This is a genomic window from Bradyrhizobium sp. MI1.10 (genome assembly GCF_055811035.1).
The window spans coordinates 1-48,129 of sequence record NZ_JBVVPN010000027.1 but is presented as its reverse complement, the minus strand read 5'-3'; the positions used below and the strand labels follow the sequence as shown (position 1 = coordinate 48,129).

Sequence of the window (48,129 nt, the reverse complement as noted above, 5' to 3'; positions counted from 1 at the left end):
CCGCCCCCCCCCCCCCCCCCCCCCCCCCCCCCCCCCCCCCCCCCCCCCCGCCCCGCGCGCCCCCCCCCCCGCCCCCCCCCCCCCCCCCCCCCCACGGCCCGAGCAGCGACTTGCGGTCGAGCTGTTCATGGTCGAGCGCGGCAGCGTCTGAACGCGCGGATCAAGCGACGCTCTTGAGATCCTGCTGGATCGCGGCAAGCAAGGACTGCAGCGCGTCGCTGTTCACCGGTTTGGCCCCGGTGTTGGCGGGCTGAACAATGGCAGGCCGCGCGGCTTTGACCGGGCGCTTGGGGAATGGCGGCGTGGGTGTGGGCATCGCAGATAGCGCGAACACGTCCTCGGTATGGACGAACTTGCCATGAATCACGTCGTCGCGACGGCCCATGACAAACATCGTCGCCCAATAACCGGCGGCCACAAGGATTACGCAGAAAACAACAAGCTCTAACATCATCGCACCTGAAATATGCGCAATGATTCAATGCCTTCGCGAGCCCGTCAATGAACCGACGGTCACACCCGCGGCTTTTGCGGGCGGGTGTGGCCGATCGGTCACTGTTTGTTAACCATACCCGGCCCCCGAGGGGGGCCGAGGCGGCCGATCAAGCTTTGTCCGGCCCGACCCGCACCAGCTGCTTGCCGAAATTGGCCCCCTTCAGAAGGCCCATGAAGGCCTCAGGCGCGCTCTCCAGGCCCTCGGTGACGAACTCCTTGTACTTGACCTTGCCCTCGCGGACCCAGCCGGACATGTCGCGCAGGAAGTCGCCATGGCGGGAGGCGAAGTCGGAGACGATGAAGCCGCGGAAGGTCAGCCGCTTGGTCAGCGTCGCGCGCATCATGCTGGCGGCCCATTTCGGCGGCTTCGCTTCAGTGTCGTTGTAGTGGGCGATGAGGCCGCAGACGGGTACGCGCGCAAACGCATTGAGCAGCGGGAAGACCGCCTCGAACACGGCGCCGCCGACATTCTCGAAATAGACGTCGATGCCTTTCGGGCAGGCGTCCTTCAGCTTCGCCGCGAGATCGGGATCGCGGTGATCGATGCAGGCGTCGAAGCCGAGCTCCTTCACGACGAAATCACATTTGTCCTTGCCGCCGGCGATTCCAACCGCGCGTGCGCCCTTGATCTTCGCGATCTGTCCCACGGCCGAACCGACCGCACCGGAGGCACCGGCGACGACGACGGTCTCGCCCGCTTGCGGCTTGCCGATATCGAGCAGGCCCGTGTAGGCGGTCATGCCGGGCATGCCCAGCACGCCGACGGCCGTCGAGATCGGCGCGAGCTTCGGGTCGATCTTGTTCAGCCCCTTGCCGTCGGAGATCGCGTGCGTCTGCCAGCCCGCGCGCGAGAGTACGATGTCGCCCTTGGCGAAGTTCGGATTGTTGGAGGCTGCGACCTCGCAGACCGTACCGGCTTCCATCACGCCGCCGACCGGCACCGGGGTCGCGTAGGACGGACCGTCGCTCATGCGCCCGCGCATATAGGGATCGAGCGAGAGCCAGATCGTGCGCAGCAGGACTTCGCCTGCGGCGGGCGTCGGTACAGCGAATTCCTCGATGCGGAAATCGGACGGCTTTGGCTCGCCGACGGGACGCGCCGCGAGAACGATGCGTTTGCCTTGGGACATGTTGGCTTCCTCCTGATTATGCTTCGGCGCGAACGGAAGCGGAGGGAGCGGAGCACGTCAATACAAAAGCGACGGAGCGTAGTTGCAGGATAGCGCCGCAAATGGAGTTTGGTACACACCAACCGCGCCCTCGCTGTCATCGCCCGACTTGATCGGGCGATCCAGTATTCCAGAGGCGGTCGTGGTTGAGCCGAGAGGCCGCGGCGTACTGGATGCCCCGGTCAAGCCGGGGCATGACAGCGGAATGTGGAGCGCCTAACCCCCGCCCGGATAGTTCGGCGCCTCGCGCGTAATGGTGACGTCGTGGACGTGGCTCTCGCGCAGGCCCGCGCCGGTGATACGCACGAACTGCGCCTTCTTGTGCAAGTCCTGGAGCGTGCCTGCACCGACATAGCCCATCGCGGCGCGCAGGCCGCCGGCGAGCTGGTGCATGACGTTGCCGACCGGGCCCTTGTAAGGCACCTGGCCTTCTATGCCTTCGGGCACGAGCTTGAGCGTGTCCTTGATGTCCTGCTGGAAGTAGCGGTCGGCCGAGCCGCGCGCCATCGCGCCGACCGAACCCATGCCGCGATAGGCCTTATAGGAGCGGCCCTGCCACAAGAACACCTCACCGGGCGTCTCATCGGTGCCGGCGAGCAACGAGCCGACCATCGCGATGTCGGCACCGGCAGCAAGCGCCTTGGCAAGGTCGCCGGAGAACTTGATGCCGCCGTCGGCGATCACGGGGATGTCGGACTTCTTCGCCGCTTCCACCGCATCCATGATCGCGGTGAGCTGGGGCACACCGACGCCGGCGACGATGCGCGTGGTGCAGATCGAGCCCGGGCCGATGCCGACCTTGATGCAGTCCGCGCCAGCATCGATCAGCGCCTGCGCACCCTCCGAGGTCGCGACGTTGCCGGCAACGACCTGCACGGAATTGGACAGGCGCTTGATGCGGTTGACCGCATGGAGCACGTGACGGGAATGACCGTGCGCGGTGTCGACCACGACGAGATCGACGCCCGCATCGATCAGCCGCTCGGTGCGCTCGAAGCCGCTATCACCGACCGTGGTGGCGGCGGCGACGCGCAGGCGGCCCTGCGCGTCCTTGCAGGCCAGCGGATGGGCGACCGCCTTCTCCATGTCCTTCACGGTGACTAGACCGACGCAGCGATACTGCTCGTCGACCACGAGCAGCTTCTCGATGCGGTGCTGATGCAGCATCCGCCGTGCCTCGTCCTGGCTGACATTCTCGCGCACCGTGACGAGACCTTCATGCGTCATCAGCTCGGAGATTTTTTGCTGGCGGTCGGTGGCGAAGCGGACGTCGCGGTTGGTGAGGATGCCGACCAGCTTGCCCGGCGTGGACTTGCCGGCACCGGTGACGACGGGAATGCCGGAGATACCGTGATCGCTCATCAGCTTGAGCGCGTCGTCCAGCGTGGCGTCGGGGCTGATGGTGAGCGGGTTCACCACCATGCCCGACTCGTAGCGCTTGACCTGTCGCACCTGGGCGGCCTGCCCTTCGGGATCGAAATTGCGGTGGATGACGCCGATGCCGCCGGCCTGCGCCATGGCGATCGCCATGCGGGCTTCGGTGACCGTGTCCATGGCGGAGGCCATGATCGGGATGTTGAGCGGAATGGCGCGGGTGACGCGAGAGCGGATGTCGACCTCGCCCGGCATGACGTCCGACAGGCCCGGCTTCAGCAGCACGTCGTCGAACGTGAGGGCTTCGCGAATGCCTTGTTGCACGGTGGCCATGTGCCAACTCCTTCCGCGGCCCTGCCGCAAATAGCTATGGATGAGCGCCGCCCTCGGCGTACCTTGCGGCAACGCCGGAGAATCGGAGCCCATCGGTGGGGTTGACGCGGGTCGATAGCACGGGTGGACGACGAATCAAAGCAAATCGGACCGCCGGCCAGCCATGCACAGGCTTTTTAGGCAAATTCAGCGGGGGATAGCCTCGCGGCGCCTCGTACTGGCGAACGGCGTCCCCGTGCCGGCCGATCATCACGGTCTCCGGCGCGGGCGCACTCACCTCGGGTCACGCAGGATTTAGGTGCTATGCGTCGATCCGCAATGGTCGCGGCCCAATGCCGGTGATAAGCCGCAATTCTCGCCCTTCCTTCCGATTTCCATTACCAATCCGTTATGGTCGACAAGCAACGCGTCATTCCGCTGATCGTGGCCACTGCTCTCTTCATGGAGAACATGGACTCGACGGTGATCGCCACGTCGCTGCCCGCGATCGCAGCCGACATCGGCACCAGCCCATTGACGCTCAAGCTCGCGATCACCTCCTATCTGCTGTCGCTTGCGGTGTTCATCCCGGCGAGCGGCTGGACCGCCGACCGGTTCGGCGCGCGCATGGTGTTTGCGATTGCCGTCGGCGTGTTCATGGTCGGCTCGGTCGGCTGCGCGCTCTCGACATCGGTCACCGATTTCGTGTTCGCGCGCATCCTGCAAGGCATGGGCGGGGCGATGATGACGCCGGTCGGGCGCCTCGTGCTGTTGCGGTCGGTCGACAAGAGCGCGCTGGTCAATGCCATGGCGTGGGTGACGGTTCCTGCCCTGATCGGCCCCGTGATCGGGCCGCCGCTCGGCGGCTTCATCACGACCTATGCGTCCTGGCACTGGATCTTCCTGATCAACATCCCGATCGGGTTGCTCGGCATCTTCATGGCCTTGCGCTTCATCGATCCCATCAAAAGCGAGGAACGAGAGCCGTTCGACCTCTACGGCATGGTGCTCGCGGGCCTCGGGCTCGCCGGCATCGCCTTCGGGCTGTCGGTTGCCGGACTCAATCTGCTGCCATGGAGCACGGTTGCCGCCCTGGTCGTCGGCGGATCAATCTCGATGACACTGTATGTCCTTCACGCGCGGCGAACGGGGTCGCCGGTGCTGGACTTCACGCTGCTGAGGCTGCCGACGCTACGCGCCGCCGTTCTCGGCGGATTCATGTTCCGGCTCGGCATCGGCGCGCTGCCGTTCCTGTTGCCGCTGCTGATGCAGATCGGCTTCGGCCTCTCGCCGTTCAAGTCCGGCCTCGTCACGTTTGGCTCCTCGCTCGGCGCCATGGGCATGAAGGCGCTGGCCGCACGCATCATCCGCGCCTTCGGCTTCCGCAACCTGATGACGGTGAACGCGATCATCAGTGCCGTCTTTCTCGCCGCCTGCGCCCTCTTCACCGTGACGACGCCGCTGCTGATCATCATGATCATCCTGGTGGTCGGCGGCTTCTTCCGTTCGCTCGAGTTCACCGCGATCAACACGGTTGCCTATGCCGAGGTCGAGCAGGCGCAGATGAGCCGCGCCACCACGCTCGTCAGCGTCAACCAGCAGCTCGCGGTCTCGGCCGGCGTCGCCGTCGGCGCCGCGTCCGTGGAGACGACGATGTGGCTCAGCCACGTCAGCGAGCTCAACGCCACCGTGTTCGCGCCGGCCTTCGTCGTGGTCGCGCTCACCTCGGCGGCATCGAGCTGGTTCTTCTGGCAGATGCCCGCCGATGCCGGCCACGAAGTCTCCGGCCGCAAGGCCGTGGAGATCGCGAGCCGCAAGGGTGCCGGCAAGGGCGCGGCCAAGGCGGCCGTCAAGGCCGCGACCGAGGATACCCAGGACGTGCGGGATCAGCGGCTGGGGTAGCCTATCTCGTCATTGCGAGCGAAGCGAAGCAATCCAGAATCCCTCCGCGGAGACAGTCTAGATTGCTTCGTCGCAAGAGCTCCTCGCAATGACGGAGTTTGTTGCTATTCCGTCGCCCCGCCGCGAAATCCCGTCGCCAGCACGTAGCGCTCCGAGGAATCTGCACGGCTTGCGGCCGGCTTGACGTGACGCACTGTTGCGAAATCGCGCTTGAGCTGGGCGAGCAGCTCGGCGTCGGCGCCGCTCTGGAACGCCTTCGCCAGGAAGGTCCCGCCCGGCTTCAGCACATCGCAGGCGAACGCGGCGGCGGTCTCGATCAGGCCGACGATGCGAAGCTGGTCGGTCTTGCGGTGGCCGGTGGTGTTGGCGGCCATGTCGGACATCACGATGTCGGCGCCGCCGTCGAGCATGGCCTTGAGCTTGTCCGGCGCGTCATTGTCCATGAAGTCGAGCTGCGCGAACTCGACGCCGGCGATTTCGGGGATTTCCAGCAGGTCGATTGCGATGACCTTGCCCTTGCCGTCGACCGAGCCGACGCGCTTGGCGGCGATCTGGCTCCAGCCACCCGGCGCCGCACCGAGATCGACCACCGCCATGCCGTGCTTGAGTAGCCGGTATTTGTCGTCGATCTCCAGCAGCTTGAAAGCGGCGCGCGAGCGATAACCCAGCGCCTTCGCCTTCACCACATAGGGATCGTTGAGCTGCCGCTCCAGCCAGAGCTTCGACGACAATTTTCGCTTGCCGTGGGTCTTGACCTGAACGTGCAAGCGGCCGGTGGTGTCCTTGGCCATCTCACCAGCTCCTGAGCGCGCCGTCTTCGCGCATCATCTCGACCAGCATGCCTTCGCGGAGGCCCCGGTCGGCGACGCGCAGGCGCGGCAGCGGAAAGGCGCGGCGGATCGCGTCGAGGATGGCGCAGCCGGCCAGCACGAGATCGGCGCGCTCGATACTGATGCAGCTGTTGGCGGCGCGCTCCTCGTAGCTCATGCCGAGCAGCTTGTTGATAGTCGCGGTGACGTCGGTATCGTTCATCCAGACGCTATCGATGCGGCGGCGGTCGTAGCGCGCGAGGTTGAGATGGATGCCGGCGAGCGTCGTCACAGTGCCTGACGTGCCGAGCAGATGCATGTCGGCGAGATCGCCGCCATGCTGTTCGGCGAACGGCCTGATGTGATGGGCGACCTCGCGCTCCATCGCGGCGTAGATCTCCGACGTCACGTCGCGCCCGCCGAATTGCTCGGCAAGCGTGACCACTCCGAATGGAATGGACATCCAGGCTTTGATGCGCGGCTCCGGATTTGCGGCGTCACGCTCGATCCGTACCAGCTCGGTCGAGCCGCCGCCGATGTCGAACAGGATTGCGCCGCGCCCCCTGGGATCGACCAGCGGCGAGCAGCCGAGCACGGCGAGCGCCGCCTCGGTCTCGCGGTCGATTACCTCGAGCTCGATTCCGGTCTCGGCAGCGACGCGGCTGCGAAAGCCTTCGGCGTTCGAGGCGGCGCGGCAGGCTTCGGTGGCGATCAGCCGCAACCGCCGCGCTTTGCGCAGGTTGATCTTGTCGCGGCAGATGCCGAGCGCCACGATGGCGCGCTCGATCGCGGCCTCGCTGATGCACCCCGTTGCCGCGACGCCCTCGCCGAGCCGGATGATGCGCGAGAAGGAATCGACCACGCGGAAGCCGTCGTGGGTCGGACAGGCGATCAGGAGCCTGCAATTGTTGGTGCCGAGGTCGAGCGCCGCGTAGACGCCGGTTCCCGGCGCTTGCGCGCCGACGGCCGGTTCAGTGGCGAACGCCGCCGCCATCGACCCCAGCTCACCGTGCGGCGCAAGGCCGTCGCGGAGCCGCGTGTGGTCATTCATACAAACTGTCTTTCCGCGGCCGGTTAGGCCGAGCTGGAATTGCTTTTTCGCCTGAAACATTAGCAGCGCGCCAATCCTGCGCAACAACGCATCACATGGGACCATGCCCATTCGTGCGTTGTCGTGAACGGGCCGGTGGGTTATTTTTGAGGGGTCCGGTCCCCCAGGCGCCCCCCAAAACCGCGCAATTGCCGGCTTTTCAGGTCAATTCCATGCAAGAACACACCAAATCCTCCACGCTCGAAAACGCTATTGCACTGCAAAAATATGGTGTCGGGCAGCCGGTCCGCCGCAAGGAGGACGATACGCTGGTGCGCGGCAAGGGCCGCTACACCGACGATTTCAACCTGCCCGGCCAGGCCTATGCCGTGATCGTCCGCTCGACCCATGCCCACGGCGTCATTCGCGGCATCAACGTCGACGCAGCCAGGGCGATACCGGGCGTGCTAGGGGTCTGGACCGGCAAAGACCTCGATGCGGCCGGCTACGGCCCCTTCACCTGCGGCCTGCCGCTGAAGAGCCGCGACGGCTCGCCCCTGCTCCAGACCAACCGCCAGCCGCTCGCAACCGACAAGGTCCGTTTCGTCGGCGATCCCGTCGCCTTCGTGGTGGCGGAGACGCTGGCCCAGGCGCGCGACGCGGCCGAGGCGGTCGAGCTCGACATCGAGCCGTTGCCGGCGGTGACCGATCCCGAGCAAGCCGCAAAACCCGGCGCGCCGCAGCTCTACGACCACATCCCGAACAATGTCGCGCTCGACTACCACTATGGCGACATCGAGAAGGTCAATGCGGCCTTCGCCGGCGCCGCTCACGTGACCAAGGTCGACATCGAAAACACCCGTGTCGCCGTGGTCTCGATGGAGCCGCGCGCCGGCCTTGCCTCCTACGACAAGAAGACCGAGCGTTACACCATCCAGATGCCGACGCAGGGCGTCGCCGGCAACCGCGCCAACCTCGCCAAGAACCTGAAGGTGCCGAACGAAAAGGTACGCATCCTCACCGCCAATGTCGGCGGGTCCTTCGGCATGAAGAACGTCAACTATCCCGAGTACATGTGCATCCTTTACGCGGCCAAGGAATTGGGGCGGCCGGTGAAATGGCTGGACGAACGCTCGACCAGCTTCTTGTCCGACAGCCACGGCCGTGCGCAGAAGATTCACGCCGAGCTCGCGCTGGACGCCGAGGGGCATTTCCTCGCCGCCAAGCTCTCGGGCTACGGCAATCTCGGAGCCTACATCACTGGCGTTGCTCCCAGTCCGCTCTCGCTCAACACCAGCAAGAACTTTTCCAGCGTTTATCGCACGCCGCTGATGGCCGTCGATATCAAGACGGTGCTGACCAACACCACGCTGATGGGCGCCTATCGCGGCGCCGGACGGCCCGAGGCCAACTACTACATGGAACGGTTGATCGACCGCGCCGCCGACGAGATGGGCATCAACCGCCTGACGATGCGCAAGCGCAACTTCATCAAGCAAAACCAGATGCCCTTCGCCGCGTCCTCCGGTGTCACCTATGACAGCGGCGACTTCCAGGCTGTCTTCAACAAGGCGCTCGAAATCTCCGACCACGAGAACTTTGCCAAGCGCAAGAAGGAGAGCAAGAAGGCCGGCAAGCTGCGTGGCATCGCTGTCGGTTCCTATCTGGAGGTGACCGCACCTCCCGGCGTCGAGCTCGGCAAGATCGTGTTCGATCCCGATGGCTCGGTGCAGCTCATCACCGGTACGCTCGATTACGGTCAGGGCCACGCCACGCCGTTCGCGCAGGTGCTGTGCGAGCAGCTCGGCGTCCCCTTCGACAGCGTCAAGCTGGTGCAGGGCGACAGCGACATCGTGCACACCGGCAATGGCACCGGCGGCTCGCGCTCGATCACCGCGACCGGCATGGCGATCGTGGGCGCCGCCAAGCTCGTGATCGAAAAGGGCAAGCGCGCCGCCGCGCACATGCTGGAGGCATCCGAAGCCGACATCGAATTCGAAGGCGGCAGTTTCACGATCGCCGGCACGGATCGCAGCATCGACATCATGGAGCTCGCCAAACGCCTGCATGACAGCAAGATGCCTGAGGGGGTGCCCGACAGCCTCGACGTCGATCACACCAGCGAACCGGTGCCGTCGGCCTTCCCGAACGGCTGCCATGTCGCCGAGGTCGAGATCGACCCCGAGACCGGCGTGGTGCAGATCGTGCGCTACAGCGCGGTCAACGATTTCGGAACGGTGATCAACCCGCTGCTGGTCGCGGGCCAGCTCCATGGCGGCGTGGTCCAGGGCATCGGCCAGGCGCTGATGGAGCACGTCCGCTACGACGAGAACGGCCAGCCGATCACGGGCTCGCTGATGGACTACGCACTGCCGCGCGCCGAGGACGTTCCGAACATGACGGTCGGCGACCACCCGGTGCCGGCCACGACCAATCCGCTCGGCAGCAAGGGCTGCGGCGAAGCCGGCTGCGCCGGCAGCCTGTCCACGGTCGTGAACGCGGTGATCGACGCGCTCTCCGACTACGGCATCAAGCACATCGATATGCCGCTGACGCCGGAGCGTGTGTGGCGCGCGATCCAGGATGCGAAGGGGAAAGCGGCGTAAAGCTGCCCTTCTGCCCTCCACACGCACACTGTGATCGCCCGGCTCGACCGGGCGATCACAGTACTCCGAGGCAGCAGTGATTCACGGAGAAGCCGCGGCGTACTGGATGCCCCGCCTTCGCGGGGCATGACACCGAGCTTGGAGCGGTGTACTTGCCTCTCGCCGCCCGCGCTCTACGCCGCCGCCTGCTCGCGCGGCTGGTAGATCGCGGTGTGCTGGCAGTGCGCCAGCGGCGTCGTGCCGTTGGCGACCACCAGCGCGTCGAGCTCGACGAAACGGTGACCCTTCTTCTCGTAATTCGCGGTGACTTTGGCCCGCGCGGTGATCTCATCACCGGCGCGTGCGGCCGACAGCAATTGCATGCGGCTGCCGACATGGATCCACGGGCCAAGGATCGTGTTGTCCACCAGCACGCGGTTCATGACGCGCTGGATCAGGCCGGGATGGCCGAGCCCCTCGCGCGCGAAGATCGGATCGGCCTCGCGGACATCAGCGAGATAGTCGGCGGCATCCTGCCCGGCCCAGCGGCGCGGCGTCGTACCGAGCCATTTGCCGGTCTCGAATGTTGCCGGGCTGACCGGCTTGCGCTCCGCGACTGCTGGGACTGCGACATAGTCGCTCAACGACACCGCAGTCGCAATCGCCGGCAGCGACGCCGTCCCCGTCGCGCAGAGCTCGGTGCGGCTGAACACCTCGATGGTGAGCAGGCCGTTGTGCTCGGTCGCATCGATTTCGGCGGTCTCGGCGTCATAGACCGGCTTGATGAAACGCGCCTCGATCAGCCCGCGCGACAGGAAATCGCGGCCCCAGCGCGCCATCGGCACATGCATCATGTAGGCGAAGACGTCGACGCCGGGGACCAGCCCACCGGAAAACCCGAAGCGGCGCGCCACATTGTCGTCATGCATCTTGTTTTCGGACTGTTTGGCCGTGTTGTAGGCCTCGACACGATAGGTCTCGAGCCGGTTCGGCATGGCTTGGCTTTCCCCAATTTCTTGTCGTTTCGGGCCGATCGTAGGCCCTGAGGAACCGGGGTCAATCCCCTCGCCTTTGCGGGCCGAATGGGCTACCACGCGGCTGCTGCGGAACCGCTTCGCAAGCCCCATCTACGGACAATGACGAACCCTCAAAACACCACCCGCATCTATGTCGACGCCGACGCCTGTCCGGTGAAGGACGAGATCTATCGCGTCGCCGGCAGACACGGCCTGCCCGTGAGCGTGGTCGCGGGCAATTTCATCCGCGTGCCCCAGGATCCGCTGATCGAGCGGGTCGCCGCGGGGTCGGGCATGGACGCAGCCGATGACTGGATCGCCGAACGCGCCGGGCCCGGCGATATCGTCATTACCTCGGATATTCCGCTCGCGAGCCGCTGCGTGAAGGCCGGCGCCGATGTGATTGCGTCCAACGGCAAGGCGTTCACCGAGGAGTCGATCGGGATGACGCTCGCGGTCCGCAACCTGATGACCGATCTGCGCTCGGCCGGCGAAGTCACCGGCGGCCCGAAGTCGTATTCACCGCGCGACCGCTCGACGTTTCTGTCGACGCTCGACCAGACCATCCGCCGCATTCAGCGCCGCCGCGCCGACCAGGCCGCAACAAGACAGGACTGAGACACCGCATGGCGCCACCGCTGATTCAACTGCGCGATATCAAGCTGACCTTCGGCGGCACGCCGCTCCTGGCGGGCGTCGAACTGTCGGTTTCGACCGGCGAGCGCGTCTGCCTGATCGGCCGCAACGGTTCCGGTAAATCGACGCTGCTCAAGATCGCCGCCGGCCTGGTCGAACCGGATGGCGGCAGCCGTTTCGTGCAGCCCGGCGCCACCATTCGCTACCTGCCGCAGGAGCCCGATTTTTCCGGTTTCTCCACCACGCTGGCCTATGTCGAGGCAGGCCTCAATGCCGGCGACGACCATTATCAGGCGCGCTATCTGGTCGAGCAGCTCGGTCTTAGCGGTGAAGAAGATCCGGCGCATGTCTCCGGCGGCGAAGCGCGCCGCGCTGCGCTGGCACGCGTACTGGCGCCCTCGCCCGATATCCTGCTGCTGGACGAGCCGACCAACCATCTGGATCTTCCGACCATCGAATGGCTGGAGAGCGAACTGGAGAGCCGCCGCTGCGCGCTGGTGATCATCAGCCATGATCGGCGCTTCCTGGGCAATCTCTCGCGCAGCACCGCCTGGCTCGACCGAGGCCAGATCCGGCAGATCGACCGCGGCTTCAGTGCTTTCGAGGCCTGGCGTGACGAGGTGCTCGCCGAGGAAGAGCGCGACCAGCACAAGCTCGACCGCAAGATCGTCAACGAGGAGCACTGGTTGCGGTACGGCGTCTCGGGCCGTCGCAAGCGCAACGTCAAGCGGCTGGGGAACCTGCACGCGCTGCGCGACCAGCGCCGCACCCATCGCGGCGCGACGGGCAACGCCAACCTCGCGGCTGCCGAAGCCGACAAATCCGGCAAGCTCGTCATCGAGGCCAAGAATATCAGCCGGTCCTATGGCGAGCGAAAGATCGTCGACGGCTTCTCGATCCGCGTCCAGCGCGGCGATCGCATCGGCATCGTCGGCCCGAACGGCGCCGGCAAGACCACGCTGATCGAGATGCTGACCGGCGGCAGCGCACCGGACAGCGGCAGCATACGGCTCGGTGCCAACATCGAGATGGCCACGCTCGACCAGCATCGGGAAAGTCTCGATCCGAAGACGACGCTGGCCGAGGCGCTGACCGGCGGCCGCGGCGACCATGTCATGGTCGGCGGCAAGCCGAAGCACGTCGTCAGCTACATGAAGGACTTCCTGTTCGCCCAGGAACAGATGCGCACGCCGCTGGAGGTGCTGTCGGGCGGTGAACGCGGCCGGCTGATGCTGGCGCGCGCCCTGGCGAAGCCCTCGAACCTCCTGGTGCTGGACGAGCCGACCAACGACCTCGACCTGGAGACCCTCGACGTTCTCGAGGAAATGCTTAGCGACTACGAGGGCACCGTGATTCTGATCAGCCACGATCGCGATTTTCTCGACCGCGTGGTGACGTCTGTGATCGTGCCCGAGGGCAACGGACGCTGGCTCGAATATGCCGGCGGCTATACCGACATGCTCGCCCAGCGCGGCGCTGACGTGAAGCGCGCGACAGCGAAGGCCGTCGAAGAGACGAGAGAGCAGCGAACCGTCGCGCCTTCCGGCGTCGCGAAGCGACGGTTGACCTTCAACGAGCAACACGCGCTGGAGACGTTGCCCAAGACCATCGCCAAGCTGCAGGCCGAGATCGCCAAGCAGCAGCGCTTCCTTGACGACCCCGATCTGTTCCGGAAAGATCGCAAGCGCTTCGATCAGGCCTCCGACGCTCTGACGAAGGCGCAAAAGGAACTGGCCGAGGCCGAGGACAAATGGCTGGAGCTCGAAGTGCGGCGCGAAGAGATTGAACAGGCCTAGCGTGCATTTCGCAAAAGTGGGCACCGCTTTTGCAAACGGGATGCGCGCCAACTCAGAGACTTCCATGACAACGACCCTTGCCGCCAAGATCGCCCGCGAATACGGCACCCCCTGCGCCGTCATCGACATGGACAAGGTCGAGCGCAACATCGCGCGGATCCAGAAGGCCTGCGACGACGCCGGAGTTGCCAACCGTCCCCACATCAAGACGCACAAGAACCCCACGATCGCGAGGATGCAGATCGCGGCCGGCGCGAAGGGCATCACCTGCCAGAAGCTCGGTGAAGCCGAGATCATGGTCAATGCCGGGATCGACGACATCCTGATCAGCTACAATTTGCTCGGCGAAGAAAAAATAGCGCGGTTAGGGGCGCTGCAGGCGAAGGCCAACATGACGGTCGCCGCGGACAATTCGACCGTCGTTGCCGGCCTGCCCAAGGCCGCTGCGGCCTCAGGCCGACCGCTGTCGGTTGTGGTCGAATGCGATACCGGCCGCAAGCGCGCCGGCGTCGAGACGCCCGCCGAGGCCATTGCCCTGGCGCAGGAGATTGCTGCATCCAAGGGACTGCAATTCGCCGGCTTCATGATGTATCCGACCGAGACAGGCTGGGCGGACGCGCAAAAATTCTATGACGAAGCTCTGGCTGGCGTGCGCGCGCATGGACTCGATGCAAAAATCGTCTCGACCGGCGGAACGCCGAACCTGAAAAATATCGGCAAGCTCAAGGGCGGCACCGAGCATCGCTTCGGCACCTATATCTACAACGACCGCATGCAGGTCGCGGCCGGCGTCGCCACCTGGGACGACTGCGCGCTGCACATCTATTCGACCGTGGTCAGCCGCGCCGCGCCTGAGCGCGGCATCCTCGACGCCGGCTCGAAGACTCTGACGACGGACACCGGCGGCCTCGACGGCCACGGCCTCATCCTGGAGCACCCCGAAGTCAAGATCGCACGCTTCGCCGAGGAGCACGGCTTCCTCGACCTCTCCCGCAGCAACACCCGCCCCAATGTCGGCGACGTCGTGCGGGTCGTACCCAATCATGTCTGCGTCGTCGTCAACATGATGGACGAAGTCGTGATGGTGCGCGGCGAGGAGATCATCGGCACGCTGCCGGTGGCGGCACGGGGGAAGCTGCGGTAGCTAGCCCCCGATCAGCGCCTGGAGTTCCCGGACCAGTCCATCGCGGAAGAGCTTGATCGGCCGCTCCAGCCGACCGGCGGGGGCGCGATGCACCACCCATGCGCGCACCGCGGGTTTGAAGTCGCGCGCAGCGACCGGCTTGAGCTTGTCGCGAAATGCGCTGCGTTTCAGGGCGATCGGGGTGACCAGCCCGACGCCGAGACCACGCGACACCAGCGACAGGCGAAGCTCACTATCCAGCGCCTCGACCGCGATGTTGAACGGCAGATGCGAGGCATCGAATTTTCGCTTCAGCGTATCGCGAAATCCACAGCCATCCTGGTTGATTACCCACGACAGTTGGGACAGCCGTTCCAGGTCGACGGTGCGCGGGATCTTCATCTCGCGTGCGACGACGAAGACGACGGGCTGCGCGCCGAGATCGTCGGCCGCGAGATCGGCGGGCGGCACTGCACCGTCGGGGAGACAAATCGCGGCCGCATCGAGCTCGTTGCGGCAGACGCGCTCGAGCTGGTTCGGCGACCAACCGGAGACCACCCGCACGGCCAGCGCGGGAAATTCGGCACGCACTGCATCGAGTGGTGCGGTCAAGCCCGCTTCGGAGAGAAACGGCGTCAGACCGAGCCTGAACTCGCCGCGGACCATTCCGTCGTTGGCCACGCCCGACTTGAGGTCGTCCAGCATCCTGAGCAGGCGCCTGCCCTGCTCGTAGGCTTCATGGCCCGCCGCCGTCGGCTTCAGGGGCTTCGAGAGCCGATCCAGAAGCTGCGCCCCCAGCATCTCCTCGAGATTCTGGATACGTCGGGTCACGCCAGGCTGGGTGAGATTGAGACGCGCCGAGGCTGCGACAATCGATCCGGTCTCGACGACGGCGACGAAAGCGACGAGGTCATGGGTATTCATAACAAACCCGCATATTCTTTATCGGCTTATTTGAATTGTAGCATATTGCTCGGTCCGCTTAAAGGGTCCCGCGCCACAGCTGCGAGGTCCCATGACTATCTCCGAAACCACCAGGCCCGCGCCCCGAAACCAGCTCGCCGAGCGGCCGCTGATCTGGCTCGGCGCGATCACCGCCGGTGTCGTCGTCACCAATCTGTTCGCGCCGCAGATCCTGCTCGGCCTGATCGGCCGGTCAATGTCCATGCCCGCGTGGCAGGCGGGCCTGATCAGCACGCTGACCTTGCTCGGCTACGCACTCGGCCTGCTGCTGCTCGTGCCTCTGGTCGATCTGGTCGAGAACCGGCTTGTCATCCTCCGCACGCTTGGCTGCGCGATCCTCGCCGCCGTGGCGACGGCGCTCGCGCCGACGCCCGCGCTCCTGCTGCTCGCCACCTTCATCCTCGGCGCCTGCTGCGCGGCGATCCAGATGATAGTTCCGCTTGTCGCATCGATGGTGGCGCCGGATCGCCGCGGCCAGGCCATCGGCGAGGTGATGGGCGGATTGATGATCGGCATCCTGTTGTCGCGACCTGCGGCGAGCCTGATCGCCGATCTCTGGAGCTGGCGCGCCTACTATGTCGTCTCGGCCATTCTGATGACCCTGCTTGCCTGCGCGCTCGCCCGCTACCTTCCAACCCTTCAACCGACGGGACGCGCGAGCTACGCCGACTTGCTCCTGTCCTTTCCAAGACTGCTCCGCGAAGAGCCCGTGCTCCGCGTGCGGGCCTGGACCGCATCGCTGGTCATGGCTTCCTTCACGGCGTTCTGGTCGGCGGTCGCGCTGCGGCTGCCGGAGGCGCCGTTCGACCTCGACGCCAGGGGAGTTGCCGCCTTCGCACTGATCGGCGTGGCGGGCGCCGCGGCGACACCGATGGCCGGCCGCTGGGGCGACAGGGGCCGGGCGCGGCCGATGTTCTTTGCCGCCCATCTGCTCATCATCGGGTCGCTTGCGCTCTGTGCCTGGGCGAGCGTGCTTGAATCCCAGATCACCGGTCTGCTGGTCCTGAGCCTCGGCACGATCCTGCTCGACGTCGGCATCACCACCGACCAGACGTTGGGCCGTCGCGCCATCAACCTGTTGCGCCCCGAGGCCCGCGGTCGCATGAACGGCCTGTTCGTCGCGCTGTTCTTCATTGGCGGTGGCGTCGGCGCGGCGGCGGCATCGCTGGCCTGGAGTTTTGGCGGCTGGACGATGGTCTGCGCAGTGGCGGCAAGCTTCGGCGTGCTCGGCCTCCTCACGGATCTCGCAACCCGGACCGGAACGTCATGACGGGATGGTCAGGGCGACAATTGGGCGAGCCGTCGCAACACACCCCTACCCGCCGCAGCCCCCGTCGCGAACGAGGCCTGGAGCAAATAGCCACCCGTCGGCGCCTCCCAGTCCAGCATCTCTCCGGCCGCGAACACGCCCGGCAGCTTGCGGATCATGAATTCCGAGTCGAGTTCATCGAAGGAAATCCCGCCGGCGCTGGAGATCGCGCGCGCGATTGGCGCGACGCCCGTGAGCTTGACCGGCACGGCGTTGATGAGCTCCACCAATCGCTCAGCCGACATCGCCGACAACGACTGGCCGGCACTGATGGCAGCTTCCTGCAACAGCCCGACCGCGACCGGAGACAGCTGTGCAGCCTTGCGCAGGAAATTGGAGAACGATTGCTTGCCGCGCGCGGCGGATAGGCGCTGGACGAGTTCGCCATGATGGACATCCGGCCGCAACGCGACGTGCAGGACCGCTTCGCCGTTCGCCGCAATCGCCTCGCGCAGTTCGGCCGACAACGCATAGATCGCCCCGCCTTCGATCCCGCCGGTTGTGATCATGGCCTCGCCGCGCGCGCGCTGTGGGCCGAAGGACAGCGCGATGGCCTTGAGCGGTTGGCCTTCGAAGCGCGTGCTGAAGATTTCGGACCAGGCGACGGTGAAGCCGCAGTTCGCCGGCCGCAGCGGCGAGATCGCAACGCCTTTGTCGGCGAGGATCGTCGTCCAGCCGCCATCGGAGCCTAGTCGCGGCCAGCTTGCGCCGCCGAGTGCCAGCACCGTGGCATCCGCGGCGATGGCGGCGCCGCCGCCGGGTGTGTCAAAGACCAGTTGTCCGTCTCTATCCCACCCCATCCAGCGCTGGCGAAAGGCAAAGCGGACGCCGGCCGCATCGAGGCGTCGCAGCCAGGCGCGCAGCAAGGGCGACGCCTTGAACGCTTTCGGAAACACACGCCCGCTGGAGCCGACAAAAGTCGGCTCGCCCAGCGCCTCGCTCCACGCGCGCAGCGCGTCCGGCGGAAACGCGTCGATCGCAGCCTGCAACCTCTGCGCCGCCTCGCGGTAGCGCGTGATGAACTGCGGCAGCGGTTCGCTGTGGGTGAGATTGAGCCCGCCGCGGCCGGCCATCAGGAATTTCCGGCCAGCGGACGGCATCGAATCGTAGACGGTGACGCGAGCACCACCCTGCACGAGCACTTCGGCCGCTATCAGCCCGGCAGGGCCGGCGCCGATGACGGCGACGGCTGTCAGAGTTTTACCCCGGCACGCGCAGCGGCTTGCGCCACATATTTCTGCGTCTGCTCGAAAGCCCCCTGCAGCGCCTTCGCCTTCGACATGTCGCTGATCTCGGCGAAATGCGCCGCGACCGCGTCCGGGGTCCACTCGGATTCCGGCAGGTTGATGCCTTCGCTCTCGACGATCTTGATTACCGCGAACGAGCCGGCGCCGGCGCCCATGATGGTGCGGGTCGGCGCGTCCTCGCTCAGCATGTACTCGACCGCGGGCGTGATCGCGTTCGGCTTCATCAACTGCAGCGCCTGCGGCGGCAGCAGCTCTTCCGTCATGCGGGTTGCCGCCGTCGGCGAGATGATGTTGACACGGATGTCGGTCTTGCGGCCCTCTTCCGCCAGCACGTTCATCAGGCCGACCATGCCGGACTTGGCCGCACCGTAATTGGCCTGGCCGAAATTGCCGTAGAGGCCGGAGGACGACGTCGTCAGGACGATGCGGCCATAGTTGCGATCGCGCATGCCGGCCCAGGCCGCCTTGCAGCAATAAAAGGTCCCGACGAGGTGCACGTCGAGCACCTTCTGGAAATCGGCCGCTTCCATCTTGCCGAACGACTTGTCGCGCAAAATGCCGGCATTGGCACACAAGAGGTCGACGCTGCCCCATTCCTTGGTGGCGCGCTCAACCATCGCCGTGACCTGCTCGAAATTGGAGACGTCGGCGCCGTCGGCCATGGCGATGCCGCCCGCTTTACGGATCTCCTCGACCACGGCTTCCGCCGGCGACAGCGAACCGCCGCTGCCGTCGCGCGCGCCGCCGAAATCGTTGACCACGACCTTGGCGCCGCGGCTTGCCAATCCCAGCGCATGCGCGCGCCCCAGACCATTGCCCGCGCCGGTGACGATGGCGACGCGTCCGTCGAACCTGATTGCCATGAGTGCAGTTCCTGCTTCTTCTTCCTTCTCCCCTTGTGGGAGAAGGTGGCGCGAAGCGCCGGATGAGGGGTCTCTCGCAACGGATGTGCTCGCGGAGAGAGACCCCTCACCCGCCTCGCGTTCCGCGAGGCACCCTCTCCCACAAGGGGAGAGGGTTCGAGCGCACCGATTTGGACAGCTTTTGAGCAGCGATGGGTTGCCGGGTCAAGCCCGGCAGCGTCAGGCGAAATAGATCAACCCGAGCCAGTCCGCGACCAGCGCGGGCTTGTCCTCGCCTTCGATTTCCACGGTGACGTTGGTGCGCGACTGCAATTCATTCGGCTTGCGCAGCTTGGCTTCCGCCAGCACGAAACGGCCGCGAACGCGTTTTCCTGAACGCACCGGCGAGATGAAACGCAGCTTGTCGAAACCGTAGTTGACGCCCATCGTGGTGCCCGCGATGACGGGCATCACCTCGTAGGACATGATCGACAGCAGCGACATCGTCAGGAAACCGTGCGCAATGGTGGTGCCGAACGCCGTCTCCTTCTTCGCACGCTCCGGGTCGACGTGAATGAACTGATGATCCTCGATCACGTCGGCATAGGTGTCGATGCGTGGCTGATCGACCAGGTGCCATGACGACACGCCGATCTCCTTGCCGACCATGGCTTGGTAGGCCTGAAGCGTAATCGGCGGCTTCTTCCAGACTTCGTTCACTTAGGTCTCACTCCGTGTTTTCGGCAGCTCCGGAAAATCCTCTTCGCGGAATTCCCGGCCGCGCAGGGGATCGTTGCGATCGTCGTCACGCTCGAGACGTCTGAGCTGGACGCGGCGGATCTTACCCGAGATCGTCTTCGGCAGCTCCGTGACGATCTCGAGGCGGCGGATGCGCTTGAACGGCGCCAGGCGCGTGTGCAGATGCTTGAAGATGGAGAGCGCGGTGTCCGGCGAGCGCTCCGCGCCGGATGTCAGCAGCACAAAGGCCTTGGGAATCGCGAGCCGGATCGGATCCGGGCTCGGCACGACTGCGGCTTCCGCGACGAGCTCGTGCTCGAGCAACACGCTCTCAAGTTCGAACGGGCTGATGCGATAGTCGGAGGATTTGAACACGTCGTCGGACCGGCCGACGAAAGTGAGATAGCCGTCATCGTCCTCGAACACGACGTCGCCGCTGCGATAGAGCTCGCCTTCGGCGCCGGACAGCCCGCCGTTGTCGCCCTGATAGCCCTGCATCAGGCCGGCGGGACGGTTTTCGCCGAGCACCAGAGCCACCTCGCCCTCCTTGGCCGGATGACCATCGGCGTCGCTGACCTGCACGCGATAGCCCGGCAGCGGCCGGCCCATCGAGCCGATCTTGATCTTTTGCCCCGGCGAGTTGCCGGCGAGCGCCGTCGTTTCAGTCTGGCCGTAACCGTCGCGAATGGTGAGGCCCCAGGCGGCCTGCACCTGGTCGATCACCTCAGGATTGAGCGGCTCGCCGGCGCCGCAGACCTCGCGCAAGGCCACCTTGAACGACGCCAAGTTCTCCTGGATGAACAGCCGCCACACCGTCGGCGGCGCGCACAGCGTAGTGACGCCGCAGCGGCCGATGGTGGCAAGCAGCCCCTTGGCGTCGAAGCGCGGCTGATTGGCCACAAAGACGGTTGCGCCCGCGTTCCACGGCGCGAAGAAGCAGCTCCAGGCATGCTTGGCCCAGCCGGGTGAGGAGATGTTGAGATGGACGTCGCCGGGCTTCAACCCGATCCAATACATGGTCGAGAGATGGCCGACGGGATAACTGCGCTGGCTGTGCCGAACCAGTTTTGGCTTTGCCGTGGTGCCCGAGGTGAAATAGAGCAGCATCGGGTCGTCAGCGTTGGTCGGACCGTCCGCTGCAAAGCTCTCCGACGCCTCTGCCGCGTCATCATAGGAAAGCCAGCCATCGGAGGCCTCGCCTACGACGATGCGGACGATATTCTCGGCGCCAAGACTGGCAAACTTCGCAACCTGGTCCTGCGCTGCCACCACCGCCTTCGCCTTGCCGCGATCGAGCCGGTCGCGGAGCTCGTCGGCGGTGAGCAGCGTCGTTGCGGGAATCACGACGACGCCGAGCTTCATCGCGGCCAGCATCGTCTCCCACAGCGGAACGACATTGCCGAGCAGCAGCAGGAGATGATCGCCGCGCTTCAAGCCCTGTGCTCGGAGGAAATTCGCGACCTGGTTGGAGCGGCGTGACAACGCCCCGAACGAGAGCTTGGTCTGCCGGTCCTGCGCGGCATCGACGATCCAAAGCGCAGGACGATCCTTGCTGTCCGCATTCGCCGCCAGCTCGGCGTCGAACCAGTCGAGTGCCCAGTTGAAGGGGACCGGATCAGGCCAGCGGAAGTCCTTGACCGCTGTCTCATAGTCCGTGCGGTTGTGAAGCAGAAGCGCGCGCGCTTCCTGAAATGTCGTCATCAAGCTTTCCCGGCTAGACTCCTAACGTGCTCGATAATTCCGGAAAAATCCACCCCGCCGTGGCCGGCTGCGTCGAATGACTGATAGATCTCCTGCGCATGCTTGCCGAGCGGGGTTGCGGCGCCCGCGGCCTTCGCCGCGTCCTGCGCCAGCGTCAGATCCTTCACCATCAGCGCCGAGGCAAAGCCCGGCTTGTAGCCGTTGTTGGCGGGCGAGGTCGGCACTGGACCGGGCACCGGGCAATAGGTCGTCAGCGACCAGCACTGGCCCGACGAGGTCGAGGCCACATCGAACAGCGCCTGGTGCGAGAGCCCGAGCTTCTCGGCCAGCGCGAACGCCTCGCTCACGGCGATCATGGAAATGCCAAGGATCATGTTGTTGCAGATTTTTGCCGCCTGGCCTGCGCCGGCCCCGCCGCAATGCACGATCTTCTTGCCCATGTTCTCCAGCACGGGCTTTGCCGCTGCAAACGCGTTGTCCTCGCCGCCGCACATGAAGGTGAGCGTCGCACCCTTGGCGCCGCCGGTGCCGCCGGAGACCGGCGCGTCGACCGAAAGCACGCCGCTTTTGGCCGCCAGCGCATGCGCCTGGCGCGCGCTCTCGACGTCGATGGTGGAGGAGTCGATGACCAACGCGCCCTTGGTCATGACAGGAACGACCTCGCCCCACACGCCGAGCACATGCTTGCCGGCCGGCAGCATGGTGACGACCACATCGGCGCCCTTCACGGCGCCCGCCGCGCTGTCGGCGATGCCGGCACCGTCGGCCTTGGCCTGGTTCCGGGAGGCCTCGGCGAGGTCGAAAGCGACGACCTTGTGGCCGGCCTTGACCAGATTGGCGGCCATGGGCCCGCCCATGTTGCCGAGACCGATGAATGCGATCGTGGCCATCTTGGTTTCCTCCGCTGAACGTTTCGTTGGTTAGTTGAACTTCAATTCGTCGGCGCCAATCTCGGCGAGATACGGCGCAAGCAGGTCCGGAGTGACATCCTCGATGCGGGGCGGCGACCAGGTCGGATTGCGATCCTTGTCGATCACGGCGGCGCGCACGCCTTCGCGAAAGTCGTCGCTGCGGAAAACTTCCAGCGCAGCGCGATATTCGCGCACCAGGCATTCTTCCAGGCTCGACGCGGTGCGCCCGAGCCGCAGCAGCTTGAGCGTCACCACCATGCCGCGCGGCGATTTTTCGTTGAGCCTCTTCAATGTCGCCAGCGCGAACTCGGAACCGTCGCGCTTCAGCGCGGCAAAAATGTCTTCCATGCGGTCGAAGCCGAACAGTGCGTCGATCGCCGGCTCCTTTGCGGCGACCGGCCCCGCGGTCTCCCCCGTCGCAAAACCGTTGATGAGCTTGCTGACATCGGCCGCGGTGACGCCCTGGCGAACCTTGGTCAGCGCGTCGCGCAACTCGGGCCATTTGGCCGCCGGTACCTCCGCATCGGCAAACCTGGCGTGGATCGCATCGGGGCCGTTCATGGTCTGGCCGGTCAGGCCAAAATAAGTGCCGATCTCGCCCGGCGAGCGTGACAACACCCAGGTGCCGCCGACGTCGGGAAAGAAACCGAGCCCGACCTCGGGCATCGCAAGCCTGGTGCGGTCGGTGACGATGCGATGGCTCGCATGCGCCGAGAGTCCGACGCCGCCGCCCATCACAATGCCGTCCATGAAGGCGACATAGGGTTTCGGGAATTTCTTGATCCGGGCGTTGAGGATGTACTCTTCTCGCCACAGAATCTTGCCGAGATCGCCGTCGACCTTCGAGCTCTCCCAGAGCGCGCGAATGTCGCCGCCGGCACACAGGCCGCGCTCGCCGGCACCTTCCAGCACGATCACGGCAACGGCTGGATCGGCCTCAAAACGGTCGAGCGCCTTATCGATGTCGCGAAACATCTCCAGCGTCACGGCGTTGATCGCCTTCGGACGGTTGAGCCTGACAATGCCGGCCGAGCCCTCGACCCGTGCGACCAGATCGCCCTCCTCCACTCCACTCATCGTGCGCCCTCGATCAATTTGCGCGCCACGATCAGCCGCATGATTTCATTGGTGCCTTCGAGAATCTGGTGCACGCGCAAATCGCGCACGATCTTCTCGATGCCGTATTCGCTGAGATAGCCGTATCCGCCATGAAGCTGGAGCGCCTGGTTGGCGACCTCAAAGCCGACATCGGTGCCGAAGCGTTTGGCCATCGCGCAGAGCATGGTGGCGTCGGGGTCCTTGCGATCCAGCGCGGCGGCGGCACGCCACAGGAACGTGCGTGCGGCCTCGAGTTCGATCGCCATGTCGGCGAGCTTGAATTGCAGCGCCTGGAATTCGTCGAGACGCTTGCCGAACGCTTTGCGCTCTTTCATGTAGGCGCGCGCCTTGTCCAGCGCGGTCTGCGCGCCGCCGAGCGAGCAGGCCGTGATGTTCAGACGGCCGCCGTCGAGGCCGGCCATCGCGATCTTGAAGCCGACACCCTCCTCGCTCAAGCGATTGGCGACCGGCACGCGGGCGTTCTCGAAGATCACGGCGCGGGTCGGCTGCGCGTTCCAGCCCATCTTGCGCTCGTTGGCGCCGAACGAGACGCCCGGCGTCTTGCCGTCGATCACCAGCGTCGAGATGCCGCCGGGGCCATCGCCGCCGGTGCGCACCATCGCGACCAGCAGATCGGTGCCGCCAGCGCCGGAGATGAACTGTTTCTGGCCGTTGAGGACGTAATGATCGCCGTCGCGCACGGCGCGGGTGCGCAGCGCTGCCGCGTCCGAGCCGGCGCCAGGCTCGGTCAGGCAGTAGCTAGCAATCAGCTCCATGGTGCAGAGCTTGGGCAACCATGTGTGGCGCTGGGTGTCGCTGCCGTAGGCATCGATCATCCAGGACGCCATGTTGTGGATGGAGATGAAGGCCGAGGTGGTCGGACAGCCCGTCGCCAGCGCCTCGAAGATCAGCGCCGCGTCGAACCGCGACATGGCGGAGCCGCCGACATCGTCGCGGATATAGATGCCGCCCATGCCAAGCGCTGCTGCCTCGCGCATCACTTCGACGGGAAAATGCTTCTCCTCGTCCCAGCGCAGCGCGAACGGCGCGATCTTTTCCGCCGCAAACGCCAACGCCATGTCGCGAACCGCGATCTGATCCTCGTTCAGAGCGAACTGCATGATGGGCTGCTCACTGTTCTCGTCATTGCGAGGAGCGAAGCGACGAAGCAATCCAATGTGTCCGAGGAGAAAGTCTGGATTGCTTCGCTACGCTCGCAATGACGGGCTGGGCTACAGCCTTACTTCATCAGCGGGATCGAGAACTCCGCGCCTTCCTTGACACCGGACGGCCAGCGCGAGGTCACCGTCTTGGTCTTGGTGTAGAAGCGGACCGAATCCGGACCGTGCTGGTTGAGATCGCCGAAGCCGGACTTCTTCCAGCCGCCGAAGGTGTAATAGGCGATCGGCACCGGGATCGGCACGTTGATGCCGACCATGCCGACATTGACCTTGGCCGCGAAGTCGCGCGCGGCATCGCCGTCGCGGGTGAAGATCGCAACGCCGTTGCCGTAGTCATGCTCCGACGGCAGCGCCAGCGCTTCCTTGTAGTCATGCGCGCGCACGACCGAGAGCACGGGGCCAAAAATCTCTTCCTTGTAGATTCGCATGTCCTTGGTGACGTTGTCGAACAGCGAACCGCCGAGATAGAAGCCATTCTCGTAGCCCTGCATCTTGAAGCCCCGACCGTCGACGGCGAGCGTCGCGCCTTCCTTGATGCCGATGTCGATATAGCCCTTCACCTTCTCGACCGCCTCGCGCGTCACCAACGGACCGTAATCGGCCGACGGATCGATCGAGGTGCCGATCTTGAGCGACTCGACGCGCGGGACCAGCTTTTCCATCAAGCGGTCGGCAGTGGACTTGCCGACCGGGACCGCGACGGACACGGCCATACAGCGTTCGCCGGCCGAACCGTAACCGGCGCCGATCAGTGCGTCGACCGCCTGGTCCATGTCGGCGTCGGGCATGATGATGGCGTGGTTCTTGGCCCCGCCAAAACACTGGCAGCGCTTCCCGGTCTGGGCGGCGCGTTCGTAGATGTATTGCGCGATCGGCGTGGAGCCGACGAAGCCGACGGCCTTGATATCGGGATCGTCGAGGATGGCGTCGACCGCTTCCTTGTCGCCGTTGACGACATTGAGGATGCCGGCCGGCAGGCCCGCCTCGATCATCAGTTCCGCGAGCATCATCGGCACGCCGGGATCGCGCTCCGACGGCTTCAGGATGAAGGCGTTGCCGCAGGCAATCGCAGGCGCGAACTTCCACATCGGGATCATCGCCGGAAAATTGAATGGCGTGATGCCGGCGACGACACCGAGCGCCTGGCGCATCGAGTAGATGTCGATGCCGGGGCCGGCGCCTTCGGTGTATTCGCCCTTCATCAGATGCGGGATGCCGCAGGCGAATTCCGCCACTTCGAGGCCGCGCTGGATGTCGCCCTTGGCGTCAGGAACGGTCTTGCCATGCTCGCGGGCGAGCAGTTCGGCCAGTTTGTCGTAGTCGCGCTGCACCAGCTCAACGAACTTCATCATGACGCGGGCGCGGCGCTGCGGGTTGGTCGCAGCCCATTCCGGCTGAGCAGCGCGGGCGTTTTCCACGGCGGCGCGGACCTCGGCCTTGGACGCCAGCGCCACCTTGGCCTGGACGTCACCGGTCATCGGCTCGAAAACGTCGGCGGTGCGGCCCGAGGTGCCCTTGACCTCCTTGCCACCAATGAAATGTCCGACTGAACGCATGGAATCGTCTCCTTAAGGCGAGCTTGAACGCTTTGACAAATCCTATCGACCTGCATTTTATAGGATTCAAGTCTGAGATAATGCACCATAGATGTGCGAAAATGCTGGATCAAGGCGCTATCGACTGGGATGACTTCCGCTTCGTGCTGGCCATCGTGCGGGGCGGCTCGGTTTCGGCTGCGGCGAAGCAGCTCGGCGTGGACCATGCCACCGTGATCCGCCGCGTCGACCGGCTAGAAAAGCACCTCTCGGCCAAGCTGTTTGACCGGCGCAAGACCGGTTACCTGCTGACAGAGGCCGGCCAGCGCGTCGCCGACAGCGCGGAAGCGATGGAATCGACCATTGTCGCCAACCAGGAGCAGGTCGGTGGCTCCGTGGCGCGGCTGACCGGCACGGTGCGGATCGGCGCCCCCGACGGCTTCGGGACCGCCTTCCTGGCGCCGCGGCTCGCTCAGTTCGCCGACCGGTATCCCGATCTCGATTTGCAACTTGTGGCCACCGCGCGGCTGTTCAGCCTCTCCAAGCGCGAGGCCGATATCGCCATCAGCCTGACCATGCCGAAGGAAGGCCGCATCGTCGGCCGCAAGCTGCTCGACTACCGCCTCGGACTCTATGCCGCGCCCGCCTATCTCGACCGCTTCCCGAAAATCACCTCGCGCGAGGTCCTGCCGCAGCATCGCTTCGTCGGCTATATCGAGGAGCTGTTGTTCACGCCCGAGCTCGACTATCTGCCGCAGGTGTCGCCGAAGATCTCCGCACGCTTGCGTAGCGCCAATCTGATCGCGCAACTCAACGCCACGCTCGCCGGTTTCGGTATTGCGGTGCTGCCGCACTTCATGGCGGCCGACTATCCGAAGCTGATTGCGGTGCTGGCGGAAGAGGTCTCGATCACCCGCACCTTTTGGATGCTGATGCACGCCGACAGCAAGGACCTGGCGCGGATCCGCGCGGTGGCGGATTATATTTCCGAGATTGTGGAGCGCGAGCGGACGTTGTTTGCGGGGCGGACTTCGTAGGGTGGGTTACGCCTTCGGCTAGCCCACCCTACGCATTCAACGGCACCTCGGCCTAGCTCTGCTTCGGCTTCTTTGCAACCGCAGCCTTCGGCTCACGCCGCGCGCCGTCCAGCGCGCTGTCCCTGCCCGTCTTCAGCACCTCGTCCGACAGCTCACTCGACCCGGCGATGCGCGCGAGCAACATGGTGCCGGCCATCGTCGCCAGCGTCGCGATCGCCTGCTTGCGCGCAGCCTTGCGCGGCAGATTCGGGATGAAGTCCGTGATCATCTCGATCATCTCGTCGAGCTTGCCGGCAAAGGCCTTTCGCGTCTTCGGGCTCTCGCGGGCGATCTCCGCGCCGAGCGCGGGGATCGAGCAACCGTGACCGGGGTTGTCGCGATGCACCGTCGAGAGATAGGTCTCGACGATCTGAGTGAGCTGCTTCTCCGGCGCGACCTGATCGGACTGCTTGCGCCAGTGCTCCATCGAGCGATTCATGGCGTAGTCGAAGGCCTCGATCACCAGCGCCTCGCGGGAATCGAAATGGGCGTAGAAGCCGCCATGGGTCAGGCCCGCTTCCTTCATGAGGTCGGCGACACCGATGCCGTGGGCGCCCTTTTCGCGCAGCCGCACGGAGGCCTTCTTCACGATGCGGTCGTGGGTTTCCTGCTTGTGTTCCCGGGAATAGCGCATGCGGATCTCATTGGATGTCGGAGGTCATCTAATAACACGGATATCGGCAGGACGGCGCATTAATTCCCGGTAAAATTGTTGCCGATCATGGAAAAGGTCGCCGTTGCGTGCACAGCAAGCGCCCCCTTACCGTCGCGGACGGAGCCCTCGGTGTAGCTGGTCTGGCGTCCCAGCTTGATCACCTTGCCTTCGGCGGAGATCAGCCCGGACCGGACCGAGAGCGGACGCAGGAAGGTCATTTTCAGATCGAGGGTGACGGAGCCCTGCCCGGGCTCCAGCCGGGTCGAGATCGCACACCCCATGGCGGTGTCGATCAGCGCGGCGGCTGTGGCTCCGTGCAGGAGGCCGATGGTGTTCTCGAGATCCTCGCGCGGTTCGAGTTCCATGACGATCCGGCCCGGCTCGACCACGGCCATGACGAAGCCGATCAGCTTGGCAAAGGGTGGCGGCGGCAGCCTTCCGTCGCGGATGCCCAGCATCGCATCCATGCCTGACAGGCCCATCGCCACTTTCGCAACCGGCGCAGGCACCTGCCACTCCACCACCCGCTCGCGCCGCTGCGCGGGCGAAAACAGGTCGAGTTGATCGATGTTGGTCATTGCGGCCTCTTTGTATGATTTACATCATATTATGCCGCGGACTTCGCGCTGGCAACTCCCTCCCCGCCCGCTTGACAAGCAATGCGTTTCGGCCCGGAAGTGTGATCCGACCGGCGTATTCGCGCGTCCACGAACTCAGAGATCCCCTCATGGAAATGCTCAACCACCACTGCGGCGTGACGCGCGATGCGCGCGGCGTCGTTCATGTCGCGATCTGCAACGCCGGCTCGCTGAACATTTTGGGCTCGCCCATCACCGATGCGGTGCGCGAAGGCTTGCAGCAGCTCTCGTCCGACCGCAGCATCCGGGTCGTGGTGCTGCGCGGCCAGAGCGAGAAGAGCATGATCGGCGGCGCCGACATCAAGGAGATGGCCAGGCTCGACCAGAAGTCCGCCGAGGCTTTCATCAGCCGCCTGCGCGACCTCTGCGAGGCCGTGCGCGCCTTCCCGGCCCCGATGATCGCGCGCATGCCCGGCTGGTGCCTCGGCGGCGGGCTCGAAGTCGCGGCCGCCTGCGATTTCCGCATCGCCGCCCATGACGCGCATTTCGGTATGCCGGAGGTGCGGGTCGGCATTCCCTCGGTGATCCATGCCGCGCTGCTGCCGCGCCTGATCGGGTGGGCCCGCGCGCGCTGGCTGGTGATGACCGCTGAGAACATCGACGCGGCGACGGCTCTGGCGTGGGGACTGGTCGACAAGGTCGCGCCGGAGGGCGGGCTCGATGCCGAGGTCGAGCATCTCGTGAAGGCCCTCCTCGAATGCGGCCCCGAGGCGCTGCGCTCGCAGAAAGCGCTACTGCGGCAATGGGAGGAGCTGCCGCTGACGGAGTCGGTGAATTTGAGCGTCAAAGTCTTCGGCGAGTCGTTCCTGACGGACGAGCCGACGCGGCTGATGGGCGCGTTTGTGAATCGGAAGCGGTAGAGCCATCAGCAACGGTGTCATGCCCCGCGAAGGCGGGGCATCCAGTACTCCGAGCGCCATCGGTTCAATCACAACCGCCTCGGCGTACTGGATCGCCCGCCTGCGCGGGCGATGACAGCAGGTTATGGGACAACCTCTTCCGTTCGCACGACCAAATCTCATGCGAACCACAAGATTTTCTCATGCCGACGCAGTTGCATTTTTTGCGCCGCATCATATGATGATCATAATCTTACATATGTGACATTTTAGGGAGTCTCCTCCATGGCCGAAGCCGCCGATCCCGTCGTCATCGTCTCCGCCGTCCGTAGCCCGCTCGGCCGCTTCATGGGCGAGCTGTCGCCGCTCCCCGCGCACAAGCTCGGATCGCACGTGATCGGCGCGGCACTCGAGCGTGCCAAGCTTGCGCCGGAGAAGGTCGACGAGGTCTTCATGGGCTGCGTCCTTCCCGCGGGTCAGGGCCAGGCCCCGGCGCGCCAGGCCGCGCGTGCCGCCGGCTTGCCCGACGCCACCGGCGCGACCACCGTGAACAAGGTCTGCGGCTCCGGCATGAAGGCGACCATGCTGGCGCACGACATCATCCGCGCCGGCTCGGCCGAGATCGTCGTCTCCGGCGGCATGGAAAGCATGAGCAATGCGCCGTATCTGCTCGCCAAGGCGCGCGGCGGCTACCGCGCCGGCCACGACCGCATCATCGACCACATGATGATGGACGGCCTCGAAGACGCCTACGAGACCGGCCGCTCCATGGGCGATTTCGGCGAGGCTACCGCCGAAGCCTATCAGTTCACCCGCAAGGACCAGGACGCCTATGCGATGGAAACATTGGGCCGCGCGCGCAAGGCGGTCGAGGGCGGCGCGTTCAAGGCCGAGATTGCGCCGATCACGCTGAGCGAGAAGGCAGGTCCCCGCATCGTTGCCAATGACGAGCATCCGATCAAGGTCGATCCCGCAAAGATCCCCGGGCTGAAGCCGGCGTTCCGCGCCAACGGCACCATCACGCCGGCGGCCTCCTCCGCCAACGCCGACGGCGCCGCCGCGCTGGTGCTGACGAAGCGCTCGCTCGCCGATCGCAGCGGCCTGCCGGCTCTCGCAGAGATCAAGGGCCACGCCACCCACAGCCAGGAGCCGCAATGGTTCACCACGGCGCCGATCCCAGCGATCCGCAAGCTGCTCGACAAGATCGGTTGGAGCGCCGGCGATGTCGATCTGTTCGAGATCAACGAAGCCTTCGCCGTGGTGGCGATGGCGGCCCAGCGCGATCTCGGCATTCCCCGCGACAAGCTCAACATCAACGGCGGCGCCTGCGCGCTCGGCCATCCCATCGGCGCCACCGGCGCACGGCTGATCGTGACGCTGCTGCATGCGCTCGAGGCGCGAAACCTCAAGCGCGGCGTGGCGGCGCTCTGCATCGGCGGCGGCGAAGCCACCGCGATCGCGGTGGAGCGCCTGACGCACTGACGTAAAAGTCCGGAAATGAGGGAACTCCGTCATTTCAGACGGACGCGTCCCGTGCCATTCTGCAAACTCGCGCAGGTGTTTCAAATCCTGCCCATCAAGATTGAGGCCCAATGATCTCGAACTGGCTCGCGGCGACGCTCGGCCGCCGCAATATCCACTACGGCTGGGTGATGGTCGCCGTAACCTTCCTCACCGCGCTGATCAGCGCCGGAACGGTCGGCGCGCCCGGCGTGTTCATCGTTCCGCTTCAGAAGGAGTTCGGCTGGAGCACGGCGGAGATCTCCTCCGCGCTGTCGATCCGCTTCATCCTGTTCGGGCTGATGGCGCCGTTCGCGGCTGCCCTGCTCAACCGCTACGGCCTGCGCAACGTCACTCTGACCGCACAGCTCATCGTGGTCTCGGCGCTGGTGCTCTCGCTCGGCATGACAGAGGTCTGGCAGCTCGTCGCGCTGTGGGGCGTCGTGATCGGGATCGGCACCGGCATGACTGCGCTGGTGCTGGGCGCCACCATCGCGACGCGCTGGTTCGCGGCACGGCGCGGCCTCGTCGTCGGCATCATGACCGCGAGCGTCGCCACCGGTCAGCTCGTGTTCCTGCCGCTGCTGGCAAGCCTGACCGAACGTTTCGGCTGGCGGCTTGCGCTCGGCTTCGTCTGCATCGCGCTTGGTGTTTCTGCCCTGGCGGTCCTGCTCGCGATGCGCGACCGTCCGAGCGATCTGGGCCTGCGCCCGTTTGGCGACAAAGGCACCACACCCCTGCCCGCGCCGCCCGTCAGCCATGGCTCGATCACGGGCGTTGCACTCGGCACGCTGCGCGACGCCTCGAAGAGCAGCGCGTTCTGGGTCCTGTTTGCGACGTTCTTCGTCTGCGGTGCATCCACCAATGGCCTGGTGCAGGTGCATCTGATTCCGATGTGCCTCGATTTCGGCATCCCGCAGGTGCAGGCCGCGGGCTTGCTGGCCGCGATGGGCATCTTCGACTTCTTCGGCACCATCATGTCGGGCTGGCTGTCGGACCGCTACGACAACCGCTACCTCCTGTTCTGGTACTACGGCTTGCGCGGGCTCTCGCTGATCTTCCTCCCCTTCAGCGATTTCTCGTTCTATGGGCTCTCGATCTTCGCGATGTTCTATGGGCTCGACTGGATCGCAACCGTACCGCCCACGGTGCGCCTCACCGCGCAGAAATTTGGGCCCGAGCGCGCCAATCTGGTGTTCGGCTGGATCTTTGCCGGCCACCAGCTCGGTGCAGGCACCGCCGCCTTCGGGGCCGGTTTCTCGCGGACGGTCTATCAGAGCTACCTGCCCGCCTTCTTCATCGCCGGCGCGCTCTGCGTGTTCGCCTCGCTGATCGTGCTGACGCTCTCGCGACAACCGAAGCCAAAGCCGCAAGCCGCGATGGCTTAGTACCTGATCGTGGTGGTGACGCCGAAGACCGCGGCGTCACCAATCCGCGCAACACCGCTCGGGTCGTCCGGATTCGGGATGCCGCCCGAGGGACGGAACACATATTGGAAGTACGGCGCGATCAGCCAGCCCGGCTTGATGTGCGCCTCATAGATCATCTCGATCAGGGTCTCGTTGCTGCGCACTGGGCTCTGGATGCCCGTGAAGAATTGGGTATCGACGTCGAGGTTGCGCGCGGAGTTCGAGATGCGCATGTAGGCCGCCGCCACGCCGAAGCGATCGAGCGGACGACCGGATACGAAGCCGACAAAGCCGATGCCGCCGTCGAGATAGAGATCGATCAGGTTGCGGTCCGGCGGGCTGTAGGCGATGCGGCCGAACGCGGTGACACCCGGGATCGAGGCCGAAGTGGTGCTCTCCCTGACCTCCGGCGGCCGGTACAGCACCTGCTCGATCACCGCGAAGATACCGTAATTGCCGCGAAGCTTTGCCGGAATGCCGCTGCCGTCGGCATCGGCGATCGACCGCCCATCCGTGGCGAAGCGCTGACTGTCGAACGAGCCATAATGCTTCCAGGCGCCCGGCGTAAAATTGCCGGCGAGCGAACGGCCGCCGATATCGAGGTCGTAGTTGAAGCGGACCTGCCCGATCACCCAAGGCGGGTCGTTGACGCGGAAGGCAAGACCATGATGGTCGCGCAGCTGCGGATCCTGATTGCCCGGGCCTGACGGATCGCCATTGAACACGGCACCGAACGCGGTGATCTGATCGGTCAGCGCGGCCTTGATGCGAATGCCGGGGACTGCGATTGGCGGTGCCGGGCCGCCGGCCGGGAGATTCGAGGCCTTGATCGCGGGCCAGCCGAAGGTGCCGTTGATGAAGAGATCGTCGGTCTGGCTGTCGAAAAACTCGACATCGGCGGCCTGCTGGCCGGCCCTGATGTTCAAGCGGTCGTTGAAGAAGCTCTGCTCGAAATAGGCATTGTAGAGCCGCTGGTCCGGCAACGCCTCGATCTCGCTGATGGTCGCGAGATTCATGATGTAGTTGCGACTGAGGCCTCGCCCGTAGATCACGAACGCGTTGGCGTAGAAGCGGCCGCCGCTCCAGCCGACCAGCTTGTCGAGATCGGCATCGACCGAAAGATCGAGCCGGCCGAAATGGATAGCGCCGCGCCTAACGCCGCCGGACAAATTTCCAATGTTGTCGGCGATGTAGGCGGCGCCGAAATTCAGGCCCTTGTTGGCGAGGCCGTCATGCCACTCGTTGAACCATTTTGGAGCTAGCCACTCCGCCGCGTTCTCGTCCTTGGCGCCGGCCAGCGCGCTGGTGCTCGCGATCGTCCAGGCCAGCACAATCGCGGCCGCATTTCGCAGCGGAAATAGATGTGCGGTCCCGATCACGGCTGATACCGACTGGCGTGCTTTACTTGAAGATACCGGTACGCCGCATGAAGAGATAGGCCGCGCCGACCGACGAGGCCATCAGGAGAGCCGCCCAGAAAAATCCACTCTCGACCTCGGTCAGAGGCAGGCCCTTGGTGTTCATGCCGAAGATGCCGGTGATCAGCGTCGGCGGAAGCAGCAGCGAGGTCACGATCGAGAGCGTGTGGAGGTGGTTGTTGCTTTGCTCCTCGTTCTTGAAGCGCAGCTCCTCCTCGAGCAGGCGGCTGCGTTCGCGCAGCTCCACGATGTCGTGGTCGAGGCCGTCCAGCCGCTGCGCCAGCTTGCCGGCCTGGATACGCAGGTCCGGCGAAAGGTGGTCGGTGTTCTTCTGGTCGAGGCGATGGAACAGCGTACGCAGGCCGGTGAGCTGGCGATGCAGCCTGACGCAGGTCCGGCGCAGCCGGCCAAGATTGCGGCGCATCTCCGGCTTGGCGTCGTCGGCCAGAATCCGCTCCTCGATCTCGTCGATCTCCTGACCGAGCTTATCGGCCATCCTATCAAGCGTGTCGGCGACCTCATCGACGATCTTTTCGAGGAGATGGGCGACATTGTCGACGCGGTAGCCGCCTTCGAGCACCCGGCGTGTCGCATCCGCCGAGCACAGCGCCTGATGGCGGCCGCTGATCAGGAGCCGCTCGGTCATGGCGAAGCGCAGGAACGCGGTCTCCTCCGTCGCGCTGCCGATGTCGCGCACGAGGTCGGAGAACACGCCGTAGACGCAGTGGTCGATGACGTGAAGCTGCTGGAAGGTGTCGTTCGAGAGCAACAGCTCGCGCGCCAACGGCGGCAGTTGCGACGCGGCGATCCACGGCCGTGCGCGCGTGTCCGTGAGGTTGAAATGCAGCCAGAGCCGGCCGTCGTGGCTGAACTCGATCGGCTGGTCGACCGGTAGCGCCTCGGCACTGCCGTCGCCGTGGAGGCGGAACGCCCACACCAGGCCGGGAATGCCAGGCACGGCATCCGATATCGCGCTGACAAGCTTCGCCGGCTCAGCCATGACCAACCCCAACCGTCAACGAATGCCCCGCTCCGGAAGATTGCTGACGGCACCGTCCGGATCCATGCGGGTACTCAATTACGGCATTGTTACAGTTTGATGATAGCGCCCTACTCGGCCGCCAGCACGGTCGGAGCCGCCGCCTCTGCTTCCCTGATGTAGTCGTGCACGACGCGGCCGAACGGCAGCGTCAGGTCGGCGATGTAATGATGCGCGCCGAGGCAGCGGCGGACCGGGAAATCGGCGACGGGCGCATTGACATGCGGCACCAGATGCAGCCGGCCGGGCCCCATCCAGGAGCCCTTCGGCACGATGTCGATGAGGTTGATCGCGACCAGTTGGCAGATATCGAGGCGGCCATCGACGCCGGGAATCATCTTCAGATTGATCTGCGTCTTCGACAGGGTCGCACGGGTGAGGTCGCCATTGCCGGCCATGCTCTCGTGCTTGTAGCCCATCGTGCCCATGGCGACGAGCTGGCCGGCATATTCCAGCCTGCCCGTCAGCGTATCCTTGACGATCTCGAGTTTGGGATGGGCGTATTTCTTGGGAAAGCCCCAGATCTCGCGGCCGGCGGCGATCGGCGGATCGTCGTCCAGATACATCTGCGAAACGAAGTTGACCTCCTCGCCGTGCAAGCGCGCGGGGATGACGAGACCGGATTCGGTGTAGCTGCCGAAGCCGGAGGAATCCGGCATCTTGATCCATTCGTAATGCACGATCGGCTGGTCGATCGGCTCCAGCGGCTCAGGCAGGCCGGCGCGGATGAGGTCCGGATCGGTCTCGTAGGTGATGACGAGGAATTCGCGGTTGACGAAGCGATAGGGCCCTGCCGGATAGCTCGGCCCAGCCGCCGGCATGGATGGAAGCCTCAGTAACTCTTCCCTACGCATCGCCGGTCTCCTCTCGTGGTGCTCATGTGATGCCCGCCCGACAGCGTCAGGCGGCGATGCAGATTGCTAGCCGCCGTCATTGACTGCGATGTGAAGGATTTCCGTCAGCCGCACGACCGCAGCCATTCCCAAGGCGGCGATGGCGCATGCAAGCGATGCGTCGACGCCAGAATTGTCATCACGGCGTCACCGCGGAACGCAATCGTTTGAAGAAGCAGGAGGCATCACCATGGACGCTCGCACCTCGCAACCGCCCCATCAGACGCATCAGCCTCCCGCACGAGGCTGGCGGCCCGAGCGTTGCGACCGCGTTGCGCTGGTGCTGCAAGGTGGCGGCGCGCTCGGCGCGTACCAGGCCGGCGTCTACCAGGCGCTGCACGAGGCCGGCATCGAGCCCGACTGGGTCTGTGGCGTCTCGATCGGCGCGATCAACTCCGCCATCATCGCGGGCAACAAGCCGGAGAAGCGGCTCGAGGCGCTGCGCATCTTCTGGGAGCGCATCACCAACCGCAAGATCTGGCACTACACGCCTGACGGAGACATCTTCCGCCAGTGGCGCAATCTCACCAGCGCGTGGATGACGTCGGCGATGGGCCAACCGGGCTTCTTCAGCCCGCATCAGGTCAATCCCTGGCTGAGCCCGGTCGGCGCCCGGACCGCCACCAGCTATTACGACACGATGCCGCTGAAAGAGAGCCTGCTCGAGCTCGTCGACTTCGACCTCATCAACGAGAAGAAGGTTCGCTTCGCGGTGGGCGCCGTGAACGTGCTCTCCGGCAATTTCATCTATTTCGACAATTCCCACGACGAGATCGAGCCGGAGCACATCATGGCTTCCGGCGCCCTGCCGCCGGCACTGCCGATGGTGCGGATCGGCACCGATCATTTCTGGGACGGCGGCATCGTCTCCAACACGCCGCTTCAGCACCTGCTCGACCAGGAAGACGCGCTCAATTCGCTGGTGTTCCAGGTCGACCTGTTCAGCGCACGCGGCGTGCTGCCGCGCTCGATCCAGGACGTGATGGCCCGCCACAAGGACATCATGTATTCCTCGCGCACCCGCCACAACACCGACGTCTACCGCCGAACCCACAACCTCAAGGTCCTGCTCTACAAGGCCTTGGCCAAGCTGCCCGACGAGCAGCTCTCCGAGGAGGAGCGCAAACTCAAGTCGAGCCTGCGCCACATGCCTGAGATCGCAATCCTGCATCTGATCTACCAGCAGAAGGCCTACGAGGGCGACGCCAAGGACCACGAATTCTCGGGCACCTCGATGCGCGAGCACTGGACCTCCGGCTACGAAGACACCAAGCGCACCCTGAAGCGCCGCGACTGGATCAAGATGCCCGACGAAGGCATGGGCCTCGTGGTGCACGACGTGCACCGGGAGACGGAGAGCGCGTAGCTCTATCGTCCCGTCGCGATCACCCAATTCCCGTTCCCGGCTTGCAGGCACACTTTCGCATTCTCGCGGCTCATTTTGCCCGAGCTTTGCTCTAGTCTTAGCACCCTCTCGAAAGAAAGGGCGCAGGGAAGGCCGGGCGCCGGCTGGCACCCGTAGTCCCGTGTGCGAGCAAGACGCGCACGGGGTGGACGACAGGTGACGCCGGCAACCGGCCTTCCCTGCGCGAATGGTTTTACGGCTTATGACGCGCTCTCCCCGGGGAGCGATGCACTATTGCCCCCGTCGCCTTGCGGATGGCTGATGTGCTGACCCGGTTGGGCAGAGCATCACCACAAGACTTGACGCACAGACCCCGGGCGTCAGGACCACACGATTTTGCCGTCCGCGCACCTCCCCGCCCCTGTCCTCGATGCCTGGCGTGCGCTCGCCATCGAGACCGAACGAGGAGGCTGTCAGCGCCGTGTCGTACCGCGTGTGCAGCTGCTCACGGGAAAACCCGCCCTGCAGCCTGCCCAGCGCGTCGACGCAGTCGCGGCCACCGCCTCCCGGCCCACGTCTCGTGACGATCGCGAAACGCCCTTGTAGCAGGCTGGGATGCGCACAAACTACGCCTTATCCGAACTTCTATAAATACGAATATTACTTCAGTGCGGGGTTGACAAGGCGTTTCGCGCGATGGCGCACCAGGTCTCGTGACGCACCTGTCGCCCGGCGTCTCAAGCGACCGAACCGCCGCGCGGGTTGACGATCGTGTAGCCACGCAATGAACGCGCATGCATTCGCGTCGCGTGTCCGCCCGAGTTGGCGTCGTAAGCCAGCCAGGTATCCCCGCTTAGGTGTTGCTCGAGGACGAACACATGTCCGTGTCGGGCTGCGACCATTCCCGGTGCGGGTGATGTCCGCGGGAAGCGCAGCCAGTTCGACGCAAGATTCAATTCCGGCACGATACGGCCGAACACGCGCAGAGCAGCCCCGCAGCCGCAGAAGGAGGAAGGGCAACCTGCGGGACGACTACCGACGATGCGACCGCCCGAGAGGCTCGCCGTCGCGGCGCCGCCTGCGTCGGCCGCTGTCAGTTGCGTCGCGCGATAGGATTGGAGTGAGGACCTGGGAGTTAGGAACGACCTGGAAGTCCTCTCACGGCGCGTTTGCGAATACGAGAAGTCGCAGGGCATCGTGACGTTGCATTCGGCTGCTTGATGAATGCGATAGGGCCGTGCTTCAGAAGCGACGAAACTAAAGGCAACGACGAGACACGCGGAAAGAACCGACTTGAACATTGCAGGGCTCCAAACTGAAGGTCCCTGCCCCTGCAAAGAAACCAATAACAGTTTGGCTGAAATGGTCTCAAATAGCGACTGAAAGTGGCTGCATTTGCGGGCCGATTTTGGCAATCATCACAGCCCAAGCGTAGCGGCGGAAATGTTTAACCCGCAGAGGACGAATGCGTGTCTTCGCAACCGAGAGGCGACCGCGTTGCATTCGTGCGTCGCATTGTTGTACGCCGCGGCACGATGGCCGAGCGCACAATTGCGGAGGGGCGCCCGCAAGCCATAGCCCCGCCGTTGATTGTCGCGCGAATGGTCAGCCCCGAGTCTTCGCTAAGGCAGATCCTGCGGTCGTCGCAAAGTCCAACTTTGCAGCGCTGAGCGCTGCGGCGAGCTCGTCGATGTGGTAGGGCTTCGACAGGATCCGGATGCCGGCCATTTCGGCGTCGTGAACCGCGGCTTCGGCGTATCCGCTCGTCAGCAGGACCGGGATGTCGCTTCGCCTTCTCTTGATCTCGGACGCGAGTTCGACACCGTTCATGCCGCCCGGCATCATGATATCGGAAAACACCAGATCGACGGAGCGGCCGTCCGCTAGGGCACCGAGAGCCGCCGCGGCACTGGCCGCGCGCGTGACCTGGTAACCGAGCTGCGCAAGCATCTCGCTGACCAGCGCGGCGACCTCGTCGTCGTCTTCGACGAGAAGAACCCGGCCATGATTAGCCCTCTTGGGACGCGCCCTGTTCAGGTCGATGAGATGCCGTTCACCCGAGGGGACATTCCTGGATCGCGGCAAATAGAGCTCAATGCTGGTGCCCTCGTCGACGATCGATTTTATTCGAACCATTCCGCGTGACTGCGTCGCAAATCCGTGGACCTGAGCAAGCCCCAGGCCTGAGCCTTTACCGACGTCCTTGGTCGTGAAGAACGGTTCGAAGACCCGCGCCAGGATCTCGGGGCTCATTCCAACGCCCCTGTCGACCACGGACAGGCGAACGTAATCGCCCGCGATCTCGTTCTCGTTCAGGCCGGCCAGGTTCTCGCCACGGACGACGATCGTGCCACCGTTCGGCATCGCATCGCGGGCGTTGACGGCCAGGTTGAGAATGACCAGTTCGAGCTCTCCCGGATCAACCTCCACCGGCCAAAGCCCCTCCGGAAAATCGAACTCGACGTGAACGTCGCCTCTCAGGCTCCGATCGAGCAATTCGCGCATGCCGCCGATCTGCGCCGGGATGTCGACGGCCTCGGGCCGGAGCTTCTGCCGCCGTGAAAAAGCCAGAAGCTGCCTGGTCAGGCCCGCACCACGCTGCGCCGCCTGAACCATTCCTTCCAACAGCCGACGCCGCCGATCAGGATCAGTCTGCCGGTCGAGCATGTCCAATCCGCCGGAGATCACCATCAGCAGATTATTGAAGTCGTGAGCTACTCCGCCGGTCAATTGTCCGATGGCTTCGATCTTCTGGGCCTGACGAAGGGTCTCCTCGACGCGGGCGCGCTCTTCCATTTCGGCCCGCAGATGCTTGTTGGCCTCCTCGAGGGCACGGGTGCGCTCGACCACGAGCTTCTCGAGCTCCTGGGCCGTCCGCTCGCGCGCCTGCAGCAAGGTTCGAATTTCATATTGCCGCCGGCGGGCCCGCATTGCGGATTGAATTGCGCTCGTCAGCGTGATCGGCTGAACCGGGCGCTCGAGCAGCGACACGTTGCGGAGCGTCTCGACGATGCTGCGGCGCCAGGCAACCACCGCCGGCTGCTCGCGGTGGCTGGTGAGAATGACAAAGGGCAGGTCGGACCAGGGCGGCTGCCGCTCGATCCAATGTGCCAGCGGCTGGGTATCCTTCCCGAACAAGCCCTCCTCGGCGAGAAGGACCGCGCCCACGCCCGCCGACATCTCGCTGACCAGTTCAGGCAGACCACGACAATTGATTGCCAGGAGATTCGAATTACGGAAAAGCTCGACCGATGCCGGTCCATCGCGGCCGATCGGAGCAAACACGAGGACGCAATGATCGCGGTCGGCGCTCATTCCGACAGCCCTTCCGGCATCTCCGTGCCCGAGTAACGTGGATTCCCGGAAAAGATGCCGCTGAACCCGCTCAGCGGAGGACCTACCGTGATGCCGGCACTGCCAAGACGAAACTCGCGGATGGAATTTTCATGATTGCCGCTGCGCTTCTTCACGACCGAGAGGGCACGCCGCACCGCTCCGCCGACTTCGAAATAGCGCAGCATGAGCACGGCATCGCTCAAATAGCTGATATCGAGAGCCGTCTCCATCGGACCGACCAGCCCATGCTGAGCGAGGATCAGGACGGTCAGCACGCCTTTCTGTCCGAGGTAGCTCAGGAGCTCGTGCATCTGGAGGATGAGAAATCGCTCATCCGGCATTGCGTTGAGGTAGCCGTTCAGACTGTCAATGATAACAATTCGGGCGTTATCCTTTTCGACGCTGTTGCGCACATTGGCGGCGAATTCGCCGGGCGACATCTCGGCGGGATCGATTTGCTTAAATCGGATGAGTCCCGATTGCAGATGGCTTTCAAGGGGCAGGCCTAGCGTTCGAGCCCGGGCCTCCACCGTACCGCGACCTTCATCGAAGGCAAAGAACACCGCATGCTCACCGCGATCTGCCGCTGCGATCGCATAGGTCAGCGCGAGAGAAGACTTGCCGACACCGGCGGCGCCCAAGAGCAGTGCACTGGTGCCGCGCTCGAGCCCTCCTCCCAGGAGCTGGTCAAGTTGCGCATTGCCGCTCGGCGTCAACTCACCGATAAACGAGGTGTGATGTTCCGCTGCCACCAGACGGGGGAATATCCGCACCCCTCCCGCCTCGATTGTGAAATCGTGGAAGCCGCCGCGAAATCGAATGCCGCGCATCTTGATCACGCGAAGCCGCCGGCGCTCTGCCCCATAATCAATGGCGAGCTGTTCGAGCATCACCACGCCATGCGCGATCGAATGGAGCTGCAGATCGTCTTGGGACGATGAGAGATCGTCGAGGAGGATGACCGTGCAATTGCGGTTGGTGAAAAAGTGCTTCAGGGCCAGAACCTGGCGCCGGTACCGCAGCGGGTTCTGCGCAAGGAGGCGCAGCTCGGACAGGCTGTCCAGCACCACGCGCGCGGGATTGATCCGCTCGACCTCCTTGAATATCAGGCCCGTGGTTTCGCTCAGCTCCATTTCGGCGGGGTGGAAGACGGTGAGCTCGCGTTCCGGATCGAGCGTCGTCTCCGGCGGCACCAGTTCGAAGATGTCGACGCCTTGCAGCGACCAGCCGTGCCGCTGTGCAACCAGCGTCAACTCACGCTTGGTTTCCGACAAGGAGATATAGAGCACGCGTTCACCGCAACGGGCGCCCTCGAGAAGGAATTGGAGTGCCATTGTGGTCTTGCCCGAGCCGGGCCGGCCCTCGTAGAGGTACATGCGATTGGGATCGAGCCCGCCGTAGAGGATATCGTCGAGACCGTCACTGCCGGTCGAAATCCTGGGCAACTCTCCGGGCTCGCTGGTTTGCGCCCGGCTCGATGAATTGATCATTGAACCCCCGTGAAGCTCCGTCGCCGAAAATGCGCTCCGGCCCCGAGATGGGACGCGCGATCAGCGGCCCTGTCTCAGCCGTAAGGCGAAATCTGGCAAAGAACGCCCAAGCCGGGTTCCAAGTTCCGCCTCCCGGGCGCATGTCCGCCAGACCGTCGGCCGCGGAACCGTTCTCGCCCACCATTTCAGCTATTGCGGTCCGACTAGCGGTCCTGGAGGGTCAGCATCGACAAGGCAGTCGCCGGCGCGAAAAGCCATGCCAGCTCACTGCATGATCGCGGCTGCGATCTTCTCCGCCGACATCAGGACCGGAAAATTGGTGTTGGCGCACGGCACCACCGGGAAGATCGAGGCATCGACGACGCGCAGGCCCTGCACGCCTTTGACGCGCCCCTCTGGATCGACCACCGCCATCGGATCGTCAACCCGGCCCATGCGGCACGAGCAGGAGGCGTGCCACACGCCGATGGTCGCCTTGCGCACGAAGGCTTCCAGCGCCTCGTCGTCGTTGATGACGTCGTCGAAGGTGAAGCCCTCGACCACGAAATTGTCGATCATGTAGTGGCGCAGCACTGCCGGTCCGTCCATCAGGGCCGCGGCGATCCTGGTGAGAATCCTGTTTTTGGTGTTGACCACGCCGATCTTGCGCACGCGGTCGGTATAGGAGGCCGGGAACGGCTTGTCCGTCACGGCCCTGACAACGTCGCTCATCTGCACGGCCGCCATCTTGCGGAAACCGCTCATCAGCCGATCGAGGTCGCGCCGGTCGGACAACAGGTTGAACTCGACGATCGGCTCGACGACCGGATCGCGCGAGGCAAGCTTGACCTGTCCGGTCTCGGAATAGGTCTTGTTGACGAATGTCAGCAGCGATCCGATCTGCTCACCGACGGCGTGCCAGGCCGATTTGCTGAGCAGGACGACGAACATATCGCCTTTCGGTACGCCTTGGAGCCCGGACGAGTAACGCAAGCCAAGCTGCATGTGGCGCCTGGTGTGCTCGTTCATTCGCGCGCCGCGGCGGACAAAGGACGACAGCGAGATCGAGGGATGATCCATCAGGCGCTGGCCGACGCCCTGCAGCCCCATTAGCACGGGAATGCCCATATCCTTGAGGTGACCGACCGGGCCGATGCCGGCGCGCAACAGATGCGCCGGTGAATGGATGGCGCCACTGGAGAGAATGATCTCGCGGGCGCGGAATTCCTGCTCTCGTCCGTCGACCACAGCCTTCACGCCGACGCATTGCGTGCCTTCGAACAGCAATTCCCTGACTTGCGTGTTGGTGGAGATCGTGAGGTTGGCGCGCTTGCGCGTGTCGCGATCGAGATAGCCCATGGCAGCCGAGACGCGTTGCTCGGCCTGGTTCGAGTGCGTCACCGGGAAAAACCCGTCGACGAATTCGCCATTCTGGTCGGGCAGGAACTGATGTCCGGCCTGCTGGAAGGCTTGCGCAAACGCCTGCGAATGCCGCGTCCAGTGCTCCCTGGGGATTCGGCGGACCGGGATCCGGCCGTCCTTGCCGTGGTAGGGACCGTCGAAATCGAGGTCGCGCTCGACCTTCTTGAAGAAGGGCAGCACATCGTTCCAGCTCCACCCCGCAGCGCCGCGCGCGTCCCATTCGTCGTAGTCGGTCGGCGCGCCGCGGTTGGCCATCTGGCCGTTGATCGAGGAGCCGCCGCCAAGCACGCGTGCCTGCTCGTATTTGCGTAAGGGCGGACGTCCTTCGTTCGGATTGTTGTGGCTGACGATCTGGGTCGTGACCTTGAGCTCGGTCCAGTGGAAGCGCGGATCGAAATAGGCCGTCCCCGGATAGCTGTCCCTGATCTCGGCCGGCTCGTCTCCGGGCGGTGTGTCCTGTCCCGCCTCGCAGAGCAGGACCTTGTTGGCGCTCCTCGCCGAGAGCCGGTGGGCCAGCACGGACCCCGCCGAGCCGCCGCCCACGATAATGAAGTCGTACACGATTGGCGCTTCCCTTGTTCTTGCCCGGGAAGCGTAGCGCGTTATTGTTTTGAGGTCACGTCATCGCTGCCACGGCAAAGCGCGAGCACAGATGCCGGCGACGCCGAAGGCACCGCCCGGCGGCAGGCATCCGCCGTCCGGTCAGCAGGTGACGAGGGGGCGAACCCAGGGCGCTTTACGGCTTCCTCACGAAGCCCGCGCGCAACCGCTCGGCAAACCAGACTACAAAAATTGCAGCGAACGACAGACAGAAAAATATAGCCGTCCAAAGCAGCGCGTTACCCGCATTTGTCATGACGTCTCTCCCTCGTTCCAAACGAGACGCTTGCAGACAATGGGACGCGTGGCGTTGCGCTAGATCAATTTTGCCCAAATGCAATTGGGCTGAGGTCGGCATCCGCGGCTCGCAGGGGCCGCTGAAGCTACGGCCTGATCGAAAAATTCCCCGGCGGCCCTGGCTTTCGCAATGGCTCCGCCAGCCGCGCGAACTCGCACAGCAGCGACCGCGTCTTCCTGGGATCGATGATCTCTTCGACCCAGAATTTTTCGGCGGAGCGGAACGGCGAGCGCAGCTTGTTAAGGCGGTCCTCGATCTCTTTCAGTTTCTCCGCCTTGTCTTCGGCCGCGTCGATGTCCGCGCGGTAGGCGGCTTCGATGCCGCCTTCCAGTGGGAGCGAGCCCCAATAGGCCGACGGCCAGGCGTAGCGGATCGAGAAGCGGTCGGCCGGCTGATGCACCACGCCGGCGACGCCGAAGGCATTGCGCAGGATCACCGTGCACCAGGGCACCGTGGTCTGGTTGACCGCGGCCATGGCGCGAACGCCATGGCGGATGGTGCCCGCCTTCTCCGCATCGAGCCCGATCATGAAGCCGGGGCAGTCCATGAGATAGACGATCGGCAAATGGAAGGTCTCGGCGAAGTCGACCCAGCGGACCACCTTCTGGCAGGCGTCCGCCGTCCAGGAGCCGCCATAGTGAAAGCTGTCACTGGCAAGCACCATCACCGCCCTGCCCTCGAGCCGCGCGAGACCGACAATGATCGGCTTGCCGAAATTCTTGCCGACCTCGAAAAACGAGCCCTTGTCCACGACTTGTTCGACGATCGGCCGTATCTTGTAGACCTGCTTGCGATTACGCGGCACTGCGCTCATCAGCGCCTCTTCGGTGCGCTCCGGATTGTCGGTGCAGGGCAAGGTCGGCGGCAGCCCGTCAACCGACGACGGCAGATAAGACAGGAATCGCCGCGCGCAGGCAAAGGCCTCCTCCTCGGTGTCGACAGCATGATCGACCGCGCCGGCGCGGGTCTGGATGTCGGCGCCGCCGAGCTCTTCCTTCGAGAGGTCCTGCCCCAGCGCCTTCACCACCGGCGGGCCTGCGACGAACATCGCGGACTTCCGGGTCATGATGGAATAGTGGCTGGCGGCAAGACGCGCGGCACCGAGCCCTGCGACCGAGCCGAGGCCGAGCGCGACCACGGGCACGCGCGACAAATTCTCCGTTGTGAAGCGATACCAGCGTGTGCCGCCGATGCCACCCGGCAAGTTCGCCGCGCCCTTGGTCTCGATGGTCTTGACCGAGCCGCCGCCGCCGGAGCCTTCGATGATGCGGACGATGGGCAGGCGGAGATCATGCGCCATCTCCTCCGCCATCAGCGGTTTTGCGGAGATGGACGCATCCGCCGAGCCGCCGCGCACGGTGAAATCGTCGCCGACCACGACGACGGTGCGGCCCTCGACGCGCGCGCGGCCGAACACGCAGTTCGCTGGCGTCAATTTCTGCAACTCGCCACTGGAATCGTATTCGCCGACGCCGGAGACGGCGCCGATCTCGTGAAAGCTGCCTTTGTCGGTCAGTCTGTCGATACGTTCCCGAACAGTCAGTCGGCCCTGGTCATGCTGACGCTTGACCTTGTCAACGCCGCCCATCTCCCGCGCGAAGGCTTCGCGCCGGGCGAGCTCGTCGAGTTCCGGCTTCCAGTTCATTCACTCCCTCCGAATTGATCGGCTTGTTATTGTTATGGACGGCCATGGCGACTGGTTTACGCGGGATGCGGGCGTTGAAGACGTCGCCCTCTGCGCCGTCCATCAGGCTGCCGAGCGAACGGCCGAGCGCGAGCATCAGCGGCGCGACTTCGGCATGCAGACGCTCTTCGTCATACATCGCCGAGAGCAGACCGATCGTGATGACAACGAAGGTCTGGTACTGCGGCGACCAGATCGGCATCGCGAGGCCGTTGATATGTGGGCTCCACAAGCCGCAGGCCACGACATAGCCGCGCTCGCGCAGCGACTGCCGGTTGGCCTCGATGCGGGGCTTGAGGATCTTTGCAGCCTCGGGAGCTTCCCGCTCCATGTCCGCGATGAAGGCATCGCCGACCTCGGGCGCTAGTGCCGCGGTATAGGCCGCGCCCGCAGCGGTCGAAGCCATCGAGATGCGGCTGCCGGTGCCCTCGTGCAGGCCCAGTGCAGTCGCCGAACGCGCGAACTGGAGATAGACCAGATGGAAGCGATCGGGGACCACGAAGCCGACGGTGCCCGGCAATTGCTCTGCGACTTCCTGGAGCCGCTGGCGAATCATGCTGCGCAGCTGTGCGCCTTTCATCATCGAGGCGCTCATCGCCACAGCGCTTGGACCGATGCGGTATTTCTGATCACGCGGCAGGTACACGAGCTGACCCATCCGCGTTAGCGTGTGCGTGAGCCGCGACACGGTCGAGCGCGGCAGGCCGCAGCGGTTTGAAATTTCGAGATTGCCGAGCCTGCTATCGTGGCCCTCGAAGCATCGCAACACGTCGAACGCGCGCGACACCACCTGGATGACATCGCCCTCACCGGCTTCGCCAGCGAGCGCACCTTGCCTACTCAACCGCTCCGAACGTCGTCCCATGATCCCTACCGCTTGTTCCGCTGTGCGGAATTAAATTCCGCTTGCAGAAGAAACTACCTCAGGCATTTTGCGACCACAACAAAAAGGCGATGGCATGCCAGAAATTAAGATCGTCACGGATATCGCGGGACGCGTCTGCGCAACTCCCGTGCAAGTTGGAGGAACCGTTGCGGATGGCGATGAGATTGTGGTGGTCGAAGCGATGAAGATGGAGATACCTGTGCTTTCTCCTGTGAGCGGCGAGATCACATCGCTTCTGGTGAAGCTCGACGACGTCGTTGCCGAGGGACAGGCGATCGCGATCGTCGCGAACTGACTGCATTATCCGTCGTTTCCGCGACAATCTGTCAGCTTCATTGCGGCGTTCGCGCTACGGCGTTGCCATCGCCTGATCGCGATGACATGATCCGTTTCAAACAAAACCTGTTTCAAACAAAGAAAGAAAATCGTCGCGGCAAACGCGAGGATCATTGGAGGGAAACATGCGTCGTGGGCTGGTCATGCTCGCGCCTGCTTTGGTGGCGGGCCTTTCTTTTGCGTCTACACGCTATGCATTCGCCGAAGATATCAAGCTGCCGGCGACATTGACGTTCACCGCCTACGACACTGGCACCGCCGGCTTCAACATCGCGGTCGGCGTCGGCAAAATGATGAAGGACAAATACTCAACCGACGTGCGCGTGCTCCCCGCAGGCAACGACGTCGCGCGTCTCGCGCCGTTGCGCGCCAAGCGCGCGGTTTCTTCCGCGATGGGATCGGGTACCTATTTCGCGCAGGAAGGCGTGTTCGAGTTCGGCTCCAGGGAATGGGGCCCGCAACCGCTCCAGATCATGCTCTCATCCGTCGACTGCAATTGCGGCACGCTCGGCGTGGCCGCGGACACAGGCGTGAAGGAGCTCAAGGACCTCAAGGGAAAGCGCGTCGGCTTCGTCGTCGGCTCGCCGGCGCTGAACCAGAACTCGCTCGCGGTGCTCGCCTTCGCCGGCCTGACGCAGAAGGACGTCAAGGTCGTCGAGTTCGCAAGCTACGGCGCGATGTGGAAGGGCCTGATCAACAACGACACCGACGCAGCCTTCGGCACCACCATCACCGGCCCCGCCAAGGAAGCCGAGACCTCGCCGCGCGGCCTGATCTGGCCGCCGCTGCCCGCCAAGGACAAGGAAGGCTGGGCGCGGATGCAGAAGGTCGGCTCGTTCTTCTTCCCGCAGACCGCGACCTGCGGCGCCGGCATCTCGCCGGACAAACCGATCGAGCTCGGCAACTACCCCTACCCGATTTTCGTCGCCTACGCCTCGCAAGCCCCCGACCAGGTCTATGCGATCACCAAAGCGATGATCGTGAACTACGATTCCTACAAGGACGCCGCACCCGGCGCCGGCGGGCTTGCGGCCGATCGCCAGACCAAGAACTGGGTGGTGCCGGTGCATCCCGGCGCGGTAAAGGCGCTGAAGGAAGCCGGGCAATGGAGCGACGCGCAGGACACGCACAACAACAGACTGATCAAGCGCCAGGAGGTGCTTGGCGCAGCGTGGACCGACTACGGAAAGTCCAACCCGCCTGCGGATGACAAGGCGTTTCTCGACGGCTGGATGAAAGCGCGTGCCGCAGCGCTTGCGAAGGCCGACATGCCGAACGGGTTCGAGGAATAATTTCGCGATGGGCCTGATGGTTGCCACCCGCGAGCTGCGCTCCCTCTCCCGCTTGCGGGAGAGGGTTGGGGAGAGGGTGCCTCAACGTTGGGATTCCCCCAGAGGAGAGAGCCCACCCGCGCCTTCGGCGCAACCTCTCCCGCAAGCGAGGGCTTTGCGTAAATCGCGAATCTGCGATTCTCTAAGAGACATCTGAAGAGGATCTGGGGATGGCATATCGGC

General features: G+C 64.7%; 39 protein-coding genes. 13 read left to right on the top strand and 26 right to left on the bottom strand.

Features of this window, described 5'->3' with window-relative positions; translation table 11 throughout:
* Nucleotides 1-160: 160 nt before the first annotated feature.
* From AC0L3K_RS26090 to guaB, 3 genes are all read right to left on the bottom strand, one after another.
* Complete coding sequence (locus AC0L3K_RS26090; RefSeq protein ID WP_007592220.1) at nt 161-451, bottom strand: hypothetical protein; 291 nt, start codon at nt 449-451, stop codon at nt 161-163.
* A 151-nt stretch (nt 452-602) separates the two neighbouring features.
* Nucleotides 603-1,625: an NADP-dependent oxidoreductase gene (locus AC0L3K_RS26085; RefSeq protein ID WP_219683304.1), complete on the bottom strand. Its 1,023-nt coding sequence runs from the start codon at nt 1,623-1,625 to the stop codon at nt 603-605.
* 255 nt (nt 1,626-1,880) lie between these two features.
* Nucleotides 1,881-3,371 carry an IMP dehydrogenase gene (gene guaB / locus AC0L3K_RS26080; protein WP_007592224.1) on the bottom strand — a complete coding sequence of 497 codons (1,491 nt, stop codon included), beginning with the start codon at nt 3,369-3,371 and terminating at the stop codon, nt 1,881-1,883.
* Nucleotides 3,372-3,761: 390 nt separating this feature from the next.
* On the opposite strand from guaB, the gene AC0L3K_RS26075 reads away from it, so the two are divergent.
* Nucleotides 3,762-5,252, top strand: a complete 1,491-nt coding sequence (locus AC0L3K_RS26075) for an MFS transporter (RefSeq protein WP_007592228.1) — start codon at nt 3,762-3,764, stop codon at nt 5,250-5,252.
* A gap of 104 nt (nt 5,253-5,356) precedes the next feature.
* Here the strand turns inward: AC0L3K_RS26075 and AC0L3K_RS26070 are convergent, their stop codons facing one another.
* Entirely contained in the window at nt 5,357-6,043 is a 687-nt protein-coding gene (locus AC0L3K_RS26070) for an RlmE family RNA methyltransferase (protein WP_007592230.1), read from the bottom strand.
* Between the two features lies 1 nt (nt 6,044).
* A complete protein-coding gene (locus tag AC0L3K_RS26065) occupies nt 6,045-7,112 on the bottom strand; it encodes a Ppx/GppA phosphatase family protein (protein ID WP_035994944.1) in 1,068 nt (355 codons plus the stop codon).
* Between the two features lie 212 nt (nt 7,113-7,324).
* Between AC0L3K_RS26065 and AC0L3K_RS26060 the strand changes: the two genes are divergently transcribed.
* A complete protein-coding gene (locus AC0L3K_RS26060) occupies nt 7,325-9,697 on the top strand; it encodes a xanthine dehydrogenase family protein molybdopterin-binding subunit (RefSeq protein WP_473367144.1) in 2,373 nt (790 codons plus the stop codon).
* A gap of 173 nt (nt 9,698-9,870) precedes the next feature.
* Here AC0L3K_RS26060 and AC0L3K_RS26055 read toward each other — a convergent pair whose 3' ends face one another.
* Nucleotides 9,871-10,671 carry a hotdog family protein gene (locus tag AC0L3K_RS26055; protein ID WP_007592236.1) on the bottom strand — a complete coding sequence of 267 codons (801 nt, stop codon included), beginning with the start codon at nt 10,669-10,671 and terminating at the stop codon, nt 9,871-9,873.
* Nucleotides 10,672-10,812: 141 nt separating this feature from the next.
* Here AC0L3K_RS26055 and AC0L3K_RS26050 point away from each other — a divergent pair, with 141 nt between their 5' ends.
* From AC0L3K_RS26050 to AC0L3K_RS26040, 3 genes are all read left to right on the top strand, one after another.
* The gene (locus tag AC0L3K_RS26050) at nt 10,813-11,310 is read left to right on the top strand and encodes a YaiI/YqxD family protein (RefSeq protein ID WP_007592237.1); all 498 of its coding nucleotides are present in this window, start codon (nt 10,813-10,815) and stop codon (nt 11,308-11,310) included.
* Between the two features lie 8 nt (nt 11,311-11,318).
* Nucleotides 11,319-13,124: an ABC-F family ATP-binding cassette domain-containing protein gene (locus tag AC0L3K_RS26045; protein WP_007592239.1), complete on the top strand. Its 1,806-nt coding sequence runs from the start codon at nt 11,319-11,321 to the stop codon at nt 13,122-13,124.
* A gap of 64 nt (nt 13,125-13,188) precedes the next feature.
* A complete protein-coding gene (locus AC0L3K_RS26040) occupies nt 13,189-14,268 on the top strand; it encodes an alanine racemase (protein WP_473367143.1) in 1,080 nt (359 codons plus the stop codon).
* Here the strand turns inward: AC0L3K_RS26040 and AC0L3K_RS26035 are convergent, their stop codons facing one another.
* Entirely contained in the window at nt 14,269-15,171 is a 903-nt protein-coding gene (locus AC0L3K_RS26035) for a LysR family transcriptional regulator (protein ID WP_007592243.1), read from the bottom strand.
* A 91-nt stretch (nt 15,172-15,262) separates the two neighbouring features.
* Here AC0L3K_RS26035 and AC0L3K_RS26030 point away from each other — a divergent pair, with 91 nt between their 5' ends.
* The gene (locus AC0L3K_RS26030) at nt 15,263-16,480 is read left to right on the top strand and encodes an MFS transporter (RefSeq protein ID WP_473367142.1); all 1,218 of its coding nucleotides are present in this window, start codon (nt 15,263-15,265) and stop codon (nt 16,478-16,480) included.
* Nucleotides 16,481-16,488: 8 nt separating this feature from the next.
* Here AC0L3K_RS26030 and AC0L3K_RS26025 read toward each other — a convergent pair whose 3' ends face one another.
* From AC0L3K_RS26025 to AC0L3K_RS25990, 8 genes are all read right to left on the bottom strand, one after another.
* Nucleotides 16,489-17,715 (bottom strand): BaiN/RdsA family NAD(P)/FAD-dependent oxidoreductase, encoded by a 1,227-nt coding sequence (locus AC0L3K_RS26025; protein WP_007592246.1) that lies wholly within the window; start codon nt 17,713-17,715, stop codon nt 16,489-16,491.
* Nucleotides 17,712-18,629 carry an SDR family NAD(P)-dependent oxidoreductase gene (locus AC0L3K_RS26020; protein WP_007592248.1) on the bottom strand — a complete coding sequence of 306 codons (918 nt, stop codon included), beginning with the start codon at nt 18,627-18,629 and terminating at the stop codon, nt 17,712-17,714. Before AC0L3K_RS26020 ends, AC0L3K_RS26025 begins: the two co-directional genes overlap by 4 nt.
* A gap of 219 nt (nt 18,630-18,848) precedes the next feature.
* On the bottom strand, nt 18,849-19,328 hold the full coding sequence (locus AC0L3K_RS26015; protein WP_027517414.1) for a MaoC family dehydratase: 480 nt from the start codon (nt 19,326-19,328) through the stop codon (nt 18,849-18,851).
* Nucleotides 19,329-21,047, bottom strand: a complete 1,719-nt coding sequence (locus AC0L3K_RS26010) for an AMP-binding protein (protein ID WP_007592255.1) — start codon at nt 21,045-21,047, stop codon at nt 19,329-19,331. It abuts the gene before it with no gap.
* Nucleotides 21,047-21,937, bottom strand: a complete 891-nt coding sequence (gene mmsB / locus AC0L3K_RS26005) for a 3-hydroxyisobutyrate dehydrogenase (RefSeq protein ID WP_473367141.1) — start codon at nt 21,935-21,937, stop codon at nt 21,047-21,049. Before mmsB ends, AC0L3K_RS26010 begins: the two co-directional genes overlap by 1 nt.
* Before the next feature lie 30 nt (nt 21,938-21,967).
* Nucleotides 21,968-23,035 carry an enoyl-CoA hydratase/isomerase family protein gene (locus AC0L3K_RS26000; protein ID WP_473367140.1) on the bottom strand — a complete coding sequence of 356 codons (1,068 nt, stop codon included), beginning with the start codon at nt 23,033-23,035 and terminating at the stop codon, nt 21,968-21,970.
* On the bottom strand, nt 23,032-24,177 hold the full coding sequence (locus AC0L3K_RS25995; protein ID WP_007592260.1) for an isobutyryl-CoA dehydrogenase: 1,146 nt from the start codon (nt 24,175-24,177) through the stop codon (nt 23,032-23,034). Before AC0L3K_RS25995 ends, AC0L3K_RS26000 begins: the two co-directional genes overlap by 4 nt.
* Before the next feature lie 119 nt (nt 24,178-24,296).
* Nucleotides 24,297-25,793: a CoA-acylating methylmalonate-semialdehyde dehydrogenase gene (locus tag AC0L3K_RS25990; RefSeq protein WP_007592262.1), complete on the bottom strand. Its 1,497-nt coding sequence runs from the start codon at nt 25,791-25,793 to the stop codon at nt 24,297-24,299.
* 101 nt (nt 25,794-25,894) lie between these two features.
* Between AC0L3K_RS25990 and AC0L3K_RS25985 the strand changes: the two genes are divergently transcribed.
* Entirely contained in the window at nt 25,895-26,809 is a 915-nt protein-coding gene (locus AC0L3K_RS25985) for a LysR family transcriptional regulator (protein ID WP_007592263.1), read from the top strand.
* A 52-nt stretch (nt 26,810-26,861) separates the two neighbouring features.
* Here AC0L3K_RS25985 and AC0L3K_RS25980 read toward each other — a convergent pair whose 3' ends face one another.
* Complete coding sequence (locus tag AC0L3K_RS25980) at nt 26,862-27,482, bottom strand: TetR/AcrR family transcriptional regulator (protein WP_007592265.1); 621 nt, start codon at nt 27,480-27,482, stop codon at nt 26,862-26,864.
* Nucleotides 27,483-27,541: 59 nt separating this feature from the next.
* Nucleotides 27,542-28,081, bottom strand: a complete 540-nt coding sequence (locus AC0L3K_RS25975; RefSeq protein ID WP_007592266.1) for a PaaI family thioesterase — start codon at nt 28,079-28,081, stop codon at nt 27,542-27,544.
* Nucleotides 28,082-28,230: 149 nt separating this feature from the next.
* Here AC0L3K_RS25975 and AC0L3K_RS25970 point away from each other — a divergent pair, with 149 nt between their 5' ends.
* The 3 genes from AC0L3K_RS25970 to AC0L3K_RS25960 all read left to right on the top strand — a co-directional run bounded on the left by AC0L3K_RS25970 (nt 28,231) and on the right by AC0L3K_RS25960 (nt 31,868).
* Entirely contained in the window at nt 28,231-29,001 is a 771-nt protein-coding gene (locus AC0L3K_RS25970) for an enoyl-CoA hydratase (protein ID WP_007592268.1), read from the top strand.
* A gap of 264 nt (nt 29,002-29,265) precedes the next feature.
* Nucleotides 29,266-30,462: an acetyl-CoA C-acyltransferase gene (locus AC0L3K_RS25965; protein ID WP_007592270.1), complete on the top strand. Its 1,197-nt coding sequence runs from the start codon at nt 29,266-29,268 to the stop codon at nt 30,460-30,462.
* Between the two features lie 110 nt (nt 30,463-30,572).
* Nucleotides 30,573-31,868, top strand: coding sequence for an MFS transporter (locus tag AC0L3K_RS25960; protein WP_473367139.1), 1,296 nt, complete (start codon nt 30,573-30,575; stop codon nt 31,866-31,868).
* On the opposite strand, the gene AC0L3K_RS25955 is transcribed toward AC0L3K_RS25960, so the two are convergent.
* The 3 genes from AC0L3K_RS25955 to AC0L3K_RS25945 all read right to left on the bottom strand — a co-directional run bounded on the left by AC0L3K_RS25955 (nt 31,865) and on the right by AC0L3K_RS25945 (nt 35,200).
* Nucleotides 31,865-33,268, bottom strand: coding sequence for a carbohydrate porin (locus AC0L3K_RS25955; RefSeq protein ID WP_007592273.1), 1,404 nt, complete (start codon nt 33,266-33,268; stop codon nt 31,865-31,867). The genes AC0L3K_RS25960 and AC0L3K_RS25955 overlap by 4 nt on opposite strands.
* Nucleotides 33,269-33,290: 22 nt before the next feature.
* Nucleotides 33,291-34,307 (bottom strand): transporter, encoded by a 1,017-nt coding sequence (locus tag AC0L3K_RS25950; RefSeq protein ID WP_473367138.1) that lies wholly within the window; start codon nt 34,305-34,307, stop codon nt 33,291-33,293.
* A gap of 110 nt (nt 34,308-34,417) precedes the next feature.
* Complete coding sequence (locus AC0L3K_RS25945) at nt 34,418-35,200, bottom strand: acetoacetate decarboxylase (RefSeq protein WP_007592277.1); 783 nt, start codon at nt 35,198-35,200, stop codon at nt 34,418-34,420.
* 229 nt (nt 35,201-35,429) lie between these two features.
* On the opposite strand from AC0L3K_RS25945, the gene AC0L3K_RS25940 reads away from it, so the two are divergent.
* A complete protein-coding gene (locus tag AC0L3K_RS25940; protein WP_007592278.1) occupies nt 35,430-36,605 on the top strand; it encodes a patatin-like phospholipase family protein in 1,176 nt (391 codons plus the stop codon).
* A gap of 716 nt (nt 36,606-37,321) precedes the next feature.
* On the opposite strand, the gene AC0L3K_RS25935 is transcribed toward AC0L3K_RS25940, so the two are convergent.
* From AC0L3K_RS25935 to AC0L3K_RS25910, 6 genes are all read right to left on the bottom strand, one after another.
* Nucleotides 37,322-37,885 carry a hypothetical protein gene (locus AC0L3K_RS25935; RefSeq protein WP_007592281.1) on the bottom strand — a complete coding sequence of 188 codons (564 nt, stop codon included), beginning with the start codon at nt 37,883-37,885 and terminating at the stop codon, nt 37,322-37,324.
* Nucleotides 37,886-38,189: 304 nt separating this feature from the next.
* A complete protein-coding gene (locus tag AC0L3K_RS25930; protein ID WP_473254288.1) occupies nt 38,190-39,899 on the bottom strand; it encodes a response regulator in 1,710 nt (569 codons plus the stop codon).
* Complete coding sequence (locus AC0L3K_RS25925; protein ID WP_035992861.1) at nt 39,896-41,410, bottom strand: ATPase domain-containing protein; 1,515 nt, start codon at nt 41,408-41,410, stop codon at nt 39,896-39,898. The genes AC0L3K_RS25930 and AC0L3K_RS25925 overlap by 4 nt, the downstream gene beginning before the upstream one ends.
* Nucleotides 41,411-41,674: 264 nt before the next feature.
* Complete coding sequence (locus AC0L3K_RS25920) at nt 41,675-43,372, bottom strand: GMC family oxidoreductase (RefSeq protein ID WP_473254287.1); 1,698 nt, start codon at nt 43,370-43,372, stop codon at nt 41,675-41,677.
* Nucleotides 43,373-43,794: 422 nt separating this feature from the next.
* Nucleotides 43,795-45,354 carry an acyl-CoA carboxylase subunit beta gene (locus AC0L3K_RS25915; protein WP_035992865.1) on the bottom strand — a complete coding sequence of 520 codons (1,560 nt, stop codon included), beginning with the start codon at nt 45,352-45,354 and terminating at the stop codon, nt 43,795-43,797.
* Nucleotides 45,284-46,258, bottom strand: coding sequence for an IclR family transcriptional regulator (locus tag AC0L3K_RS25910; protein ID WP_007592290.1), 975 nt, complete (start codon nt 46,256-46,258; stop codon nt 45,284-45,286). Before AC0L3K_RS25910 ends, AC0L3K_RS25915 begins: the two co-directional genes overlap by 71 nt.
* 94 nt (nt 46,259-46,352) lie before the next feature.
* Here AC0L3K_RS25910 and AC0L3K_RS25905 point away from each other — a divergent pair, with 94 nt between their 5' ends.
* Nucleotides 46,353-46,574 carry an acyl-CoA carboxylase biotin carboxyl carrier protein subunit gene (locus tag AC0L3K_RS25905; RefSeq protein WP_007592292.1) on the top strand — a complete coding sequence of 74 codons (222 nt, stop codon included), beginning with the start codon at nt 46,353-46,355 and terminating at the stop codon, nt 46,572-46,574.
* A 166-nt stretch (nt 46,575-46,740) separates the two neighbouring features.
* On the top strand, nt 46,741-47,907 hold the full coding sequence (locus AC0L3K_RS25900; protein ID WP_219683334.1) for a TAXI family TRAP transporter solute-binding subunit: 1,167 nt from the start codon (nt 46,741-46,743) through the stop codon (nt 47,905-47,907).
* Nucleotides 47,908-48,129 lie beyond the last annotated feature (222 nt).

Bases quoted from the DNA above. Each gene is read 5' to 3' on its own strand.
- AC0L3K_RS26090 (WP_007592220.1), bottom strand. From the start codon at position 451: ATGTTAGAGCTTGTTGTTTTCTGCGTAATCCTTGTGGCCGCCGGTTAT.
- AC0L3K_RS26085 (WP_219683304.1), bottom strand. From the start codon at position 1,625: ATGTCCCAAGGCAAACGCATCGTTCTCGCGGCGCGTCCCGTCGGCGAG.
- guaB (WP_007592224.1), bottom strand. From the start codon at position 3,371: ATGGCCACCGTGCAACAAGGCATTCGCGAAGCCCTCACGTTCGACGAC.
- AC0L3K_RS26075 (WP_007592228.1), top strand. From the start codon at position 3,762: ATGGTCGACAAGCAACGCGTCATTCCGCTGATCGTGGCCACTGCTCTC.
- AC0L3K_RS26070 (WP_007592230.1), bottom strand. From the start codon at position 6,043: ATGGCCAAGGACACCACCGGCCGCTTGCACGTTCAGGTCAAGACCCAC.
- AC0L3K_RS26065 (WP_035994944.1), bottom strand. From the start codon at position 7,112: ATGAATGACCACACGCGGCTCCGCGACGGCCTTGCGCCGCACGGTGAG.
- AC0L3K_RS26060 (WP_473367144.1), top strand. From the start codon at position 7,325: ATGCAAGAACACACCAAATCCTCCACGCTCGAAAACGCTATTGCACTG.
- AC0L3K_RS26055 (WP_007592236.1), bottom strand. From the start codon at position 10,671: ATGCCGAACCGGCTCGAGACCTATCGTGTCGAGGCCTACAACACGGCC.
- AC0L3K_RS26050 (WP_007592237.1), top strand. From the start codon at position 10,813: ATGACGAACCCTCAAAACACCACCCGCATCTATGTCGACGCCGACGCC.
- AC0L3K_RS26045 (WP_007592239.1), top strand. From the start codon at position 11,319: ATGGCGCCACCGCTGATTCAACTGCGCGATATCAAGCTGACCTTCGGC.
- AC0L3K_RS26040 (WP_473367143.1), top strand. From the start codon at position 13,189: ATGACAACGACCCTTGCCGCCAAGATCGCCCGCGAATACGGCACCCCC.
- AC0L3K_RS26035 (WP_007592243.1), bottom strand. From the start codon at position 15,171: ATGAATACCCATGACCTCGTCGCTTTCGTCGCCGTCGTCGAGACCGGA.
- AC0L3K_RS26030 (WP_473367142.1), top strand. From the start codon at position 15,263: ATGACTATCTCCGAAACCACCAGGCCCGCGCCCCGAAACCAGCTCGCC.
- AC0L3K_RS26020 (WP_007592248.1), bottom strand. From the start codon at position 18,629: ATGGCAATCAGGTTCGACGGACGCGTCGCCATCGTCACCGGCGCGGGC.
- AC0L3K_RS26010 (WP_007592255.1), bottom strand. From the start codon at position 21,047: ATGACGACATTTCAGGAAGCGCGCGCGCTTCTGCTTCACAACCGCACG.
- mmsB (WP_473367141.1), bottom strand. From the start codon at position 21,937: ATGGCCACGATCGCATTCATCGGTCTCGGCAACATGGGCGGGCCCATG.
- AC0L3K_RS26000 (WP_473367140.1), bottom strand. From the start codon at position 23,035: ATGAGTGGAGTGGAGGAGGGCGATCTGGTCGCACGGGTCGAGGGCTCG.
- AC0L3K_RS25995 (WP_007592260.1), bottom strand. From the start codon at position 24,177: ATGCAGTTCGCTCTGAACGAGGATCAGATCGCGGTTCGCGACATGGCG.
- AC0L3K_RS25990 (WP_007592262.1), bottom strand. From the start codon at position 25,793: ATGCGTTCAGTCGGACATTTCATTGGTGGCAAGGAGGTCAAGGGCACC.
- AC0L3K_RS25985 (WP_007592263.1), top strand. From the start codon at position 25,895: ATGCTGGATCAAGGCGCTATCGACTGGGATGACTTCCGCTTCGTGCTG.
- AC0L3K_RS25980 (WP_007592265.1), bottom strand. From the start codon at position 27,482: ATGCGCTATTCCCGGGAACACAAGCAGGAAACCCACGACCGCATCGTG.
- AC0L3K_RS25975 (WP_007592266.1), bottom strand. From the start codon at position 28,081: ATGACCAACATCGATCAACTCGACCTGTTTTCGCCCGCGCAGCGGCGC.
- AC0L3K_RS25970 (WP_007592268.1), top strand. From the start codon at position 28,231: ATGGAAATGCTCAACCACCACTGCGGCGTGACGCGCGATGCGCGCGGC.
- AC0L3K_RS25965 (WP_007592270.1), top strand. From the start codon at position 29,266: ATGGCCGAAGCCGCCGATCCCGTCGTCATCGTCTCCGCCGTCCGTAGC.
- AC0L3K_RS25960 (WP_473367139.1), top strand. From the start codon at position 30,573: ATGATCTCGAACTGGCTCGCGGCGACGCTCGGCCGCCGCAATATCCAC.
- AC0L3K_RS25950 (WP_473367138.1), bottom strand. From the start codon at position 34,307: ATGGCTGAGCCGGCGAAGCTTGTCAGCGCGATATCGGATGCCGTGCCT.
- AC0L3K_RS25945 (WP_007592277.1), bottom strand. From the start codon at position 35,200: ATGCGTAGGGAAGAGTTACTGAGGCTTCCATCCATGCCGGCGGCTGGG.
- AC0L3K_RS25940 (WP_007592278.1), top strand. From the start codon at position 35,430: ATGGACGCTCGCACCTCGCAACCGCCCCATCAGACGCATCAGCCTCCC.
- AC0L3K_RS25935 (WP_007592281.1), bottom strand. From the start codon at position 37,885: ATGTTCAAGTCGGTTCTTTCCGCGTGTCTCGTCGTTGCCTTTAGTTTC.
- AC0L3K_RS25930 (WP_473254288.1), bottom strand. From the start codon at position 39,899: ATGAGCGCCGACCGCGATCATTGCGTCCTCGTGTTTGCTCCGATCGGC.
- AC0L3K_RS25925 (WP_035992861.1), bottom strand. From the start codon at position 41,410: ATGATCAATTCATCGAGCCGGGCGCAAACCAGCGAGCCCGGAGAGTTG.
- AC0L3K_RS25915 (WP_035992865.1), bottom strand. From the start codon at position 45,354: ATGAACTGGAAGCCGGAACTCGACGAGCTCGCCCGGCGCGAAGCCTTC.
- AC0L3K_RS25910 (WP_007592290.1), bottom strand. From the start codon at position 46,258: ATGGGACGACGTTCGGAGCGGTTGAGTAGGCAAGGTGCGCTCGCTGGC.
- AC0L3K_RS25905 (WP_007592292.1), top strand. From the start codon at position 46,353: ATGCCAGAAATTAAGATCGTCACGGATATCGCGGGACGCGTCTGCGCA.
- AC0L3K_RS25900 (WP_219683334.1), top strand. From the start codon at position 46,741: ATGCGTCGTGGGCTGGTCATGCTCGCGCCTGCTTTGGTGGCGGGCCTT.